The sequence below is a fragment of the Ruegeria sp. E8 genome (assembly GCF_056533985.1).
Genome location: NZ_JBQFOY010000025.1, coordinates 1 through 40383, shown reverse-complemented (window position 1 = coordinate 40383; position 40383 = coordinate 1). Strand labels below are relative to the sequence as shown.

Here is a 40383-nt window from a genome sequence, read left to right as displayed (position 1 = left end):
ACGATATCCATCTCTGGGGCAAGCTCACAGAACTTGGCCAGCTGCGCGTTGCGGAATTCCTCGGACTGAACCGAGGCGTAACCGCCGGTGGCCGCGCCATCCTGCTGTTCTTCCTCAAAATCCAGATAGACGAACTCGGCCCCCATCGATTCGACCTGCTCGGCCACTTCGGGGCGCACGTCGAACGCATAGGTGATTGCACCCAGCGAGGTCGAGGTCCCGATGGCGGCCAGACCAGCCACGCCTGCGCCGACGATAAGTACCTTTGCAGGCGGCACTTTACCGGCAGCCGTCACCTGACCGGTGAAGAAGCGACCAAAGTTGTTACCCGCTTCGATCACAGCGCGGTAGCCGGCGATATTGGCCATCGACGACAGCGCATCCATTTTCTGCGCACGCGAAATACGCGGCACCATTTCCATGGCGATCACATTTGCGCCCTTGGACTTGGCCAGCTCCATCCCCTCTTCGTTTCCGGCGGGATTGAAGAAGGAAATCAGGGTCTTATCCTTGGTCAGCCGCTTCAGTTCGGTCTCGTTGGGTTGGCGCACTTTTGCAACGATGTCGGCGTCCTTCCACAAAGATGCGGCAGTCTTTACAACCTCGACCCCAGCTTCTTCATACGTAGCATCTGAAAAGCCCGCAGCAGCGCCCGCGCCCTTCTCGATCAGACACTCATAGCCCAGTTTCTGCAACTGAGCCGCCGAGTCCGGAGTCATCGCGACCCGGTTCTCACCGTCAAATACTTCCTTTGGTGTGCCTATCTTCATACTTCTATACCCCCACCTGAATCGAAGCCCTGTCGACCATGGTTGAAAATTAGATTCCGGCCGGAATGTTGAGCGGGTCACGCTCGATCATTTTCGGCGCAGTCAGCGCTTTCCACTTACTCAGCGCTACATGTGCCGACGGGAATGCTGGGCGCGGAACGAAGCGGCCCCTGCCAGGCTGAGGTTGCGAGTTCTGACCCCAAGCCCAGATCACCTCACCGCGGCTGAGCGTATAGCGAGCGTTGGCATTGGTTTCCCACCCTTCGAACACGTTGTAGTCAAGGATCGAGTGGTGGTTCGAAACTGAAATCGTTTTGGTGATCTTGGGGTCCCAAACAACAATGTCAGCATCCGCGCCTTCCACAATCGCCCCTTTCTTGGGGTAGATGTTCAGAATTTTGGCTACGTTCGTACTGGTCGCCGCAACAAACTCGCTGGGCGTCAAACGACCCGTTTCAACACCCTCGGTCCACAAGACCGGCATCCGTTCCTCAAGACCGTTTGAGCCGTTCGGGATCAAACAGAAGTTGTCCTTGCCCATCAGCTTCTGCTCGCTTGAGAACGCGGCGTGGTCAGTGGCCACCACCTGGAGAGAGCCCGCCTGCAGTCCGGCCCACAAGCTGTCCTGATGGTCTTTGTTGCGGAAGGGCGGTGACATGACGCGACGGGCAGAATGCATCCAGTCGTCTTTGAAGTACTCGCTTTCGTCTAGTGTCAGGAACTGGATCAGCGGCTCGCCATACACGCGCATACCTTTCTGGCGGGCACGACGGATGGCCTCGTGCGCCTGTTCGCAGCTGACGTGAACGATGTACAGCGGTACTCCCGCAGCGTCCGCGATCGTGATGGCCCGGTTGGCCGCCTCACCTTCGAATTCCGCCGGACGCGAATAGGGATGGCCTTCGGGACCAGTTATGCCTTTGGCCAGCATTTCCTGCTGCATGTCCGCAACCAGGTCGCCATTTTCGGCGTGCACCATCGGAAGCGCACCCAGTTCCCTGCAGCGCTTGAACGAGGCGTACATTTCGTCGTCCTCGATCATCAGCGCGCCTTTGTAGGCCATAAAGTGCTTGAAAGAGTTCACGCCCATGTGGACGGCGTCTTTCATTTCGTCAAAGATGTTTTCGTTCCAGCCGGTGATGGCCATGTGATAGCCGATATCCGAGCAAATCTGAGGCGTCGACTTGCGGTGCCATTCGTTGATCGCGTTCTTGATCGAACCATCATCGCCGGGCAGGCAGAAATCCACAACCATCGTGGTACCCCCAACCGCCGCAGCCCAGGTACCGGTCTCAAACGTCTCGGCCGCGGTCGTGCCCATAAAGGGCATTTCCAGATGGGTGTGAGGGTCGATGCCGCCTGGAATGACGTACGCTCCTTCGGCGTCGATGTATTCGTCGCCGGCCAGGTTCTCACCGATTTGCTTGATCTTCTCACCATCGATGAGAACATCCGCTTTCCAGGTTCTGTCCGCAGTACAGACCGTACCACCCTTGATCACCTTCGTTGCCATCTAGCTCCTCCTTACCCGCATCACGATTGTTGAACTGGGCGATCTTCCTTCGGTATTCATCAGCCGGGCCGCACGGGTCCCGGTTTACGCGTCACTCGACCACCACGGCGGTTTCCAGCACGGCGTGCAGCAGAACATCCGCTCCTGCAGCGGCCCATTCTTTGGAGATTGCTTCTGCTTCGTTATGAGAAAGCCCGTCGACACAGGGACACATAATCATCGCTGTAGGCGCGACGTGGCTGATCCAGCAGGCATCGTGTCCCGCACCGGAAATAATCTCACGGTGGGAATAGCCCAGGTTTGCTGCGGCATTTCGAACTGCAGCGACACAGGTTTTGTCAAATTCGACCGGGTCAAATCCACCGGTTTTTTCGAATTCCACATCCAATTCAAGCTCTTCACAGATTTTGTGCGCTTCGATCTGCAATCGACGCTCCATATCCTTAATGACCGCGAGATCAGGAGAACGGAAATCGACCGTAAAGACCGCTTTACCCGGAATTACGTTGCGAGAGTTGGGATAAATCTCGTAGTGGCCGGCGGCGCCAACTGCGTGCGGCGCATGGCTCCACGCGATCTCGTTCACTTTGTCCAAAATGCGGGCCATTCCAAGAGCGGCGTTGCGGCGCATCGGCATAGGCGTCGACCCAGTATGGCTTTCCCTTCCGGTTATCGTGACCTGCGTCCAACTTAACCCCTGACCATGGGTGACGACGCCGATGTCTTTACCCTCGGCTTCCAGGATGGGTCCTTGTTCGATGTGAAGTTCGAAATACGCGTGCATCTTGCGCGCGCCGGTGACCTCTTCACCTTTCCAACCGATGCGCGCCAATTCGTCTCCGAATTTCTTGCCGTCTGCATCTTCAATGGCATACGCCCAATCCTGGGTGTGTATTCCAGCAAAAACACCAGAAGATACCATGGCCGGAGGGAAGCGCGTGCCCTCTTCATTGGTCCAGTTTGTTGCGATAACCGGGTGTTTCGTCTTAATTCCAAGATCATTCATCGTCCGAATGATCTCGAGTCCACCCAAAACACCGAGCACGCCGTCGTATTTTCCGCCCGTTGGTTGAGTGTCGAGATGAGAACCCACGTAAATTGGTAACGCGTCAGAGTCCGTGCCAGGACGTTCGGCAAACATATTCCCCATCTGGTCGACACCCATCGTACACCCGGCGCCCTTACACCATTGGCTGAATACATCGCGGCCCTGGCCGTCCGCGCGCGTCAGGGTTTGTCGATTGCACCCGCCAGCAACTCCGGGTCCAATTTTTGCCATCTCCTCGAGGGTGTCCCACAGACGGTCTGCATCGACCTTGAGATTCTGACCAGCTGACGACATGTTAACTCCCTTTTTTGACCCGCAAAATTGTGAACTGGCACAGGGATTTTCCATCTCAAGTGCCAGCAACAATGTTGCAAACTACGCTTTCTTCTTGAAATCATATTTTTACCATTTGGTCAAAATATAATTTTTACAGATGGTAAAATTTTGTGCGCTTTGGAATGTTACATCCATTATTCAAACACTTGTGATAAGTTGCGATGGAGCTATTTTGAGCTATTTTGGATCCCAACAATGTAAAGTGAGATGAGAATTTGCCCAACGAATCAATGGCCCGCGGATTTACGCGCATACAGTCACGCAAACGAGCCGAGATTTTTTCTGCAGCGCTGGAGGTTTTCTCAAAGTACGGCTATCGGGGATCGTCACTTGAACAGGTGGCAATACAGGCAAATTTGTCCAAGCAAAATATTCTATACTATTTCGACAACAAGCAGGCGATTTTTGTTGAGTTGATTCAGCAACTCATGGACCTTTGGCTTGAACCACTTGCGCGTATCGACTCCAATGGCGAGCCCGTGGAAGAAATCCTAAATTACGTCAGGCGAAAATTAAGTGTCTCAATGAACTATCCTCGAGAAAGTCGGCTCTTTGCCAATGAAGTTCTTCAAGGCGTCCCTAACATCGAACACCTGATCACAGGGCAGCTTAAGACGTTGGTCGAAGAGAAAGTTAAGGTCATTGAAACTTGGTCAAACGAAGGGAAAATTTCTGCCGTTGATCCTTACGAGCTTTTGTTTTCCATTTGGGCGACGACACAACATTATGCAGACTTCAGTACACAGATATCTCTAATCCGCCAACGTGACCAAAAAGAGCAGTTCGAGAAAGCTGAAGAATTTCTCATCACACTTTACACGTCCGCGCTCATAAATAAGGCCTGACCTTAACTGGTCAGGCCCCAATGTGCGCCTACTCACGCTAAACCTACGGCTCAGTTGAACTTTGGAATGATATGCTCACCGTAATCGGCGATGATTTTTTCTTCGTCGCCGTTGTCCAGATAGATATTGAACTGCGTAACGCCAGCGGTCTTCAATTCGTTAAGCTTCGCGATGTGCTCGTCAACTTCACCCAACACACAAAAGCCATCGATGATGTCTTCGGTGATGAAATCCAGGAACGGGTTCGTGCTCTCACCGTGCTTGGAGTAGTCATAGCCCTTGCGGTCTTTGATATACTCGGTCAGCGCTTTTGGGATGTCTTCGCGTTCATTGCCGTATTTCTCGACAATATCCGCGACGTGGTTGCCAACCATGGCCGGGAACCATTTGGTTGCTTCACGTCCGGCAGCGCGGTCACCGGTATAGGCCGGAGCAGCGGCCATAATGCCAAAATTTGACATGTCACGACCAGCGGCTTCACCCGCAGCCTTGGCCTGATCACCCAGCCATTTACAGATGGCAGGTTCAGCAATCTGAAGGATCAGACCATCACCAACTTTACCAGCAGATGCCAGTGCTTTCGGGCCATAAGCGCCAACCCAGACCGGCAATTCATATCCGGTCGACCAAGGCAGTTTGACGGGCGCAGGACACTCGCCATACTCGACTTCTTCGCCGCGGATCATCGCTTTGACTTTCAGCGTGAACTCTTCCAGACGCGCCAGTGTAGCCGGTTTTTTGCCCATTACACGAACCGAGCTGTCACCGCGACCCAAGCCGATATCCATACGGCCATTCGACTGCTTGGCCAATGAACCAAACAGCGACGCGGCCAGCGACCAGTCACGAGCGTTGGGGTTGGTCACACAGGGGCCAAAGCGCATGTTCTTAGTGTGCTCCATGCACATTGCGATGGCTGGGTAACACTCGCGCCAAAGGATGTGACTGTCGTAGAACCAACAATATGAAAAGCCTGCGTTTTCCGCCTGACGAACCAGTGCGCGTGCACGGTCTGGTTCAACAAAGCCTTTAAAACAAATGCCAAAATCCATGTTTTCCTCCTGTTTCGGCTGGGGATTAGTGATCCGGGGCCCAAATCTTGACACCGGCGTGCGAAAACGGCACGGCCTTCGAGATGTTGGTTCGAATGAGAATTGCGGTGATTGCCTCAACGCAGCGCGCGCTTTGCGCGGGGCCGGCGTTGTAGCAGGTCACGCCAAGCTTTTCGCAAAGCTCCATAACCTTCTTGCGGGCGGCCAATTGGTCACCGCAGACCAGAATGTCACAGTTGATGTCCCATTCTAGAGTGTTGAGTGTGGTTGCCGATACGTTGTGCAACGCACCGACGACCGGGATATCCGGTCCCAGCAGCGCTTGCGCGGCCTCCGTGGCCGACCCTTCTGGTGGCATATCGACAAGCTTGGGGTCACCGTCTTTCAGCGGCACCACGATGTCGACCAGAATCTTGCCGGCTAGTTTGGCTTTGATCCCGTCCAGCGTCACGTTATGGGCTGAGAACGGCACTGCTAGGACGACCATTTCATCCGCCATTGCGACTGCGGTGACATTGTCCATACCGGTAATCGTGGCTGACCCTTTCGGCAGTCGGGTGCTGATTTCTTCGGCGATTTCTGCGCCGCGCTCACCGTCGCGTGACCCAAGTGCCACGGGAACGCCTGCCCGTGCAAAACGTAGCGCAAGGCCCTGTCCCTGTGGGCCAGTGCCGCCAATGATTGCAATAGTCATCTGAACATATCCTCCGATTTGGTGCGCACCAGGTCAGATGCCTGGCCTTCTTCTTGGACTTTCCAGTTCAGTCCCCTGATCAAAACAAGTGGGGTCTGAGAAGACTTGTTGACCACCAGGCCGGACGCAGCGGCAATTTCGTCCCCAAATGCAGGTAAGGTCACCGCCATCTCGCGTCCGTGGGCATCCAACGATCCGATTTCGTTCTTGAGAGCAGGCAGACCAGCAGCTCCGATAGCAACGTTGACCTGACCCATGCGCCAGGGGCGCCCAAACGTATCCGAGATGACCAGTCCAAGCTTGCAACCAAACCGCGCAGTCAGCGCCATGTGGAGAGTTCGGGCCGAGGAATCTGGTTCTCGGGGCAGCAAAAGTGCTACATCCTCACCACCAATATTCGACTGATCCACGCCGGCATTGGCCGAGATATGACCGCTAACGTGTTCGCAGATCATTGTGCCTTCATTAGAATGTGGATGTTTGAAGGTTCTGACGACGCGGTTACTTTCACGAAGGACGACCTCAATTTTACGGGCGTCTTTGCTTAGTTCCCTGGCCAGATTTTGTGCTTCATCAGACGGTTCGACACTGTTCAAGTCAACCAACAGCCCTTCGGCTTTGGACACGACCTTCTGTGCTACCACCAACACATCAAAGTCCTGCAGCGTTGTATTTGCAGCAACCAGAGCGTCGCCGATGATTTGTGGCAGATCGCTATCGGGGGTTACCTCAGGCATCCCCGGTACAGCTGTTACTGAAATGGCTGTCATGCACTCGATCCATCGTTCTGACGCAACGCACGCAAGTGCTGCAAATCCTGAGACGTATCGATGTCAAAACGCATGTCACTATCGCGCAAGATGAAGCAGCCCAGGCCTAATTTCATTGCTTCTCGCCGATGCACCCGGAACGAGCCTGGACCATATCGGAAGGGAATTGCATCCGGTGGAGAAGCAAGCAGACAATTGGTGCCCCCGTCTGTCGCTTCGCAAAGCGCAATTTGACCTCGTTGCAAGTTCAGCCGCACCAATTTGGAAAGATCGTTTTCGGACAACAACGCCAGATCAGCAGGCAAGATTGCCATCTCGGCATAGCTGTGCTTCACGGCCCATTGCGCAGCGCGATCACATGCTGCATTCAGTCCGGAAGACCGAGCTTCAAGCAATACACCGGTTGCGCGACCTCTGCACAGGCTTTCGATCCGCGCACTTTCGGTCACGACCAAAACATCCACACCACAGTCAGCTCGTTCGATAACTTCAAGTGTGCGCTTGAACAGCCCCAGCGCCAGATCCTGACGTTCTTGATCGCTAAGACAACGGGCCAAGCGGGTTTTCGAGGCTGTGGGATCCTTCATGGGGATCGCGATCAACAAATTGGAGTTCGCCGTCATACCGACGCCTCCGCAACCCGATCAGCCATAGCAAGCTGGAGCAGTTGGCGCGCAAGGTTGACCTTATCTTCGCGGGATTTCATAACCGTTTGCTCGGCTATGACCCTCAACTCATCTGGATAAGTGCTTGACAGATCGGCTGTATCAACGCTGTCGATAACCAAGGTGTCGATTAATCCAGCGTAGTAATTCGCAATACTGGCGGTAGACGGCTCAAACCCAAGTGATTTGAGCATTTTGTCCGCTGGGCCCTTTATCGCTTTTCCACCGACCAGCGGGCTAACTGCGATTCTTGGAGCGCGAGTCGATCGCAAAGCATCCTCAATGCCAAATATGCCCAAAATCGGCTGTACCGACATCAGTGGGTTGCTGGGAGCAATAACAACAACATCCGCCTTCCGAATGGCTTCTACGGGTTTCAGGCTTGGAGCTGCTTCGCTCTGCCCTTGGTAGCGCAACTCCAAAACATCTGGTTCGCAACGATCTCGGACAAAATATTCTTGAAAACTCTGCCAACCCGCAGGTGTGCGTACCCGTGTCTGGATCACGTTTTCAGACGCCAACAGTAGTTTTGCAGGCACGTCAAACGCACGACATATCTCATCGGTGATACACTGACGTGAAGCTCCCTGACGCAGACGCATGGTTCTGAAGATATGAAGACCCAAATCCTTGTCGCCGAGGGTCATCCAAGTGTCTTGACCCAACTCGTTTAGGATCGACAGCGCACGATGGCCTTCATCAGCCACACCCCAGCCTTGAACACGGTCGATCCTATCGCTGAGCGTGTAGATCATCGTATCGACATCTGGCGACACCCAAAGGCCATGGAATTCCTCGTCGTCGGCCACGTTGCAGATAACCGTCAGATCAACATTGGGCAGGTGCGCTAGACCTTCAGCCATTTTCGCACCGCCAACGCCGCCCGCCAAAAGCGTCACCGCTATTTTTTGGTGCTCACTCATTGGGCTTGGGCCTTGTCTTTGAGGAAAGTCAAAGGATCCGCTCCAGAACGCTCTACCAGTGGCGCGAAGGGCTTGGGATCATGGTCATCAAAAACATCGAGCACGTCATAGACAGTATTCCGCTGCACTGGAACGCGGCCCGCATCGCGAATGATCTGAACCATTTCGACGGCGGTAATTTCTTGCCCATTGGCAGCTCCCGCCGAGCGCGAAATGCTTTCATTCATGAGCGTTCCGCCCAGATCATTCACTCCTCGATCCAGCATGAAATGCGCCCGGGCTGGGCCAAGCTTTGTCCAAGACACTTGAATATTGTCGATCCAGCCGTTCAGCAGAATGCGTGACACGGCGTGCATCTTTTCGGTCTCAGCGTCGGTCGGACCTGGGCGCACTAGTTCTGGGTTCGCGGTGTAAAGCGGCGATTCCGAATGCACAAAACTCAGCGGCACCAGCTCTGTGAAGCCTTCAGTTTCTTTCTGGATGTTACGCAATGTGCAGATGTGATTGGCCCAATCCTTGGGCCCGTCGATATGACCATACATGATTGTGGCCGTTGTCTGCATTCCGACCGAATGCGCCGCGCGAATGATCTCAATCCAGCGCTCTGTGCTCAGCTTGTTTTTCGTCAGCTGCATCCGGATTTCGGTATCCAAAATCTCAGCCGCTGTACCGGGCATGGACCCCAATCCGCACTCTTTCAAATCGGAAATGAAGTCCACATACGACATCTTGGTTTTCGATGCGCCGTACCAAATCTCGAATGGGGAAAACGCATGAATATGCATGTCTGGCAATTCAGCCTTAATGCCCAGAACGAGGTTCCGATATTCATCGCCCTGCATTTTTGGGTGCAGGCCACCCTGAATGCAAACCTCGGTCGCACCTCGGTTCCAGGCCTCTCTTGCACGCGCAACGACCTGATCAACGTTCAGCCATTCCGCGCGTTCGTCTTCTTTACGCTTGGCAAAGCCGCAGAACTTGCAGCCCATGTAGCAGATATTGGTGAAGTTGATGTTTCTATTGACGACGAAGGAAACCTTGTTGCCATTCTTCCTCGTCCGCAGCTCATCAGCGACTTTGGAGATTGCTGGAATATCCGCCCCTTCAGCCGAGAAAAGGCTAGTACCTTCAGTTTCCGAAATCTCTTCACCGTTTAATGCACGTTCAAGGATCCAGCGCACCTCACTGCTCAGACCCGAAGCGTCTTCGAGGAGTAGATCGAGATTAAAAACCGCTTTGTCTAGCATAGTTCTATCTCCTGATTTGTGGCCAACCCATCTGCCCGTGACTGCGCCAGCGCACGTTCGGCAATTTCCGGAGCCAAAAATTCGGACGCCCGCTGCAGATAGCTTGGATAAACCGTGAGCCTCTCTTGCAACCGATAGCCCGCGCGCTCGGAGTTCTTTGCCAATTGGCGTATTTCGGGCCATTCATGCTGAGGGTTGATGAAGTCGATCGTGACCGGTGAAATACCGCCCCAGTCATTAATCCCTGCCGATAGATATTCGATGTGCCGATTGCTCAGGTTCGGTGGAGCCTGAACACTGACATCCGGCGGCAAGACAATCCGCGCTGCGGCCAGTGTGCGCAGCATACCGTCCAAGCTGGGCTCTGGATGATCTTCCATCGCAATTCCGGGCTTGCGCTGGAAGTTTTGAACGATGACCTCCTGAATGTGGCCATGTTCCAGATGGGAATCGCGGATCGCATACAAGCTCTCCAAACGCTCTTCCCAAGTCTCACCAATCCCGATCAACAAGCCGGTTGTAAAAGGAACTTTCAGTTTTCCGGCGCGATCCAATGTCCGCAGACGTTGGATCGGGGTTTTGTCAGGGCAAGCGTAGTGAGGCATCCCCTTGCGGGTCAGTCGACGGCTGACGGTTTCAAGCATCATGCCCATCGAAGCGCTGACGGGCCGGAGTTTGGTCAACTCGTCCTCGGTCAATGACCCAGCGTTCACATGGGGGAGCAATTCTGTCTCATCCAGAACCAGCCGACACATATCGGCCAGGTAATCGACAAGCGTTTCGTACCCGTAGGCCTGAAGGGCCGCTTTGGCCTTTTCATATCGAAGTTCCGGCTTCTCGCCGAGGCTGAACAAAAGTTCTTTGCATCCCTTGGCCTCACCAGATTTTGCAGATGCCAGCACTTGTTCGGGCGACATCAGCTGCGCTGCAGGATCGTCAGGGTGTTTTACGAAAGTGCAATAGCCGCAAGTGTCTCGGCACATATTCGTCAAGGGCACAAATACTTTCCGAGAATAGGTGACAACATCGCCCCAGTGACTTTTTCGGATTCGCGACGCGCGATCCAGAAGTTGACTGGTTTCCGCCTGCAGTAAGGACAGACTTTCTCGGGATTCTTGATCAGACATAAAATCTCCTCCGAGAAAACTTTTACCTTTTGGTCAATTTTTTTTCAATATTTTTTTACCATTTGGTCAATTTTTGCGCAATACCTGCTTTCACTGCCAATAAAATAGAGGGATCGCCACGACTCCACTGTCGGATCAATCAAGGTTGCTCACGCCGCTAACCGTTGCGGAAAACCCAAGCCGATTCAGGACCTTGTTTGTGATCTTGCAGCCTAATCCAGGTGGAGAGGCACCATGTTGGACGAATACACAACCTTCGCTTCAAGCCTGTTTCCAAGATTGGGACGTCGCCGCAAATTCGGCCAAGAACAACAGCGAAATTTACGGCAAACCTATGCAAGCCCAGCTGTCCAGCAGGTACCGTCCAGAGAATCCCCTTCGCAGTTAATAGACTCAGCGTATGACTTCAAACTTCCGAAGTGCGGATGGTTTTGAAGATAAGCGGAGTTTGCGGAGAGATCGTCGGGCCAATTCCAATCGCCTCCAGAACAGCTTGTCGCGCTGCATCGGCCGAGGCCTCATCAGCTGCGTGAACTCGAACCAGCAACGAACCCGGCTCAACAGGACTGGACAATTTGACGATGTTCTCCAGTCCGACGGAGGGGTCGATCGTGTCTTGTTCTACCCTTCGACCAGCGCCCAGATTTGCGACCGCCAACCCAAGTCTTTCACCGTCTATTGTGTTGATAAAACCGGCCTCTGGTGACAGTACGTCTCTGACTACTGGCGCTTTGGGAAGTAAGCTTCGCCAGTTCTCAACAAAGTCAGATGGGCCGTCCAGTTCGGCCACCATCGCCCCGAACACTTCGGCGGCGTGACCGGAAGACAGCGCGTTGCGGATCTTTGCCGCTCCGTCTTCTGCATCCGTTGCTAAACCGCTGTCGGCAAGCAAAATGCCTCCAAGGGTGGATGACAGGCTCGCCAATCTGCGATCGACCTGCCCTTCAAGGGCCAGCATGGCTTCCGCCAGCTCCAACGCCCCGCCCATTGAAGTTGCAAGCGGCTGGTTCAAGTCGGTAACAACGGCGCTGCACCGGCTACCCAATGAATTTGCAGTCGTGACCATCAGCCGAGCAAGATCAACGGCGATTGCAGCCGATTTGATAAAAGCGCCAGACCCGTATTTGACATCCAGAACAAGTCCATCGACGCCAGCCGCGAGCTTCTTCGACAGAATGGACGCCGTAATCAACTCTTTGCTTTCCACGGTCGACGTGACGTCGCGAATTTCGAACATGATGCGGTCTGCAGGTGCAATTTCTTCGCTCGCACTGACAATGGCACATCTGGTTTTGCGCACAACCTCCTGAAACCGGTCAACGCTCAGATTGTAATCAATGCCAGGAATAGATTTTAGGCTGTCCAATGTCCCCCCAGCGTGGCCCAGGCTGCGACCCGAGACCATTGGAACATATGCCCCACACGCAGCTAAAGCGGGAGCAAGCACAATGCTTGTACAGTCTCCCACGCCGCCAGTTGAGTGCTTGTCCAACACCGGTCCCGCCAAGTCCCACGCTAGTTGAGCACCGCTGGCGCACATAGCCCTGGTAAGGGCCAATTGACCCGGTTGATCCAATCCATGGATACAGGTCGCCATAGTGAAAGCCGCGATTTGAGCGCTGCTAATCTCGCCTTCAACAATACCCCGAACAAACTCATTGATATCTTCTGGCGCCGGGTGCTTGCCAGTGCGCGACTTGGATAAAAAAGCACGAATATCCATTTTTACGTCCTCCCCATTCAATCCAGCCTTCAAAAACCTCAACTGCTATTTTCGTTCTGACAGCTCCTGTTTTTAAATCTTGGCATTTTTTTACCATTTGGTCAATTTTTGTTCTGCATCCTGGATTGACTTGTTATTGAGTATGATTTGGCGGCCTGCATTCGTCCGTATCGCGATACGAAAACTTGAACTGCCTGCCGCTGGTGTAACCGTACCCTAGGTCATGTTGACAAATGGCGGATCCAAAGGCGGATCGAAGTGATATCCACAAAGCCGAGGAAGCTTTCGGGGGTCGATTACGGTTGGGTGCTAAATTGCCCTTTAGGCGTTTTTGGGATCGAGTGCGGCTGAGTGCAGAACAAGGCGTTCAATAATTTCTGAATGGTTGGATACCGACCCTTCGCCATGCAATGCTCGGGCTGAAAAGACGCGCAACCGAACGGACCTTTGCGTATCTATTTCACCGTTTGATGCTTCGACGCGGAAGGATACTTGGTGAAGATCAAAGCTTACCTAGGTTTAGGCAGCCGGTATTCCTATCTGGCATCAACGCAGCTTAACAGAATTGCCCGTGAAACAGGCGCTGAGTTTGACTGGATTCCTGTGAACTCTGTTGACTTGATCAATCGCGCTAGACCTGACGGTTCGCCGTTCGAGAATTCGGTTCTCGCTGGCCAATACGCACCGAAATTCCGTGAACAAGAGGTTGTGTCGCAAACTTTGAACTGAGATTGACGAGCACTCAGTTTTCGCAGTCTGTTCCCGTCGAATAGATTTCGAACAGGTTTTAAGTATGATCTCTCTGAAAGGCTGCCACTTTCCCAAGGATGCAGTTCTTTACGCTGTATATTTCTATTTGCGGTACACAGTGTCGTATCGTGATTTGGAAGAGATCACGGCCGAACGCGTCGTGCAGGTGGACCACGCTACTCTCAACAGGTGGGTTGTTAAGTATTCGTCGACGATCGCCGCGAGCGCGCAATCGAAGAAGCGACCAACGCTGAGTTCCTGGCGCATGGACGAAACCTACATTCGTGTGCGCGGGAAGTGGATGTATCTTTATCGAGCAGTCGACAAAGCGGGAAATACCCTTGATTTCATGCTATCTGAGCGACGTAATCGTCCAGCAGCCACCAGGTTCTTTGCCAAAGCACTGTCGTCAAACGGGATCCCAAACAAAATCGTCATAGACAAGAGTGGCGCAAATGCAGCTGGCATTCGAGAAGTGAACAGGATCCTGAAGCGGTTCGGGTGCTCTGCGAAAGTACAGACGATTAGGTCCAAATACCTAAACAACATGATCGAGCAGGATCACAGATTCATCAAACGACGCGTGCGGCACATGTGCGGGTTCAAGTCGTTCGAATCCGCTTCCGCCACTTTGGACGGCATCGAGGTCGCCAACATGATCCGGAGGTTTTGTTGCAAAGATTTGAGCCCGTTGAGTTGTTTCAGTAACCGCTTGTGCGTCAGGTGGCGAGCTCAGCGAACTGTTGAAATGGGCAGAGTCCGGGTGTGATTTGACCTTTGCGGATCATGTGCGCCACTTCTATTCCGTCGAGCGTTGCCGCCGCTGAAGCAAAGGCCTTGAACCCCAGCATTGGCCGCGTGCGTCTCTTGATGAAACGGTGGTCCTGTTCCACGATGTTGTTCAAGTATTTCCGCCTTACCATCTCAATTGGGATCGGGCAGCCAAAGCTTTTCAACATCTTGTTGATCGCCTTAATGCCAGCAGTATTGGCCCCGCTTTTGTCGATCACAATCTTCCTCGGCATTCCATTGATCTCCAACATCCTGGCGAAGAACTTGGTGGCAGCTGGTTTGTTGCGACGCCGTGAAGGCTTTGTCGCAAAATTTTCTGAAGTATGATCGCCAGCTGGAGGTCGCTGTGTTTAGCCGGCTAGAAGCGCTAATTGCTTAAATGGGCAGACTCCGACTCCGAACTGGCCTTTGCGGATCATGTGCGCAACTTCAATCCCATCCAGCGTAGCGGAGGCGGAAGCGAACGACTTGAATCCCAGCATTGGACGGATCCGGCGTTTGATGAAACGATGGTCCTGTTCAATGAGATTGTTAAGGTACTTCCGACGCAACATCTCAATTGAAATTGGACATCCAAAACTCTTGAGCATGGTGTTGACGGCTTTGATACCAGCAGTGTTGGCGCCGCTCTTGTCGATGACGATCTTGCGGGGAAGACCGTTGAGTTCGAGAGCGCGGGCGAAGAATTTGGTTGCTGCGGCTTTGTTTCGGCGCTTGGACAACATGAAATCAAGCGTCTTGCCGTGTTTGTCAATGGCTCGATACAGATACACCCAGCTGCCCTTCACACGAACATAAGTTTCATCCATCCGCCAAGAACGGTCGCAGATACGTTTCTGACGACGTGCCTTGTCTGCGACCAGTGGCGAATAATTGACGACCCAACGGTTCAGTGTCGCGTGATCGACGGATACACCACGTTCGGCAAGGATTTCTTCCAGGTCGCGGTACGACACCGAGTAACGCAGGTAAAAGAAAACAGCGTGTAAGATTACTTCCTTTGGAAAATGCGCGCCCTTGAACGAAATCGTCACGGTTTGCCCCTTTCGAAATCCGTGACGCCATTATCATGAGGACCCAAGCTCAACCAGAGGGTCTAAAAGTTTGCGACAAAGCCGATCCGGGAAACAAATCCCACTGCATAGCGACAAAACGCCTATGAACCACACGCATTTACAATGCCTCTTCCCCGTTTGTGCGCAATATTCAAACATTTTGCTCTTTACATTAGCTACGCCACTATATCATTTTTACACCCGATAAGTATCGCTTATCACTTTTGATTGCCTGTGCCGCGAAATACCGCCAGAATGCGGCGCATGACACCACCCGCGAAGCCACCCGCACCCTATCTCCCGGCCACCTCCCCTGCCCTCTCGGACACAGATCAGGAGGCGCTGACCGATCTCTATATCCGCGGCACGCCGGCCAATACGCTGCGGGCTTATGAGCGCGATCTGCTTTATGTCACGGCGTGGAAATCTACCCGGTTCAGCGCCGCTTTGGACTGGCCCGAGTCTGAGGCCACAGCACTGGCCTTCATCCTCGATCACGCCCGTGACCTGAGCGATGCCCCGGACACAGACATCGCGCGACAGACGGCAGAAAGACTGATCGTGCAGGGGCTGAGAAAAAGTCTCGCCTGTCCAGCCCCGTCGACGCTGGACCGGCGCATCGCCTCCTGGCTGGCCTTCCACCGGATGAAGAACCTCGCCAGCCCCTTCGGCGCCCCGCAAGTCAAACAGGCCCGGTCCAAGGCCCGTCGTGCCGCGGCCCGGCCCACTGCCCCAAAATCGCAGCATCCGATCACCCGTGACATTCTCGAGCAGTTGTTGGCTACCTGTCGGGGAAGCCGCCGCGATTGCCGAGATCGGGCGGTCCTGATGCTGGGCTGGGCCTCGGGCGGACGTCGGCGCTCGGAACTGACCGGGCTGATGCGCGAGGACGTGGCGCTGAAGGAGTTTGAGGAGAAAGGTCGGGTCTGGATCTCGCTGTTGGAGACCAAGACCACCCAAAAGGGTGAGACGCCCCGGCTGGTGTTGAAGGGCCGCGCGGCGCAGGCGCTGGTGCATTGGATCGAGGTTGGAGGAATCGAAGATGGCCCCTTGTTCCGCCCGATCTCCAAGGCCGACCGAGTTCTGAAACGCCGCCTATCGCCGGATGCGATCTATCAGATCGTCAAACACCGGTTGCAAATGGCTGGGCTACCGGAGGGGTTTGCCTCACCGCACGGACTGCGCTCGGGCTTCCTGACCCAGGCTGCACTCGACGGGGCCCCAATCCAGGCCGCCATGCGCCTATCCCTGCACCGGTCCATGGCTCAGGCGCAAAAATACTACGATGATGTGGATATTGCCGAAAACCCAGCGACCGATCTGTTGGGGTGAGCATTCACCCAATCAGCTCAACTACCCCCTACCCTTTCCTGATACCCTTTTTATCATGCACCTCGCTCATTCATGACCTCGGCTATCGGCAGGACAGGCTCCACTCAAAGTGGAGCATACAGAGAAGTTTCACGCGAATGCCTGTTTGATTTGCGGAAAGTATACCTCTGAATTGAGAGCCCAGAACTCTCATCTACCGGGTTTACAACTGTAAACCACCCTGCTCTGATACAAAGCGCATGTAGTCTACCGGTCGGCGTAGCCCACAATATAGGCGAAAATTCTTGACTTAGGGCAGTGAATCACGGCTGTTTGTCTCAAGTGGCGCGAAAATGACCACATTCTTTTATTTGAGGCAACTACATGATTCCCGTGACACCACTTACGGCAGATCGACCATCGGCACTCGCCACGGAAATTTCCGAGAGATTGAACTCGGCTATCCGAGAGCATCTTCTTGCGGCCTTTGCACCTGACAACACAAAATCACTGCGCACGTTCGCAGCACCAGAAGCGGCCGAACTTTTGGGCGTCTCAGGTCAATTCATGCGCAAAGTCCACTCAGAAGGTACAATTCCTGAACCAAAAGACGTGCGAAGCGGTCGACGTTATTATACCGCCCAAGAGATTTGGGAGGCGCGCGAAACGCTTGAGAAGACCTCGCGCAAACAAGGACGCTACATCCCTCGACGGACTGAAGGAGAAAAACTTCAAGTCTGGCAGTTGATGAACTTCAAGGGCGGCAGCAGCAAAAGCACAACAACAATTCACTTGGCTCATTTTTTCGCGCTTCGCGGATACCGTGTGCTGGCCGTTGACCTAGACCCCCAAGGCTCGCTTACATCCATGTGCGGCATCAGCCCTGAAATTGAGTTCGATGGGCTAACGATATACGATGCCATTCGCTATGAAGATCCGGTTAATATGGCAGATGTCGTGCTCCCGACATATTTCCCCGGGTTGTCAGTTGCACCGTCACGGCTTGTTCTTTCTGAATTTGAGACGGAATCCGCCGTCCACTCCAACCCTGACCATCCGTTTTTTACGAGAATACGGAATGCTCTGGCCCAAGTGGAAGACGATTTTGACCTTGTTCTTATTGATAGCCCACCTCAACTCGGATTCCTGACCATCGCGGGGATGGCGGCCGCCAGTTCTTTGCTCGTGCCGTTAACACCTTCCATGTTGGACGTGTCTTCGACAGCTCAATTTCTCGAACTTGCTGGTGCTTATATGGCTGTCATTGAAGACGCCGGCGCCACTCTTGAATACGACAGCTTCAAGTTCCTGATAACACGTGACGAACCAACAGACGTTCCATCTCAACAGCTAGCTTCGTTCATGCGAGCACTGTTTCAGGACCGCGTTATGTCAGCAACGGCACTGAAGAGCACTGCAATCAGCGACGCCACAATGCTCAAGCAGTCGATCTACGAGGTTGTGCGTTCGGAAATGACACGCGCAACCTATGACCGGGCAAAGAACTCAATGGATGCGATCGGCTCTGAGGTAGAGCAAATGATCCACCAAGCATGGGGACGTAGCTAATGGCTAGAAAATCTCTTCAAGAAATGTCGGGTATAGCGAGCACGATTGCGCGTTCTGGAGTTAAGACTGCAGATAAGCCGGTAAAGGCAAACGCCCCTGCCCTCGGCGCGCTTCAAGGATCCCTTGCCGCCATCAGAGAAATTGACCCGGCTCTTATAGACGATTGGGGGCCGATTGATCGGCTTGGTGAGTTTACAGCTGTAAACCCTGATGAAGATGACGACAGCTTTGAGAGCTTGAAGTCAAGTATCCAAGACGGTGGCCAACAAGTTCCCATTCTTGTCAGAAAATCAAAGTCCGACGGCCGATACGAGGCAATTTATGGGAGGAGGAGGCTCAAAGCCTGTCGTGAACTCGACATAAAAGTCCGTGCTAATGTTCAGGATATCGACGATGCTTCAGCGCTTCTCGCCAAGGGGCTTGAGAATGCTGCGAGGCGCAATCTTTCCTTCTACGAGAAAGCACGTTTCGCCGAGGCGATCCTGACTTCCGGGCATGACACTGCAACAGTGCGGCAAGTATTGAACCTTTCGAAATCAGGGCTGTCTCACCTGACAAAAGTTACGCAACATGTTCCTGCAAAGATTGGTGACATGATCGGCGCAGCCCCAAAATCTGGCCGCCCAAAATGGACCGTGCTTGCAGAACAATTCGTTGCAGGCAAGCTGGTAGAAGATGAAGCTGCAAACCTACTTGCAACCATTGAGCCATCAATGTCGTCGGATGATCGGCTGGAAATGCTTCTAAAAGCAGCTGCCAAACGTGGTGCGCGACAAAAAGAAGGTGCAGCCGAAGTCAGCCCAATCGAAGGCGTTACAATCAAATCCACAAACGGATCACTAACAGTTTCGGTCAAAAGAACCGGAGCTAACGCTGGCTTCGCTAACTGGTTGGACAAAAACATGGCTGAAATCATCAAGCGCTCACACGCTGAGTTTACAGCTGTAAACGCCGAGAAAAAGAACTGAGGACGAGCAGAAAGGAGGAAGGCAAACAAACAAAACCCCCGAAACCGGAGCTTCGAGGGCTGCTGCGCAAAGCGCAATTCTTAGATTAGACACCTAGAATCTAGCAGCACCCGAATCGCCATACAAGAAAAAACGCTCTTGAGCGAACGGGTAATTTTTGTCTGCCGATAGATAATTATGAAAACACTACAAACATTGGCTCCAAATGGAGCAACCTTGTCGAAAACGGCAGGGCAGGGGATTTGTACGCCAAAAAAATGGATGCTTCTTCGGGCCGTTGAAGAGGCCAGAGAACCTCTTGGGATAAAATCCACAACTCTCAATGTCCTGAGAGCGATGATTTCCTTTATGAGTGGGGATCAGATTTCTGCGGATCAGGATGATCATCATATCTGCTTCGCTTCCAACGTAGCGATCGCCAAACGAACTCATGTCAGCGTGCAGACTGTTGAACGCCATATCTCGGCGCTGGTTGAGCTTGGGCTTATCCGTCGCGTCATGAGCGCAAACGGTAAACGTTGGGCACGTCGGAACCGACAGGGCAGGGTGGTCACTGCAACTGGACTGTCCTTGATGCCTTTATCTGAACGGCACTCTGAGTTCATCCAGGAAGCCCAGAGGCACGCTGATCGAGTTCTCGAGTTCACTGTACTCCGCGACAAGGTATCGGCCGCTCTGGCGCGCCTCAGAGAGCTCGTGGCAGACGACACCGCGATCTCAGATTTAATGGCCACAGTGCGCAATGCTCTGCGTCGCAAACCAGAAGCAAATGTACTAGGCGAACTTCTGGCGGAGATCTCTGTGGAAATCTCCCAGATAAAACAGGCAGACACAGAAAATTTGAGGGCCAATGACCATGAAAATGAGGGGCACAAAGAGGACTCTTTGAATCCGATAGTTAAGAAAGAAAAATATTCTCAGATTCAAGTTTCTCCAGATCAAATGGAGCGCAGCTTTCCACGTTTGTGTTCGGAACTTCGCTTTGCCCGGGATCAGTCACATTGTGACCGGCTTATGGACGATATCGCCGAGTACCTACGATTTGGTCAGACCTGGTATGCTATGAAATCTACATATGACCCAGCTCTCCGTTTCATGGTGCTCGGATATATCTTTCAACGAGCTGAGAACATAAAATCTCACCAAGCCTATTTGATCTCACTGATCTCGAAAATCGATCGGGGAGATATGCAACCAACCGCATTGTTGACGCATAGTTCAAAAATCCGCGGAAGTGCAGGCCATACCCATGATATCTCCTCACGCTCATGAGTTCAGAACAATAGGTGCAGTACATGCCATCGGTCTATTGTGAATTGAATGCCAATGTATTACATTGTACTACAATACGGAAACAGGTGATTACGATGAATACCAGCCCATATTCAATCCGTCTCGATGAAGACCTGAGAAAGACCCTGGAACGGGAAGCTGCGATCGAAGATCGACCGCCTGCACAACTCGCCGTACGGGCAATTAGAATGATGTTAGAATCCAAGGCTGCTAAACGTGCAGCCATTGATGCGGCTGTTGAAAAAGCAGACCAAGGCAAGTTCATAACGGCAGACGAAATGAATGCCTGGATAGACAGCTGGGATACCGAGAATGAACTTTCGGCTCCGGTAGCAAGCGGGCGATCCAATAGCCAATGAAGATTATATTTCTCGAAGATACGGCCCGGGACATTCAATGGTTCCGTTACTACTACACGTCAGTTTTTCCTGAAGGCAGCGAAAAGGCACGAACTCAGCTCAAAGCCATTCAGCTTACTCTTGCAGCCAACCCTTATGCAGGTCACCCGAGTGACACACGCCGAGACATACGGGAGCTTTCAGTGCCGCGAACCCCATTCACACTGATCTATCGTGTAATGCCCACCCAGATAGAAATTCTGCGTCTCTGGGATACCCGGCAGGGCGCGGATTACTGAAACTAGGCGTTTAAATTGGTGGCATCAGGAGGGCAGGGCACTCAACCGAACCTATTTTGTTGTTCGACCTCTAGCTTCCGCACAGAGGGCGGAAACCGGAAGTTCGCCGCGGTCGCAAAAGTCTCGCGAACCGTTGGAAAAAGCGGACCTTGAGCAACCAATTTGGCTAAAGCCAGGCTGCCCCGGATCGCGCCTCAGAAAATGAATACTCGCGCAAAATCAGCTCCCGTCTTCCGCATCGGGATCGGGTGTCAAGATCGGCCAAGGGCGCCCTGACCCAAGATCTGGATGGCGTGGCTCAGATTCTGGAGCACCGTACTCGTCTCGGAGCTTGTCTATGAGGTTGAGACAGCGGGAAGCGGGGTCATTCCGGCCGCCGCTCCCAGTCATCGCCATGAGCTTTCGACGCAGCTCGGTCGCCACCACGGGAACGATATTGTAGGCATCTTGCCAATCTTCGGAGGGAACGCGCTCAGAGACAACGCTTTCGATCGCTTGCCGACCCAGGTATGAACGCCCGGTTTCCGTCTCGAAACCGATCAGCATCAGTAAACCGTCCGTGCCAGGGTTTTCGGCAACTGCGCCAGCAAGCGAGGCAAGCTGCTTCGTTGTTGGCCCATCCTTCAATAGGTCGTGGACATACGCACGGACCTCGTAGAACTCTGAGATTAAGCCACCCAATTCGCGTTTCCAATGCCATCCGTCGTATGACCTGCCGTCGAGGGCGCCGCTGACGGTCAAGTCAATAAGGCGGCGCGCGGAGGATACGGTGGAAAAGCTCAGCGCGGTCGCTCGCCACCTATGGTTCTGGTAGAGACGCGGGTCATCTTCGGCGAGGGTGAAAGTCACGTCCTCTGCATCGGCCGAAGACGAACTGCCAAGTCCGTGGATCATCTCTTCTAGCATTCGTGGGTGGCGCTGCGCATTCGGCATACCGCGCACGATGGCGGGCAAGTCGGTGACAGGTGTGGCGAATGGCAAAAGGCGCAACCAATCGCGAAGCTGATACGCGTCGCTATCAGTCAGAATCCAGGTCTCCGTCTTGGCCGCCTCAAAGGTCTCAGCTATGCCGTCGGCTACGAGCTTGATGTTGATGCCCTCGCCAGAGAGGACCAACGACAATAACAAGGCTGCGCGCGCTTGCCTCGGCGCGAGAGAAATTAGCCTCTGGATCGTCGCGTCACGCTGGCCATGGGGGAGGCGTGTTCCGACAATGCCGAGCGCAACTGCCAGCTTGGCATGCGCATCCGACGAACAATCGACAATCAAGGTCTCGATTGCGCCGAAGATCGCCTCCGCTTCGACTGATGTCGCATTGGGATCGGCGGCGAGGGCCTCCTGGCGCGCTTCCACGCGCGAAAAATCTACGCCGACGCGGAACTTTTTGTCGTCCTTGGGTTCGTTCGCCTCAAACCACTGGGCAGCCAGCACACGTGCCGCCAACTCACCAAAATGCTCATCCGTCAGGTACTCATGCATCAGTACAGCTGTCTCTTGTGCATTGATCGCCAAGAACGCCCGTTGGTATTCATGCAAGTGTGGATGCTGCGCTTCGTGCACCGCGTCGCGATCCCTCCAGCCGCTCGCGGTAGCTTTTTCGCGGAAAGCTCGATAGCGACGTAAATTGTCGTCAAGCATTCTCTTCAAGAGTGGAAGATGTTCGACGGACGGCGCGTGGCTCATCATCGTTGCAATGGTGGCTATTCGCAAACGCTTCTCATCCCCAGCGGCAAGCATGCGCTCGGCCCATTCGCGCGCCAGCACGCCGATTGCGGCCAACCCTTCCTCATTGAAGGGTCGCGCCCGGTCTTCGTCACCATAGGTCCCACGGGAAAACAGCTCGGCCAGTTGGACGATATCCTCATTATTGGCGTTTACCGCCCGCGCCTGAACGGCGGCCACCAAACTTGCTCCCGGAGTGTGACCGATACGGGCGCGCAGACCGTGATAGCGATCACCCGCAGCCTGATTGTATTTTCCGTCGGCGTCGCGCACGACCTTCCTAGCAGTAAGATACGCGTCGATCAGCCGACCGACTGCAATTGGTCCAAGCACTGAGGAGGCAGCTTCAGCGCGGTCGTCGTGGCGATTTGTTTCTTCGAGGGCAATTCCAAGCAGTTCGTCGTCCTCAAGGACAAACCCGGCGGCGGCAAGAATATTATCCGCGCCGTGGAAGAGCTCGCGGCGTTCACGCACGCGGCGCAGCAACCCGTCAGCGAGAGCCTGCGGATAGCGATTTCTTACTTCGTACAATAGATACCTATCGCCATCGCGCTTACGGTCGATCTCAATTTCAGCGACAATCTCAGCAACGTCGGCGTCGCATTCATCTCCGCCTGGCGAGTAGACGAGCGTACGCAGGCGCTCAATGTGAGATATTCCAGCAGCAGTGCGCCGTTCGCGCGCTCGCTGGAGTTCCTGCTGGACAGCGTCAACTGGAATGTCGTCAAGGTGACTCTTTTGGGCGAGGATGTCGTAGGTCGCGTCGCCTGCGTCCCCTAGTAAGTCAGCGACGTGACGGTCCGCCCGTCGAAATGAGAGCGCATCTACAACCATCGCCTTCACCTCTGGATCGCTGTCACTCCTCGCGATTGCGGTCGCAAGATCGAGGCCGTCAAATCCGCTATTCGATGCGATTTCATGCAGGACATTCTTGCGGGTTTCCGGTGGTAGCGCTGCAATTCGCGTCGACGCGTCTCTCCCAAGCACAGATGGTCGAAATTGCTTTGCTGCCCGGAGAGCGTTCAAGTGTACTTGTGTGTTCGAGTGAGAGATAAGAGGCCAAAGAAGATCACCAAATTCCGGCCTGCCGGACGCGATCATGAAACGCACCGCGCGATCTACTTTACCTGGCGAGTGCCACTGCTCGGCGAAGCTCCGCATTTCGGCTCCGATCGGGCCCCATACTTTGTCCGTCGCGCGGAAGATCATCTCGCCCGCGAAGACAGGATCGACCTCGAAAGCTGCGCGGATGGCGGCGCTGCATGCGGCCAAACTTGGGGCGTCGCCGCGAGCGCTCCGTTCGACGGCAAACAGGACTGCTTCTTCCCACGGGCGTTGATCGAGGATCTCGGCCTTTAGTTTCTCGCGTGCTGCCGGATCGCTGGCGGCCTGTAGCATCAGTCGTTCGACGTAATGCGAAGCGTACCATTCCTGAAATTGCTGGTGCTGGAACGAATAGCCCGGCATGTCGGCGGAGCGAGTCAGAAGGTGATTGCTAACAAGCGTGTCGAGAAGCGCGTCGGGTTGTGTGGCGATTGTAATCTGCCCATCGGCCATCAGGGCCTGCGCGGTCTGAGCTATCGATTTTCGCGCATTGCTGTCCGTGATCGCTGTGTTGGCTGTTGTCGTGGCGAAGACGGCCAAATTATCCAAATAGTCCTGCTGAAAACTGATAGCCACGGCATGAAGCGCCGCCGCACGGCGTGCTTCCTGCTCGTGCGCGGCAACAAAGCGCCGTAGAACTTCTTCCTTTGTGGAGGGAAACGGCGCGTCCTCTGGCAGCGACAGCAGTGCTGTCAGATAGAGAGGGATACTTACGAGTTCGCGGACCCCCGCTGTCCGCCAGGCCTGATCGACGAGCTGTGCGCCAGCCTCGCCGCGCATGGTACGCGCGATCTCCATTTGCTGCTTATCATCAAGCGGTAATAAATCGACGCGGGTCCCGCCGAAAGGAATGTCAAGGGCTTGCCTGCGCGTGGATATGACAAGGCCGAGTTCCGGCAATTCAGTCTTTAGGGCCGTGATTTGCACGCGTGCGCGTTCCCGTGCGGCGGGGTCCAGTTCGTTCCAGCCGTCAAGAAGAAGCACGACGCCGGGCCTTGTTGCGACGGCGCGGAAATCCTGCTCTGAAATTCCCTTGAACGCGGGGCGTTTTAGGATGGATTCGAGCAGCGCGTCACCTTCAGTGGCCCAATCTCCCAGCGGTACGATCAGCGGCGCTCCATTGCCGATCTCCAACACGCCATCGGCGATCTGAAAGAGGGTTGTCGTTTTTCCCATTCCAGGTGCTGCGACAAGGATGAGATCATCCAACGAGGTCACGACGTTGGCAAGAGCGCGCGTGCTCAGCGCGTCGTCCACGTGCTTCACCTTTAACGTCAGCGTGAGCGCTACGTTTGTTCCCGGCCATTTGGGCGTTCGACGGAATACGGCTAGGTCGGCTGAGGCCGCTGTTCGTAGACGTAACCCCAACTCATCCGACGTAGGCGTTTGCATGTCGGGCCCGTAAGGCACGTTGTGCATCACGCTGCGCCACGAATCTTCGTTCGTTTGCTTCTTCCACCTGTGCAATTCTTCGACAGTGAATTTCGAATCCTTGGCGTCGACGGCACGCCCGTGAACATCGCAGAGCCAGATGCCGTTTTCGGCGGCCCGACGCTCGTCGGACGTCATTTGCGGGTCGTAACGAGGGCCACCCGGTGCAGCTGCGCAGATGTGCGAGGCTTGGCCGATATTGATTTCACCGTTGCCGTCGGATGTGGAGGCGTGGGTCAAACGACGACATGCTGGGTTGGAGCAATGCCCTCGGGCTTGCCGCTCAATTACCCGCTTTGTCGCAGGCGAAAATTCGTCTCTGTTCTTATTCTTGACCATCGACAGGTTGCTCGGTTGAGGACGCTTGGACATGCTCGAACAGTTGCCCTACGTTTGGATTACCGTCGATCTCGGCTGACATCAAAAGCAGAGATAAATATCCCGCTGCCTCGGCGATAATGCTTGAAGTCCCGCCAATCGAGGCCTGCGCTTCTGCAGCAAAGTCAACGTCCCCGGTTCGCAGATGGTCGATCAATTCGGACACATCCGATTGCAAGGCTGGGTCGAGGGGAGTGAGGCGTCTGGTCAGTTCTTCGTGTTTTCCTGCGAAGGTGGCCTCGAGGCTCTGACGGGCAATAATTTCGTCTTCGGGACGGTTGTCAATGCCAAGGTGATTTTGATCCATTGCTCCAAGTTCACTGGCAAGGTTCAGCACCTCGCCGAACATGCTGGCCATCGCAGATGGAGCTTGCTGCAATCCGAGTTGTTCGGCCCACAGGGCAGCGCCTTGCGCGTCAGGAAGGAGAGTCTGGTAACCCGCCTGTGCGAGCGCCGGGAACACGACATCCTCAATGTTAGGCATGATCGTCAGATGGATTGACGAGTCCACCAATGACCGCACGAGTTCGGCTTGTTCCGCGAGCGTGACCGCCGCATCCGCAATGTCGGGCGCGGGCAACAGAGCGAGAACGTCTGTTGGCGGCCACGGTAGAATGCCCTTGGCGTTAACGCGGAGATGGAACTGTGCGGCGACTCCGGCTTCCTCTGCCAAGCGTTCAATTTCTGCCTTACGCTTTGCTAGTCGAGCTTCTCCCGCGTTTTTCGCAGAGAGGGATACGAGCCTCATAGCGTTGCCAGTTCGCGCACCATTGCCGCGAGCCGCCCAAGTTACCGCTGGCGCCTGCTTTCTTTCGTGTGCTTCTCCGGCCAGAAGTCTCAACGTCTCCAAGAGCGTCTTGAGGCGTGTAAGCATCGGCGGAGGTCCGTCTCCGATAAGCTGCCAAGGCTCTTCAGCAATTGCAGTGTCCGCATCGGCGATGAGATCGCCCAACCAGGCGATGTATGCGCCAGCTTGGTCTGGCAGTATCGCGAACCTTTTGACGAGATTGACGCTCGCGCTGTGAAGGAGGTTCTGAAATTTGGTGACGGCGGTGTTGGCTTCTCCGCTTCCCGCTCCCGACGCATCCAATGACGAAACAGCAGGAGGTGTAAGTGCTTCAATATCCGCATTGAGTGAATTCAGCCTTTCGGCGAGATCGCCGAGTGCATTCTTTCCTCGAAAATGCGCGTCGAAGACCTTCTCCAAAGTAGGCACAAGAGCCTCGAGAGTTGCCATGCCACTTGCGAGATAATCGCTATAGCTCGGAGCGGCGACGCGCCGGGAAACCAGATCAACCCACCGCCGATTCCACTGGGAAACTGATGGTGGGGGGAGATTGTCACGGGGAATTCGCTTGGCCGCGAGCGGCATCTGGGCAAGACCTGCCAACTCACCGCTTGCCGTAACGGCGTTGGACGCCGCAATTTCAGCAGATGGGCACAGTGTCAAGATCAACTCGCACAAGCTCACAACAGCATCATGCGGGTTTTCCTGTACGGAGCCTGCGACATACCAAAAGTTGCAACTGACTATCACACCGTCATCGGCATCCTCGGTAGTTACAGGTCCGGCCCAAGCCGTTTCCTCTTCAACCCTTGCGAATAATGCCTCCTGCCCGACTTCGGCGACCCAGTGACTGGCGATCTCGCGATCTAAAGAAGTGAGTGTGCCCATCACCGACGCTAATAGACTCAGATCGGCGTTCAATAGCTCGTCTGGAGCATGCACGAGACTAGTCCGTACCTTGGCAGGTAAAGGCATTCCAACCAAAGCCGCGAGAATCTCATCAAGGCTCGTAAGGTCAGCCGTTTCAATCACTTCAGATAAGGCAGAAGGCGACAGACGCTCCATCAACAAGCGGCGAGGGTCATCTTCCGGAGAACCTTTTATCTGCAAAAGTCGTTCCGCTGCGGCCTGGACCTCCGGGATGATGCTGAGACCACTCAGGTCAATACCCGCGATCCCGAACATTGCGGCGCTTCCGACCTGCGTTCGCGGCAGCGCATGCACTTCAGACGTGTCCAGCCATTCGTCGACGCCGGACGAAACGCGGCCCGAACCCAGACCCCGGAGGGCTGAGGCCAATGCCCGTGCATCCCGCCCGCCCTCCAAGCGGGCAATTAGGCCATTGAGCACCGCCGAAACAGGTAAGCGTCGCGTAGATAGCGTATCCGCGACCAAGGGCTCGAGATCGGAGTCGGGCACACTTGCGAGCGTCCGTTCGAAACTTGTTTCGAAGGTCGGCAAGGTTGTCTGGTGTGTGAGCCGCAACAATTCTTCCGATCGAAGCTGGTGCAGGCCGGTGACCGCGCCCGGAGCAGGTGAACGGACCAGGTGTTCCTGGATGAGGCGCTGGAGCGCGCGTGACAGATCGGCCTCACCGACCGAGAGCGCGTGCGCCAATCGCGATGCATCGACTTCGGCGTTCGCGGCCCCTGCCCAGGCGCCGGATCGCAAAATATCAAGTTCGAGGGAACGTTTCGGATCTGAAACCCTAGCCGCAACCTGGTCGGCGAGGAGTTCGTGCATCCTCTGTCCGCGCGTCAGGATATGGACATATTCAAGAAGAAGACCATCGCTCATCTTCCACGGCTCGCGCCAACCCGCCCAGTTCGTCTTTTTAGCTTTGCGCAGTTCTCGCCAGAGTCGTTCTGCGAGTTCTTTGTCAGGATCGGCGCGTATTTCGGCTGCCCGCGCACGCTCGGCAATCAGCGTGACATCTTCTTCCCGGACCGAGCCGAGCAGGATAACGCCTGGCACAGACATCGCTTCTTTGAGCAAGACACCCCAACTTTCCGGCCCATTCCGGCCGACGTCATCCATGACAAAGCCCAGGGGGCTGTCTTCTGAAGCGCGAAACGTCCGGACTAACTGGCGCAGAGATGGAATATCCGCCGAGCTCAGACGACGGATACGAAACCACCGCACCGTATGGCGCAGTGTGTTGGCGGCCTCCCACATCAAAGCGGACTTTCCGGCCCCTGACGGTCCAACGATCAACGCGGCCCGGCGTTGTTCAATCCCTTCTACCAACGCCGATCTGCTTTGGGGACGCTCGGCCACCAAACCTGCCGCGATATGACCGGGTTCTACATCGACTCCGAGATAGAAATTTGGGTCGTCGAGAGGTGTAAGGAAGTCGACTGGCTCACAGACTCCATCCCTCAGGGCGCGTTCGATCGCGTCAACGTCGATAGCAGCCAAGACATCTCGGATTGCCGTTTCCGTGTCAGAGATCGAAACGCCACGATAGTTCTCTGACGCCAACCGGCCATTGGCGTCTGCCAAAGAGCCCACGCGAACAAGCAGTTCGGCAAAGCACATCTGGGCTGCGATAGGGACGCAGTTCAGCCGATCTACGATCTGGCTGATCGCCCATTCCTGCGGTGAGGTCGCCACGGTGATTGATGTTCTTGGGAGAAGATCAGAGGCCCCACTGATCTTTGAAAGTCTTGTGCTGATCGGACCTTCGATTGGGCGGACTGCGGAGTGGTCGTAGAGGGGATTGAGGCCCGCCACCTCCCGCTCAAGAACGAGTTCCAGTCGCTGCGGCTGAGGTGCGGAGCCAAGCGACCGATTCCACAGATCCCCTATGTGTCCGACTGTCTCGCCTTCTGTATAGTCCCCAAGGTGTTCCCGCCGACTCTTGACCTGGACAAAGCTCGTTGCTTCGCCACGCAGCTCAATATCGTCGCCACCTTCTGGGATCACGATGGCGGGCGCTCGCTGACCGGCCCATATTTCCACAGCTAACCAAGCGGTCACGGCATCTTGGTAACGAAAACCCCGGCCTGCATTGGAACCAGCCCTGGACGCAGCCTTCGCCGATCTGAGCAGAGCTTCTGAGGTGCCGAGCCTCTGTCTACTCTTTGTTTTCGTCGCCAATCTTACCACCACGTATTCAGAAGTTGCGACCTTGAAGCATACAGGATTTATCCTGGGATGCACTGATTTCCCAGCCCGTAGCCAAGGCAAGTAGTTTCGAGCTAAATTGCAGTCAGATTGAGTATTTGCATAGGCAGATATCGCAGAAAGGGCAAAAATTGCTATCTTGGATATTCTCGATACTCGGCCTCGGTCAAAATCACACTCATGCCGTCAGCGCCAAATATTCTGAGGCGACCAAATTGAACGCCCAGTTCGAGCTCAATCTAAATGATGCAATTGAGTTGCTGAGGTCAGAACACGTGCATCTACAGCATCGTATCGCTGCCATTTGTGAGCACCCTGACGACGAAGACCTGCTTCTAGGTCAGATCAATCCGCTCATTGGGCAGTTGATATCGGAAACAGAGGTCGGCCTAGCAACCTCGCAGAACACTCAGATTACGATTTCAAACAGCTCTCGGTTTGCTTCAATCCGCAAATGGGATGAGTGTTTGGCCCTTCTTCACAGGCATGTCGCAGCATCTAGGCACCAATTAAGCCGTATCGAGAGGGTTCTAGGTCAGCTTCATCGTGTTCTTGACAACGTTCAGCACGAAGACGTTAGCCTGCAAGACCTTGCAGTAAGAGCCAAATCAATTGATTTAAAATAGTCAACCTGAGTCAGCATCTGTTAGGAATGCGGGCTGCCACCGCAGCGGCGGGACACTTTGTTTAATGTCCGGTAAGGGGAAATTGCGCTGCAGCGACGGGATCTCTGAACAAGGACAGCTTTGGGCCGGGAGAGCTGTTCCACTTTCAGCTCAAACCAAGTAGTTGCGCCGCGTCCGCAGCCGGATCAGAGTTCACTTTAACTGCTGCCGTATGACTAACCAGTGCCTGCTGAGCCCTCTACGTACTTTTTTCCGACTAAGATTGAAGCGGTTGAATGCCGTCCGCGAAATCGGGGGGCTGACATGTTCCCTGACTGCCAGCCGACACCACTACCAGGAACGAACGCCCGAAATAGTGATGTCTTGAGTATGACTGCGCGTAGACGATTCAGTTAAAAACGATCCAAAATACGCCAGCGTATGCAGGAATTGATCGGCACTATGCGCCGGAGGGCAGTGAGTTCAGATCCTGCGGATCGCTCGCAGGTCTCATTGGCTGATCGCCGATTTCCTGACACGCAATCGGATATGTTTTGTCTGTATCACATCGTGACAACGGGTACTTTTCGTTACAGGCTGAGAGCAACATTGCAAGTGCAGCAAGAGTCACGAAGTAGCGTTTCATTTGTTTTCCTTTCAGGTGATGTTTGAAGCAGTTCTTAGATTCAGAGCGCCATCCGGATATGCGTCCGGTGAAGTGAGCCAAGTTTCTGGAACGGGGATTTCTCGGGATTAACTGTTCATCATTGTCAGCAATCCGAGTGATGAGAAGAAGTAATGTGGGATCAAGCTATTGCGCGTTCGCCTCGCAGCCATCTGAAGAAGTCAAAGTAGTCAAACGCAATCGAAATGGTATTCGTCGCAATCAATACCCAAAGATAGACAACAAAGGTTGGCGACACTGAAGGTTGCGTGACTGTTACTGCGCCGATTGCGATACACGGTTGCCAAATCAACAAGTGTGGCAGGGACAAAAGGCGGGAAAACCCACGTTCAAACACGAGGATCAGCAGGTTTGGGATCATACCGCCCAAAGCCAGCGCGGCCACGACAGTACCGTTTGGTTCGTCGAGAAAAGCCAGAGAAAATCCATTCATAGGAACCAACCACAAGAAAATCCATAGGCGGACCCAAAATGGAAGGCGGCAAAAGCTCTCCCAAATTTCACCAACGATAGACATCAAGTACTCCTCTCAATTCTTGGATCAGCTTGTCATTTTTGTTGTTTTGGGAAGCATCCATGTTGGCTCACAAAAGGTGGCGAGGCATAGAGGAAGCGCTATGTGAGACAGTTCACTGGAACTTTTAGAACATATGATGAAGGGCCGTATTATAACCTGACGGCCAAACTCTTTGAACGAGATCCAGAAATTTCGCGTCTTTCCCAACCAATACACGACGGCGTTTTTTCTTCAGTGCTTGCAGAATTTCGGCAGCAGCTTTTTCAGGGGTCAATTTGAGCGCCTTTTGCAGGCGCTCTCTGTCCTTTTCAATCATTGCCGCGTTTGCATTGGACGAGATTTTGGCGGCATTGGCGATGTTTGTGTTCACTCCTCCGGGGTGAACGACAAGGACATGCGTGGAACTGTCTTCCAACTCGTGTCGAAGAGCTTCGCTAAAACCTCTGATGGCAAATTTCGAAGCGCAGTAGGCACTGTGCCCAGGAGGAGCAACGATGCCGAAAATACTTGAGATATTGACGATGGCGCCATCAGAGGACTGCTCAATGTGTTTGAGCGCTTCACGCGCAAGATAAACAGGCCCGGAGAAATTAACGCGCATGAGCCAGTCGAAATCTGCCGGTTCAACATCACGGAAACGCCCACCCAGGGCGACGCCGGCATTGTTGATCAGGACGGAAAGTTGCCCGTGTACCGATATGACCTCGTGAACAAGCTCAGCTGTTGTTTCCGGTTTCCCCATATCAACGAAATGCGATGACGTTTTGATTTCGGGCGCAGCATTTTGAATTGCGTCAGATGTTCGGGCCAATCTGTCCTCGTCGATATCCGCCAGAGCCAGATTGCACCCGGCGCACGCCAATTGGCGAGCAAGTGCCGCACCAATTCCGCCGGCGGCCCCGGTTGCGAGTGCGGTTTTCCCATTGAGTTCAAATCGCGCCATGTTGCTCTCCAAAATTGCTTTTGTTCAAATGCTTAGGATTCGTGGAAAGCGCTGAAACTTTGGCGTAGTTCCGTCTTCAACACCTTGCCGGTTGCCCCTAACGGGAGCTGTTCAGTTTCGGCAATATCCGGGACCTGCCACGCTGCGAGATGAGGTTTGAAATGTGCTTTCAGTTCTTCAAGCTCTATTTTTGCCTCGGCTTTGGGCACGACGATGACAAGTGGGCGTTCATCCCATTTGGGGTGGGGAACTGCGATGGCTGCCGCTTCAGCAACACTTGGGTGAGACAAGGCAATCTCCTCAAGCAATACTGAACTGATCCACTCGCCGCCTGATTTGATCAAGTCCTTGTCACGATCCGTGATGGTCATGATGCCGTGGTCGTCAATGGTGGCAATGTCGCCAGTATCGAACCAGCCACCTGGGGCAGCTTCGTCAGCTTTGCCAAAGTACTTGTCGATTACCCAATGACCACTGATCGCCAAATGACCTGTTGCGGATCCATCTTTCGGCAGGGCCTCCCCATGTTCGTCCATCAGTTTCAGATTAACTCCAAACGGGGCTCGGCCCTGTCGCTTCAAGGTTTGGGCGGCCACTTCGGGGGACAATGTCAGTGCTTCTTCACTGGACAAAGCGTTTATTGTCCCAAGCGGGGAGGTCTCTGTCATGCCCCATCCGTGCACGACCTCGACGTCGTACTTGTCCCGGAAATGACGGATCATCGTTTCTGGAACAGCCGAGCCACCGATGACCGTGCGACGCATGGTGGTGAATGTATGGTTTTGGGCGTCCATGTACTCCAGCAAGTTCTGCCAAATGGTTGGCACACCAGCCGACATTGTCGTGCCCGTTGCAGTGAAGAATTCGTACAGGGCTTCACCATGCAAAGCAGGGCCTGGCAATGCCAGCGATGATCCTGCAAGTGCAGTTGCAAATGGAAGCGACCAGGCATTGACGTGGAACATGGGGACGATGGGCGCAATGACATCACTGCGGGATAAGTCCAGCACATCGCGCCCGGTAGCCGTCATGCTCTCCAAAACCAGCGCTCGATGTGAATACAGAACGCCCTTGGGGTTTCCGGTCGTACCGGAAGTATAGCAAAGCGACGCAGCCCCGTGTTCGTCCAGGTCTGGAAACGCCTCCAGCGGTGACGTTGCTTCAATCAGGGTTTCATAGTGGGCATCGGTGTCGCTCCAATGCGGCTTCATCGGCGCGGTTGAAAGTTGGACCCAGCGTTGAACGCCAGGACACATGGGTTTGAGTGAGTCTACGAGTCCAGAGAACGTTCCGTCATAGAACACAACCTTGTCTTCGGCTTCCTCGAGCATGAACCGGATGTGAGATAGTGGTAAGCGAGGGTTGATCGTATGAAGCACAGCACCAATACCGGTGACGCCGTAGTAAAGCTCCAGGTGGCGATGCGTATTCCACGCAATGGAAGCAACCCGATCTCCTTCTTGGATGTCATTCTCCAGCAATACGCGACCAAGTTTGCGTGATCTGCGCGCGACCTCTCCCCAGGTCGTTTCGTGAACGAGCCCGACTTTACCAGCTTCCGGGGCCAACTCTCGCGACCAGATCTTGCGGTCGGGGTATTTAGATTCAACGTTTTCAAGGATCGACGGCAAAGTCAGCGGTTTGTATTGCATCTGTCCAAGCACTTTGGCTCTCCTTTTCACATGAGGCGGGTAGCGGCGGTCATCATTTATTGGATTCTGGGCCGAGGCAGGTTTTCGCGACGGCGCCGGATCGGATGCGGGCGGCGTCTTCACAACCTCCCGTTCCAGCCAATGTTCCAGCATCGCGGCGGTATCTTGCCAACGGTCATCTATAGAAAGCATATGAGAGTTCATCGGCAGGATAACGGGTGATGTCTTGTGCCGTTTCGCGGTGGCTCTCACGTTGTTGGTGCTGATAACCTGATCAAACTCACCTCCAAGAACGAGCTTGGGCATGTCATCCGGAAAGGCACCGCGCAATGGCAGAAACAACATATCCAGAAGCGCGCGAAATGACTCGGATTGCAGGTGACGCAGCAGATGATCCTTATCGGTTCGGTTTTCATCGCGCGAGAACAGCAGGCCTCTGGCGGTTTCGGGATCCTCAACGATGGGGTAGAGATCAAGCTTTGCCAGTGTTTTGAAGAAAGCCTTGGGGCGCTCTGTCAATACGCGCCGTAATGCGTGCCAGGCACCTGTTGGTGGGACAGAAGCCAGCAGGGCCGCCCCCGCTGCCCCATAGCGCAACACGTATTTTTGTGTGACGAAACCACCCATCGAGTGGCCGATAAGAACCGGGTTGTTTAACTTTTGCGCTGCGGCCCGTACATCTTCCACGTAGTTGCCAATTGACGACCAGCGAATACGCCCCTCGGATCCGCCATGAGCACGCAGGCTTAACGCCGCCGTGCGATATCCGCGCTCGGAAAAATACGGCATCAGGAAGGTTTCCCAATACCAGGACGAAGACCAGGCACCGTGAACAAACAGAAGATCAGCCTTGGCTTTGTCGGTGATGGAATCCAGAATTCAGAATTCCAACCGGCCTGCATCACCGTTCAGATTAACGGTTCTTACCTTTTGAGTGTTCATCAGGGAGCCTCAATCATTTTACCAAATCAGCCTGGCTGTCGCCGCCAAATGCGTACTTAGTTTTCAGCTTCTGACGACATTGCAGTTTGAATCTTTTGGAGTTCGATAAGCGTTTCGGCGATCAATCCGTCCATGTCGGTCGCTTCGCGTTCCGTTTGACTGCCGTTTTTCAATCCTACTGCGATGATGGATTGAGTTTTGTCTTCCTTTGCGCGCTCGAGGAAATATTCCAGCTCAACGTCAGCGCCAGATTCTTCACTTTCGATAGACGCGTCGCAGATGTCTTTGAGCATCTTGATGTCACGACGTTCTACAAAGGTGAGACGTTGTTTCAGTCGCTCAAGAAAGCTCGGGAGCGCTGTCTTGGAGACGAATTTTGTGATGATGCTGAGTGCCTCGGCTTCTTGTGCGGTGAAGTCGCTGCCAGTCAACAAGGCCAAAAGCGCCTTCGATCTACCCATGCGCCGGGTAAACTGTACGGCCCCTTGCCCACCGGTAGGGATGTTGGTGGCCAGTTCTGGCTGCGCAAACACTGCGTTCTCTGTGCCAAAAGACAAATCGCACGCCATCACCAGTTCATTTCCACCACCGCGCGCGATGCCGTCGACGACGGAAACAGTCAGCTGCGGCAGGGCTTTGATCTTCATGATTATTTCGTTGAAGGTCCCGCAATCACGCTGACCTTCCTGCGTTCCGTTGATTACCGTGAGATCGAGTTGGGCAGAAAAGAACTGTGTGTTCGCAGATTGAAAAATAACAACTTTCGACATCTCATCCTGCGCGATTTCGTCAAGGAAATCGTCCAACTCAGCCAGGAGTACTGACGAAATAACGTTCACCGGCGGTTCGTTGATCGCTACGGTGATGATTTCGTTATGGCGAGTGACATCGAGCTTTTTCATGGTGGAGATCCTCTGATGTTAGCTTGTTAAGCTGGAGTGCTCGAATTCCTGCGTGACACCACGCAGTGTCGTGACAAAACCCGGGCCCATAAGCATCGACGGCGTCGCGAACCCGGCCTGCCCGAAATCTTCCAGGCAGTGCGAAGCAATTGCTACTGCTGCCTCCGCTGTCAGGGCGTAGACGTTCGAGGCGCTCATTTTTCCTGTGACACGCTTTCCATCTTCGTTGATTGCCTCGCCCCAGAACTGCGTGCGTTCAGCGGCAAGGGCTTCAACGCTTGGACCACCAGCAAAGAAACGCTCAACCATTCCAACAAGTCTTTTCTGAACCCAATGCGCGCCGAATGCGCGCCGAAATGGATTGAGCGCGCGCATCGCAACCCCGAGGGCCAAGGGCATTTCGGCGTAGACCATTCCATTTGCCACGCCGGTAGAAACGCCCGAAGTAAAAACATCGCCCCACGGAATAGTTGCGGCCCATTTTGGCCCTGACGGAAAGGAAATCTTGCGGATGCGGTATGCGTTTCGGACGGATACAAGCCGATGTGTTCGGCGGATCATGCCGCCGGCACTCAAGCCCTCTACCGCCGTTTTTAGCGTGCCCGCACTTGGCCTCGTTCCAAATGAAAACGCGAGGTTCAGTACTGTTGCGTCAGGAAGTCTTTCTTTCAGACCCGCTGCCAGACAATCGGTCGGGACAATATCAAAGCCCGCGCCTGGACAAAGCACGATACCATTTTCCGATGCTTCGTGATGTCGCGCGTGGCAATCTTCGAAAACGCCGATTTCACCGGTGATATCCACGTAGTGAACCAAGCGTTTGATACAAGCATTAACCAGCGGCATGGCAGTTTTCGAGAATGGACCTGCGCAATTGAGCAAGACCGAAATACCTGCCAGATTATCTCCCGCCTCAGTTACATCAAACGCTCGAGCTTCCAGGCCGAACTCTTTGGCAATCGGAGTGAGTTTTTCTATTGATCGCCCTGCCAAGATAGGGGTCAATCCCTGCTCAATTGCTTCCTGGACGATCAATACTCCTGTGTAGCCATAGGCACCGTAAATCATGAGCTCCTTGGACATCAGGTGCTCCATTCCAATGCCGGATCAGCCACTGGCTTGCGGTACATCACACGATCTTTCTCGAAGTGGTGCAAAATCCGCCAAGGAACATCGCGGCCTTGCTTGGGCAGCAATGCCTGAGACCGTGTAACGTAGTTGGGCTGCAAGGCACCCATGATGTTTTCGCTTGCAACTTGCCCGGCAGGAGCACGTGGCGTGACAACAGAAACCTGTCGCTGATCCATCTCATTCAGAAGGCGGCAAACATACTCGGCTGACATTTCCGCCTTCAAAGTCCATGAAATGTTGGTGTAACCAAAAATATAGGCGAGGTTGGGAGTGTCCTGGACAAGCACACCTTTATACGTCAGGTGGTCGCTGACAGGCGCAGGCTGACCATCCACTCGAATATCAATACCGCCAAAACGCTCAAGCTTGAGGCCCGTCGCGGTTATGATGATATCCGCCTCCAACTCACGGCCAGATTTCAGGAGAATACCGGTCTCTGTGAAGCGTTCGATGTGATCAGTGACAACAGATGCCTTTCCGTCGCGAATAGTTTTGAACAGATCACCATCAGGTACAGCGCAAAGCCGTTCATCCCATGGCATATAGCTTGGTGTGAAATGGGCCATGTCGAAACCTGTGCCAAGCCGCTTTCGGACTGAACGCAAGAACACCGAGCGCATCATCTTAGGGAACCGTCGGGACAGCTTGAAAATCGACCTTTGGACGAAAATGTTCCGCAAACGTTGGAAGCCGTACACCCATTTTGACGGCACGAGTCGATGGAGAACCTCCGCCATACCGTCGATGGAAGGCAATGAATATATATAGGACGGAGAGCGCTGAAGCATGGTAATGTGCGCAGTTTCGTCCGCCATAGCCGGTACAAGGGTAACTGCAGTTGCGCCGCTGCCAATGACCACGACCTTCTTGCCTGAGTACTTCAGATCCTCGGGCCAGAATTGCGGATGCACGCAAATGCCCTTGAAGGATTCAGCGCCTGGGAACTCTGGAAGGTGACCCTGATCGTAGCTGTAATAGCCAATGGCTCCGACCAGGAAGTTGCAGGTGAACACACATACTTCACCGGATTGTTCGTCCTGCGCAGTTACAGTCCAGACCTGTTCTTCGCTCGACCATTCAGTTCTGGTGATTTTCAGGCCGAATTGTATCTTCTTGTCGACGCCATATTCCTGGGCTGTTTCAGAGATGTATTTGCGAATGGATGGGCCATCGGCAAAGATACGCGTTTCGTTCCATGGTCGCAGCTTGTAACCAAACGTGGTCATATCAGAATCTGACCGGATGCCCGGATAACGAAACAGATCCCATGTCCCCCCAATTGCCTGGCGGCGTTCGAGAATGGCAAATGTCTTATTCGGGCAGTCCTTGGTCAGGTAGCACGCCATTCCAATACCGGACAGGCCCGCGCCGATGATCAGGACGTCAAAATGATTACTGGACATATTACATTCTCCGGTGGGTCTGAAGTTCCCAAGAAACTAAGGGCGAGAGCCGCCCTTGTCTTGACATTGTAGGACAAAGATTTACCATTAGAGGACATGGGTAGTATGGTCAGAGCCAGCGGTTTGCGAGGGTATCGCTCGGTCATGCGGGAGTTGGGGGAAGACCCGCTGCCGCTTTTGAGACGCTTTGGAATTCCCCCAACAGCCTTGGACAACGATGACGCTTTAGTATCTTTGACAGCGGTATGTGCGCTTCTGGAAGCCAGTAGCGTAGCCGCGGACTGTCCAAACCTTGGCCTGAAGATTTCACTAAAACAGGATATTGGTGTGCTTGGCCCTCTGGGCATCGCCATGCAGAATACAACGACCCCGTTCGAAGCCTTGCAGATTGCCTCTCGCTATCTGTTCATTCACAGCCCCGGCCTGCGTTTGAGTATTCGGGATAAGAGCCCGATCATCGAAGATGCAATCGAAGTCTCCATCGAAATCAGATTGGAAGGGCAACCACGACAACGCCAAACTATAGATCTGTGTTTGGGCACGGCTTTTCAGATAGCGCGTATCCTCAATCCAGATTTTTTTCGTTTGAAGGCAGCGACCATTCCCCACACTCCAATCGCGCCTCAAAGTGATTATCGACAATACTTTGGCACCGCTATCATGGTGAACCAGGGAACGGCCTCTCTCCATATTGCGTCCAGCGGTTGGGCTACGCCACTTTCCGGAGGTAACCCGGCACTGAAAGAGATCGTTGAAGACTACTTGTCACGGAACTTTCGCAATCCGTCACAAACGATTTCGGAGCGGGTACGCGCCATTTTGCGTCCCCTGTTGGGAACGCCTCAGGCAAACAGGGATGACATCGCCGCAATCCTGGCCATTCACCCTCGAACCCTTCACCGCCGTCTCAGCGCCGAAGGTACAACTTTCCATCAGATCAAGGATGAATTGAGGCAGGAGTTGGCGAAGAGCTACCTCGAAGAAACCGAGGTTTCTTTGGGTCAGTTGTCGGGTTTGCTGGGTTACCCGGAACAATCAGCTTTTACCCGAGCTTGCCACGGTTGGTTTGGCGTACCTCCAACTGACGTGCGAAAACGTCTCAAATCCAGTTTTGGCCCACCAAGTCTATAGAGAGGTCATCCTAACTCGGGTTTATCCAAAAGTTTACAAATTGAACGTACCTACAATTCCAACCGCCATAGTGAATTCGCCATTTTGACCTAACTGCGATTTCACGCTCGCTGCCAACGGCAGCGTTGGCGGGCCGCACCGCAGAGAAGGTGGCCGGGGTCGAACGGCAGGTTAGGGCCGCCTTCAACCCAACCGTTTCTTGAACCTCAGAGTGGCCGCCAACAATCCGAATGCCGCAAATCCGATCATCCAGAGAATTCCCCAGCGCAACTCGTAAAGCGACGCGTCACGCAGGACCACGCCGCGGATCATGTCCATGAAATGGGTTGCCGGCAGGACCTGAGCAATCATCTGGACGGGTTGTGGCATACCGTCGAAGGGGAACATGAAGCCCGACATCAGGATCGAGGGCAGCAGGACAAAGATGGTCATCTGCATCGACTGAAGTTGGTTCTGCGCAAGCGTGGAAATCACCAGCCCAAGCGACAGGCTGGCGATGATGAACAACAAGGTCACCACAAGCAAAGTGCCCAATCCGCCGTTTATTGGGACATCGAACAGGACGTGCCCGAGACCGAGGATGATAGCGACCTGTATCAGGCCGAGAAAGATGTAGGGGATGATCTTGCCGATCATCAATTCGATCGATTTGATCGGGGTGTTGATCAGCATCTCCATATTGCCCCGCTCGCGTTCGCGCACAATCGCGGCTGAAGTGAACAGGATCATCGTCATGGTCAGGATCACGCCGACAAGACCCGGCACGATATTGACCGCCGACCGCTGCTCGGGGTTGAAGTAAAGCGTCACCTCGAAGGTGGGCACCTGCCGGTTTG

At 54.1% G+C, this 40383-nt stretch carries 32 protein-coding genes and 1 pseudogene; 11 read left to right on the top strand and 22 right to left on the bottom strand.

Going from position 1 to position 40383, the window contains the following annotated elements; translation table 11 throughout:
* The 3 genes from ACR0LF_RS21515 to ACR0LF_RS21505 all read right to left on the bottom strand — a co-directional run.
* Positions 1-770 (bottom strand): Re/Si-specific NAD(P)(+) transhydrogenase subunit alpha (locus ACR0LF_RS21515; RefSeq protein WP_480856468.1); only part of this gene is annotated, 770 nt, incomplete at its 3' end.
* A gap of 49 nt (positions 771-819) precedes the next feature.
* Complete coding sequence (gene hydA / locus ACR0LF_RS21510; RefSeq protein ID WP_480583329.1) at positions 820-2283, bottom strand: dihydropyrimidinase; 1464 nt, start codon at positions 2281-2283, stop codon at positions 820-822.
* A 91-nt stretch (positions 2284-2374) separates the two neighbouring features.
* Entirely contained in the window at positions 2375-3625 is a 1251-nt protein-coding gene (locus tag ACR0LF_RS21505; protein ID WP_480583427.1) for a Zn-dependent hydrolase, read from the bottom strand.
* Between the two features lie 257 nt (positions 3626-3882).
* Between ACR0LF_RS21505 and ACR0LF_RS21500 the strand changes: the two genes are divergently transcribed.
* Positions 3883-4512, top strand: coding sequence for a TetR family transcriptional regulator C-terminal domain-containing protein (locus tag ACR0LF_RS21500; protein ID WP_480856467.1), 630 nt, complete (start codon positions 3883-3885; stop codon positions 4510-4512).
* A 50-nt stretch (positions 4513-4562) separates the two neighbouring features.
* Here the strand turns inward: ACR0LF_RS21500 and ACR0LF_RS21495 are convergent, their stop codons facing one another.
* From ACR0LF_RS21495 to ACR0LF_RS21460, 8 genes are all read right to left on the bottom strand, one after another.
* Positions 4563-5564: a TIGR03842 family LLM class F420-dependent oxidoreductase gene (locus tag ACR0LF_RS21495; protein ID WP_480583334.1), complete on the bottom strand. Its 1002-nt coding sequence runs from the start codon at positions 5562-5564 to the stop codon at positions 4563-4565.
* A 25-nt stretch (positions 5565-5589) separates the two neighbouring features.
* Positions 5590-6258, bottom strand: a complete 669-nt coding sequence (gene npdG / locus ACR0LF_RS21490; protein WP_480583338.1) for an NADPH-dependent F420 reductase — start codon at positions 6256-6258, stop codon at positions 5590-5592.
* Positions 6255-7028: a coenzyme F420-0:L-glutamate ligase gene (gene cofE, locus ACR0LF_RS21485; protein ID WP_480583341.1), complete on the bottom strand. Its 774-nt coding sequence runs from the start codon at positions 7026-7028 to the stop codon at positions 6255-6257. Before cofE ends, npdG begins: the two co-directional genes overlap by 4 nt.
* Positions 7025-7651 (bottom strand): 2-phospho-L-lactate guanylyltransferase, encoded by a 627-nt coding sequence (cofC, locus tag ACR0LF_RS21480; protein ID WP_480583344.1) that lies wholly within the window; start codon positions 7649-7651, stop codon positions 7025-7027. The genes cofE and cofC overlap by 4 nt, the downstream gene beginning before the upstream one ends.
* Positions 7648-8616 carry a 2-phospho-L-lactate transferase gene (cofD, locus tag ACR0LF_RS21475; protein WP_480583348.1) on the bottom strand — a complete coding sequence of 323 codons (969 nt, stop codon included), beginning with the start codon at positions 8614-8616 and terminating at the stop codon, positions 7648-7650. Before cofD ends, cofC begins: the two co-directional genes overlap by 4 nt.
* Positions 8613-9863, bottom strand: coding sequence for a 5-amino-6-(D-ribitylamino)uracil--L-tyrosine 4-hydroxyphenyl transferase CofH (gene cofH / locus ACR0LF_RS21470; RefSeq protein ID WP_480583351.1), 1251 nt, complete (start codon positions 9861-9863; stop codon positions 8613-8615). The genes cofD and cofH overlap by 4 nt, the downstream gene beginning before the upstream one ends.
* Positions 9857-10990: a 7,8-didemethyl-8-hydroxy-5-deazariboflavin synthase CofG gene (gene cofG, locus ACR0LF_RS21465; protein WP_480583354.1), complete on the bottom strand. Its 1134-nt coding sequence runs from the start codon at positions 10988-10990 to the stop codon at positions 9857-9859. The genes cofH and cofG overlap by 7 nt, the downstream gene beginning before the upstream one ends.
* Before the next feature lie 406 nt (positions 10991-11396).
* Positions 11397-12746, bottom strand: a complete 1350-nt coding sequence (locus tag ACR0LF_RS21460; protein ID WP_480583356.1) for a thymidine phosphorylase — start codon at positions 12744-12746, stop codon at positions 11397-11399.
* Positions 12747-13208: 462 nt separating this feature from the next.
* On the opposite strand from ACR0LF_RS21460, the gene ACR0LF_RS21455 reads away from it, so the two are divergent.
* Entirely contained in the window at positions 13209-13442 is a 234-nt protein-coding gene (locus tag ACR0LF_RS21455; protein ID WP_480583359.1) for a hypothetical protein, read from the top strand.
* Between the two features lie 64 nt (positions 13443-13506).
* Positions 13507-14232, top strand: a complete 726-nt coding sequence (locus tag ACR0LF_RS21450; RefSeq protein ID WP_480583362.1) for an IS6 family transposase — start codon at positions 13507-13509, stop codon at positions 14230-14232.
* Here ACR0LF_RS21450 and ACR0LF_RS21445 read toward each other — a convergent pair.
* Together ACR0LF_RS21445 and ACR0LF_RS21440 are read right to left on the bottom strand one after the other, a co-directional pair.
* A pseudogene (locus tag ACR0LF_RS21445) lies at positions 14183-14572 on the bottom strand (DDE-type integrase/transposase/recombinase); the annotation flags it as partial. The gene ACR0LF_RS21450 and the pseudogene ACR0LF_RS21445 sit on opposite strands and share 50 nt — an antisense overlap.
* Before the next feature lie 33 nt (positions 14573-14605).
* Positions 14606-15289: an IS6 family transposase gene (locus ACR0LF_RS21440; protein ID WP_480583387.1), complete on the bottom strand. Its 684-nt coding sequence runs from the start codon at positions 15287-15289 to the stop codon at positions 14606-14608.
* Between the two features lie 285 nt (positions 15290-15574).
* On the opposite strand from ACR0LF_RS21440, the gene ACR0LF_RS21435 reads away from it, so the two are divergent.
* From ACR0LF_RS21435 to ACR0LF_RS21410, 6 genes are all read left to right on the top strand, one after another.
* Positions 15575-16642 carry a tyrosine-type recombinase/integrase gene (locus tag ACR0LF_RS21435; protein ID WP_480583389.1) on the top strand — a complete coding sequence of 356 codons (1068 nt, stop codon included), beginning with the start codon at positions 15575-15577 and terminating at the stop codon, positions 16640-16642.
* 363 nt (positions 16643-17005) lie between these two features.
* Positions 17006-18190, top strand: coding sequence for a plasmid partitioning protein RepA (repA, locus tag ACR0LF_RS21430; RefSeq protein ID WP_142638730.1), 1185 nt, complete (start codon positions 17006-17008; stop codon positions 18188-18190).
* Positions 18190-19158 (top strand): plasmid partitioning protein RepB, encoded by a 969-nt coding sequence (gene repB, locus ACR0LF_RS21425; protein ID WP_480583393.1) that lies wholly within the window; start codon positions 18190-18192, stop codon positions 19156-19158. The genes repA and repB overlap by 1 nt, the downstream gene beginning before the upstream one ends.
* Before the next feature lie 177 nt (positions 19159-19335).
* Positions 19336-20430, top strand: a complete 1095-nt coding sequence (locus ACR0LF_RS21420; protein ID WP_480583396.1) for a helix-turn-helix domain-containing protein — start codon at positions 19336-19338, stop codon at positions 20428-20430.
* 95 nt (positions 20431-20525) lie between these two features.
* Complete coding sequence (locus ACR0LF_RS21415) at positions 20526-20810, top strand: CopG family ribbon-helix-helix protein (RefSeq protein ID WP_480583399.1); 285 nt, start codon at positions 20526-20528, stop codon at positions 20808-20810.
* Positions 20807-21088, top strand: coding sequence for a type II toxin-antitoxin system RelE/ParE family toxin (locus tag ACR0LF_RS21410; protein ID WP_142638738.1), 282 nt, complete (start codon positions 20807-20809; stop codon positions 21086-21088). The genes ACR0LF_RS21415 and ACR0LF_RS21410 overlap by 4 nt, the downstream gene beginning before the upstream one ends.
* A gap of 219 nt (positions 21089-21307) precedes the next feature.
* On the opposite strand, the gene ACR0LF_RS21405 is transcribed toward ACR0LF_RS21410, so the two are convergent.
* Together ACR0LF_RS21405 and ACR0LF_RS21400 are read right to left on the bottom strand one after the other, a co-directional pair.
* Positions 21308-25585, bottom strand: a complete 4278-nt coding sequence (locus ACR0LF_RS21405) for an NACHT domain-containing protein (protein ID WP_480583402.1) — start codon at positions 25583-25585, stop codon at positions 21308-21310.
* 85 nt (positions 25586-25670) lie between these two features.
* Positions 25671-29609: a hypothetical protein gene (locus tag ACR0LF_RS21400; protein ID WP_480856466.1), complete on the bottom strand. Its 3939-nt coding sequence runs from the start codon at positions 29607-29609 to the stop codon at positions 25671-25673.
* Between the two features lie 242 nt (positions 29610-29851).
* Between ACR0LF_RS21400 and ACR0LF_RS21395 the strand changes: the two genes are divergently transcribed.
* On the top strand, positions 29852-30262 hold the full coding sequence (locus tag ACR0LF_RS21395; RefSeq protein ID WP_480583406.1) for a hypothetical protein: 411 nt from the start codon (positions 29852-29854) through the stop codon (positions 30260-30262).
* 785 nt (positions 30263-31047) lie between these two features.
* On the opposite strand, the gene ACR0LF_RS21390 is transcribed toward ACR0LF_RS21395, so the two are convergent.
* The 6 genes from ACR0LF_RS21390 to ACR0LF_RS21365 form a co-directional block, all read right to left on the bottom strand.
* Positions 31048-31359 carry a hypothetical protein gene (locus ACR0LF_RS21390; RefSeq protein ID WP_480583408.1) on the bottom strand — a complete coding sequence of 104 codons (312 nt, stop codon included), beginning with the start codon at positions 31357-31359 and terminating at the stop codon, positions 31048-31050.
* Positions 31360-31567: 208 nt separating this feature from the next.
* Positions 31568-32386 (bottom strand): SDR family NAD(P)-dependent oxidoreductase, encoded by an 819-nt coding sequence (locus ACR0LF_RS21385; RefSeq protein ID WP_480583410.1) that lies wholly within the window; start codon positions 32384-32386, stop codon positions 31568-31570.
* Between the two features lie 32 nt (positions 32387-32418).
* Entirely contained in the window at positions 32419-34905 is a 2487-nt protein-coding gene (locus ACR0LF_RS21380) for a long-chain-fatty-acid--CoA ligase (protein WP_480627652.1), read from the bottom strand.
* 131 nt (positions 34906-35036) lie between these two features.
* Positions 35037-35882 (bottom strand): enoyl-CoA hydratase/isomerase family protein, encoded by an 846-nt coding sequence (locus ACR0LF_RS21375; RefSeq protein ID WP_480583413.1) that lies wholly within the window; start codon positions 35880-35882, stop codon positions 35037-35039.
* 18 nt (positions 35883-35900) lie between these two features.
* On the bottom strand, positions 35901-36965 hold the full coding sequence (locus ACR0LF_RS21370) for a saccharopine dehydrogenase family protein (protein WP_480583416.1): 1065 nt from the start codon (positions 36963-36965) through the stop codon (positions 35901-35903).
* Positions 36965-38416 (bottom strand): flavin-containing monooxygenase, encoded by a 1452-nt coding sequence (locus ACR0LF_RS21365; protein ID WP_480583419.1) that lies wholly within the window; start codon positions 38414-38416, stop codon positions 36965-36967. The genes ACR0LF_RS21370 and ACR0LF_RS21365 overlap by 1 nt, the downstream gene beginning before the upstream one ends.
* Before the next feature lie 96 nt (positions 38417-38512).
* Between ACR0LF_RS21365 and ACR0LF_RS21360 the strand changes: the two genes are divergently transcribed.
* Entirely contained in the window at positions 38513-39547 is a 1035-nt protein-coding gene (locus tag ACR0LF_RS21360; protein ID WP_480627648.1) for an AraC family transcriptional regulator, read from the top strand.
* A gap of 183 nt (positions 39548-39730) precedes the next feature.
* Here ACR0LF_RS21360 and ACR0LF_RS21355 read toward each other — a convergent pair.
* Positions 39731-40383 (bottom strand): ABC transporter permease (locus ACR0LF_RS21355; protein ID WP_480583425.1); only part of this gene is annotated, 653 nt, incomplete at its 5' end.

Excerpts from the sequence above, each read along its gene's own strand:
- hydA (WP_480583329.1), bottom strand. The coding sequence starts at position 2,283 with ATGGCAACGAAGGTGATCAAGGGTGGTACGGTCTGTACTGCGGACAGA.
- ACR0LF_RS21505 (WP_480583427.1), bottom strand. The coding sequence starts at position 3,625 with ATGTCGTCAGCTGGTCAGAATCTCAAGGTCGATGCAGACCGTCTGTGG.
- ACR0LF_RS21495 (WP_480583334.1), bottom strand. The coding sequence starts at position 5,564 with ATGGATTTTGGCATTTGTTTTAAAGGCTTTGTTGAACCAGACCGTGCA.
- npdG (WP_480583338.1), bottom strand. The coding sequence starts at position 6,258 with ATGACTATTGCAATCATTGGCGGCACTGGCCCACAGGGACAGGGCCTT.
- cofE (WP_480583341.1), bottom strand. The coding sequence starts at position 7,028 with ATGACAGCCATTTCAGTAACAGCTGTACCGGGGATGCCTGAGGTAACC.
- cofC (WP_480583344.1), bottom strand. The coding sequence starts at position 7,651 with ATGACGGCGAACTCCAATTTGTTGATCGCGATCCCCATGAAGGATCCC.
- cofD (WP_480583348.1), bottom strand. The coding sequence starts at position 8,616 with ATGAGTGAGCACCAAAAAATAGCGGTGACGCTTTTGGCGGGCGGCGTT.
- cofH (WP_480583351.1), bottom strand. The coding sequence starts at position 9,863 with ATGCTAGACAAAGCGGTTTTTAATCTCGATCTACTCCTCGAAGACGCT.
- cofG (WP_480583354.1), bottom strand. The coding sequence starts at position 10,990 with ATGTCTGATCAAGAATCCCGAGAAAGTCTGTCCTTACTGCAGGCGGAA.
- ACR0LF_RS21450 (WP_480583362.1), top strand. The coding sequence starts at position 13,507 with ATGATCTCTCTGAAAGGCTGCCACTTTCCCAAGGATGCAGTTCTTTAC.
- ACR0LF_RS21435 (WP_480583389.1), top strand. The coding sequence starts at position 15,575 with ATGACACCACCCGCGAAGCCACCCGCACCCTATCTCCCGGCCACCTCC.
- repA (WP_142638730.1), top strand. The coding sequence starts at position 17,006 with ATGATTCCCGTGACACCACTTACGGCAGATCGACCATCGGCACTCGCC.
- repB (WP_480583393.1), top strand. The coding sequence starts at position 18,190 with ATGGCTAGAAAATCTCTTCAAGAAATGTCGGGTATAGCGAGCACGATT.
- ACR0LF_RS21420 (WP_480583396.1), top strand. The coding sequence starts at position 19,336 with ATGAAAACACTACAAACATTGGCTCCAAATGGAGCAACCTTGTCGAAA.
- ACR0LF_RS21415 (WP_480583399.1), top strand. The coding sequence starts at position 20,526 with ATGAATACCAGCCCATATTCAATCCGTCTCGATGAAGACCTGAGAAAG.
- ACR0LF_RS21410 (WP_142638738.1), top strand. The coding sequence starts at position 20,807 with ATGAAGATTATATTTCTCGAAGATACGGCCCGGGACATTCAATGGTTC.
- ACR0LF_RS21390 (WP_480583408.1), bottom strand. The coding sequence starts at position 31,359 with ATGAATGGATTTTCTCTGGCTTTTCTCGACGAACCAAACGGTACTGTC.
- ACR0LF_RS21385 (WP_480583410.1), bottom strand. The coding sequence starts at position 32,386 with ATGGCGCGATTTGAACTCAATGGGAAAACCGCACTCGCAACCGGGGCC.
- ACR0LF_RS21375 (WP_480583413.1), bottom strand. The coding sequence starts at position 35,882 with ATGAAAAAGCTCGATGTCACTCGCCATAACGAAATCATCACCGTAGCG.
- ACR0LF_RS21370 (WP_480583416.1), bottom strand. The coding sequence starts at position 36,965 with ATGTCCAAGGAGCTCATGATTTACGGTGCCTATGGCTACACAGGAGTA.
- ACR0LF_RS21365 (WP_480583419.1), bottom strand. The coding sequence starts at position 38,416 with ATGTCCAGTAATCATTTTGACGTCCTGATCATCGGCGCGGGCCTGTCC.
- ACR0LF_RS21360 (WP_480627648.1), top strand. The coding sequence starts at position 38,513 with ATGGGTAGTATGGTCAGAGCCAGCGGTTTGCGAGGGTATCGCTCGGTC.